This is a genomic window from Acinetobacter sp. MB5 (genome assembly GCF_003261585.1).
Classification (GTDB): Bacteria; Pseudomonadota; Gammaproteobacteria; order Pseudomonadales; family Moraxellaceae; genus Acinetobacter.
The window spans coordinates 57,156-114,826 of record NZ_POVU01000007.1 but is presented as its reverse complement, the minus strand read 5'-3'; the positions used below and the strand labels follow the sequence as shown (position 1 = coordinate 114,826).

Genomic DNA, 57,671 nt, shown 5'->3' with positions numbered 1-57,671 from the left:
GCCATCGAAGCCTGAGCTAAATACCATTGCGGAAATACCCAAGAACGACGCTGCTGACATATAGTCACCTGCAATCGCCAGACCGTTTTGGAAGCCACTGATGCCCCCACCTGCGGTATAGAAATCTTTGGTACTGGTGGTTTGTTTTGCAGCCCATTTGGTGATAAACAATGTCATCGCAACGAAGATGACAAATAGAATAATCGCATGCCAGTTGGTTGCCTGCTGTTGTGCTTCACCCAAATCTGGGCTTGCCATTGCAACTGATGAACAAAGCGCTGTTGACGCAAGTAAAGCTTTTGTTTTTAGGGAAGTCCAATTCATCCGCATGTCCTCATCCGTGAGTTGCATTTGAGTGAGAAGAAATTGAAGAAGAAGTATCTTGATGTGTAATCGCATTAACTTCTTTCATTGCTTCTGCACTAAGTTGGTCAAATGAATTATTGGCAATGTATGAATACACACCGCACAACACGAAAGACAATACGATGACGCCAAGACCTAGAGGAATCCCCCAGGTAATAACTCCACCACTGAAAGAACTCTTTAAGAATTCTTTGTTATAGCTGACTAAAAGCAAAAAGCCGAGATAGACAACTAACATAACCACTGTTAATGTCCAACTTAACGCACTTTTTTTGCTCACCATTTCTTTGAATTTTGGATTTTGTAGAATGCGTTCTACTTGTACCTCATCCATAACCTTACTCCATAGTTGTACAACCAGCCTTGGCCGTATTTTGTAATTTTTTTTGTGTGTAATAACGTTATCAATATTTAAAGCTTTTAGTAAGTTAGACTTTGGTCGCTAAAATTTTGAGCAGTATTTTCTTGAGAGCTTCTGCTTCGGGTATGATAAAGGCAGATTCTTAATAAGCCATCAATATGAATAACTGGGTAATCATTGGGGTATTAACCCTTTACATTCTAATTTTATTCGTCTGTGCTTTCTTTGGTGAGCGTTATGCCAGTCGCTTAAGTGCTCGCGGACGCATGTTACTCTTTAGTCTAACACTGGGAGTTTATTGCTCATCGTGGACGTTCTATGGCGCAACAGGTGCAGCCGTTCGCCAAGGGATTATCTTTTTACCCATTTATTTAGGGCCACTATTATTTATCTGGCTCGGTTACGATATTTGGCGCCGAATCGGACGGGTTCGCCAGCATCATGCCATTGCCTCAATTGCCGATTTTATTGCGGCCCGTTATGGCAAAAGCGGAACATTGGCCTCGTTAGTCACAGTTCTCGCCGTAATTGCGATTATTCCTTATCTGGCTTTACAGCTTCGTGCGATTGCTTTAAGTACCTCTGTCATTCTTCCTGAAAACAATGCATTACATCTGACCACCAATACTGTACTGGTACTCACAGCCATTTTAGCCCTGCTGTCTATGGTATTTGGCACACGACAAATGGCCAATACTGAACAGCATGGCGGCTTAATGCTCGCGGTTGCATTTGAGTCGTTTGTGAAGTTATTTGCGTTACTTTGTGTTGCAATTTTCTTTGTGACAGATCATCCAAGCAATCTGACCCAAATTAGTCACGACATTCAGGAACAGTATCATGAAGTACAAATGAGTGGCGTTCCCGATACCTTTTGGGTGCAAACCTTATTGGCTGCGCTTGCCATTATCTGTTTACCTCGGCAGTTTCATGTGGCTGTGGTTGAATTGCGAGATGAAAAACATATTCGTGGTGCACGCAAATGGTTCTCACTGTATCTGATTTTAACCACATTAACCATTTTCCCGATTGCCAGTTGGGCACTGCATACCAATCCGACTTTACTGAAAATTCCAGACCTTGCCGTACTCAGCTTACCCATGAGCTATAACCATGAGTGGCTCACCATTTTGGCATTTCTCGGTGGGTTCTCGGCATCGACAGGCATGCTGCTGGTTTCATCTGTAGCATTATCCATCATGCTCAGTAACGACCTGATTATGCCTGCTCTGTGGCGCTTCAACCTGTTATCACGTCATGATCAACGCCTGCCCTTAGTGCTCAAGACCACTCGCCGCATTTGTATTGTTGCAGTAATGCTCATGGGGTTCTTATTTTTCCATTTCTTTAATGATATTAATCAGCTTTCAGTCTTTGGCTTATTGGCATTTAGTGCAGTTGCACAGTTTGCACCTGCGCTTATTGGTGGTTTGTACTGGCGAGGTGGCAGTCAACAAGGCGTCTATGCAGGCCTGTTAGTCGGTTTCCTGATGTGGGCATACACCCTGCTTTTCCCGACCATTTTGCGTAGCCTACCGCATGAATATACCGAGCTCAGTTTTCAAATCTTACAAGGTGGTCTGTTTGGTATTAATGGTTTACGCCCTGAAGCCTTATTTGGTTTTGAATCGCTTGCTCCACTCACGCATGGTGTAATGTGGTCGCTTGGTCTCAACACGATTTTATATATCTGGGTTTCAAAAGCTTATCGCCCAAGTGTTGCAGAGCAGATTCAGGCGGAGAGTTTCTTTTACTATGAAACCAAGCCTTTACCATCTCAAAATTCAAATCATGAAATGGGGTATTTCCATCCTGACAGTCCACGTTTAAAAGTTAGCGACCTTATGGCATTGGCAAAACGGATTACAGGTGAAGGACCAACTACCCGTGCCTTTCAACAGTTTTGCGATCAGAATTATCTGGTTCTCAATACCAATAGCGTTGCCAACGGCATGTGGTGGCGTTTTACCGAACAATATCTGGCAGGTACGATTGGAGCTGCCTCGGCGCGCACCCTGCTCACCACTGCACTGGCCAACAATGGTCTAGGCGTAGCTCAGGTTGCCAACATTCTTGACCAAGCATCGCAGTGGCAACGTTTTAACCAGAACTTGCTGATGACCATGATTGACCACATGACTCAGGGTGTGAGTGTGGTCGATGATAATATGTGTCTGGTGGCTTGGAACAATCAGTATTTAAAACTTTTTGATTATCCAAAAGATTTGGTTTATGTCGGCTGCCCGATTTCTGATTTGATTCGTTATAACGCAGAGCGCGGTGAATGTGGGCCAGGGTCAATTGAAGAACATGTTCGCAAACGGATTCACTGGATGAAAGTCGGCAGTGCCCATGAATTTGAACGGATTCGTAAAGATGGCCGCGTGATTCAAATGCGTGGTAATCCAATTGAAGGCGGTGGATTTGTGACAACCTTTGCTGACATTACCGCATTCCGTGAAAATGAAGCAGTACTAGAAGCACGCGTGAAAGAACGCACTCAGCAATTGGCAGATGCACTTTCAGAACAACAACGTGCACGTGAACAGGCCGATACTGCCAATATGTCAAAGAGTCGCTTTATTGCTGCGGCAAGTCATGACCTGCTGCAACCGATGCATGCAGCCCGTTTATTTAGCACCGCACTTGAACAAAGCATTCAGTCCGAGGAAGATCGTCAAACCCTCCAGCAACTGGATCGTGCTTTGCATGGTGCGGAGAGCATGTTGTCCGCCCTGCTCGATATTGCACGTTTAGAAGGTGGAACCATTCAACCAAAGCGTCAGGCCTATCCACTGCACGATTTGCTCAGCGATTTGAAATTACAGTTCAAGTCAATTGCAGCACAACGTGGTATCGAGTTTCATGTCCACGATGCCCAGTTCTGGATTGACACTGATCCACAATGGATTCGTCGTATTATTCAAAACTTTGTCAGCAATGCCCTGCGCTATACGGCCAAAGGCCGAATCGTGGTCGGGGTTTTACGTTCAGCATCTCAACCGAACTATATCCGAATCGGGGTTTGGGATACTGGCCCAGGTATCGCAGAAGAACAGCGCATTAAACTGTTTCAGGAGTTTGAACGCTGTGGACATACTTCACCGTGGGGTGAACAAGGTTTAGGGCTAGGGCTTGCCATCGTACAACGTATGACCAGCCTGCTACATTATCCTGTGCATGTTTCGACCAAATTGCAGCATGGTTCCTGCTTCATGATTGAAGCGCCTGTTGTGGAAGCGCCTAAAGTCACCGCAGCGCCAATCCAAATGATGCCGCTACGCAACAACACTTATAAAATATTGTGCTTGGACAATGACGAAAACATTTTGGAAGGTATGAATACCCTGCTCAGCAAATGGGGGCATCAAGTCTTTAAAGCAAAAGAACCTGAAGAAGCCAAACGACTCATTGAACAGGAAAATATTCAAATTTGGCTGATCGACCAACATTTAAATCAGGATCAGCGCGGTTTAGACTTTATTTTGCAATATCGTCAGGACAATATTCCTGTTGCCTTAATTACAGCAGATTCAGATCCAGAGTTACCTGAACGTTTAAAAGAACTGAATATTATGCTGCTGAAAAAACCGTTAAAACCTGCTTCTATGCGCGCATGGTTATCTGGTCTAAAAATACCAAGCTAAACATTTTATAATCTTATAAAGTGTTTAGCTTCAAAGAAAGCAAATTAATATTCTATTAATTTAATCACGCCATGATATAATTAATCGACATAATTAGTTTGCTTTCTTCTTTTTATTAAATAGAAATAAATAAGCATAAAATTATTATGTCATTGGTACAGTAACCAAATATTTCTCAATCATTGATTTATCTAGTTTTAAGAAAAGACTGAATATCGTTTATTGATATTTAGGGTATCTTTACATTCATTTGAATCATAAGTTACCCATAAATACACCTACTAAGAATATGGAAATAATAAGATATTCCCATATTCTTAGTAGGTGTATATTTCAAAAATTTAGGTGGTGATGATTAAATTTATCAGATCGTGATACACAACATATGAAAAAACTCATTTTGATTAGCACCCTATCTTTTCTCTCAACAGCATCTTTTGCAGATAATCAAATTTTAGATGTGAACTACAGCCAGGAAAACAGTACTAACGATCAACCAGACTGGAAAACGACTGAATTAGGTTACACTAAAAAAAATGATGAAAATTACTGGCAGTTATTTTGGCGTAACTATGATCGTTATGATTTAAACGATAATCAGGTTGAGCTTGATGCAAATCATCTAGTTCATGAGAGTGATAAGGGGAAAACCTTTTTATCTTATTCTGTAGGTGCAGGTGATTTTAATAACAGTGGTTACTTACCTGAATTTAAAGCGGGCTTAACGTTACAGCAAACTTATAAAAATGGTCAAATTTCACCTATCGTGGATTATAAATATTCAAAATATGAAAATTCAACGGTGAACTACTATGGTTTATCCGCTGAAAAATATATTCAAAACTGGCGAGTCTTGGCGGGGTTATGGATCAGTGATACTTCTTTCTACAAGCCAACAACAGGTGTCAAAGCCCAAGTCAGCTACTACATCCCTCATAGCAACAATAGCATCAACTACTATTTCTCTGATGGTAAAGAACCAGAAGTCACCGATATCTCAACCAAGATTTACCATATTACCAGTCATGCCCTGACCTCAAAAATCCAGCTCAGCAAAAATCTATATACCAATATTGGGCTTACACACACCATCTATCACGGGAATTTCTCAAGAACAGGAGTTTTAGCTGGAATCTCTTATGATTTTTGATCAAACCCACTTCATCATTATTTTAACGTGGCTAATTACGATTAGCCTTGCGTTAGTATGCCAATTGATTTTTGGCATCTCCTACATGAAAATGAGAAGTCACCAAAAACTGGTTAAAAAATCAAAATATGTCAAGCTAACGGAAGATTATCTCGATCTTCCGATTCATCAAATTACTGCAAAGAAAATTAAAAACTCAGATTTCCCGATCTTTATTTCATCTTGGTCATTAAAATTTAATTCATCAGATGCTGACACACAGCAAAAGTTAATTGTAGTAGCGAATGTTTTGGACATTTCAAATCGTTGTTTAAAAACATTAAAAAAATCGCAATCTTTTGTTCATCATAAAAATACGCGAGAAATTTGCCTATTGATTCATACATTAGGCAATATCTATTATTCAAATAAAAACTCAGAAACTATTCAAACCGATATCCAGAGTTTTGTTAAAAATAAAATGGATATTATTTCTTTTGAAGCCTGTATTGCATTATTAAAAATTGATAGTAAGAAATACTACCCTTTAGTTCTTGATGAAATTATTTCTAGAGAGAAATGGAATAATCAAGAATTAAAACATTTAATGCAATTCTTTAACACACCTACTGCGGTTGTTATGATTTTTAATAAAATTAAAAATCATAATCACTTAAATGAAAAGCGCATCATTAAAATAGCTTCTCGAACTAATCATTTATCTGATTACTCAAGTTATATTCTAAATAACATGCAGGATTTCTCAGTTGATAGCATTTGTTTAGCAATTCGAAATATTAATAACATTGAGGACTTTAAGCTGATTGAACACTTAAAAGAGGAATCAAGCTGGGTCTACCATATAAATATCATCCATGCGATCGTCAAACTTAACTATTTCTCAGAAGAAAATTTTAATTTTTTATTAAAATGCTTAAGCAGTTCAAATTGGTGGGTACGACACCGTTCGGCTGAAGCGATTATTAAAAATTATAATTCTGATGAAAATTTAGTGAATTTTTTAATTAAATTGATTGATGATCAATTTTCGAAAGAATCACTTCAAGTTGCCTTCAACAAAAATAAACTTCACCAGAACCTTCGGATTCAATGACATGAAAGAACTTATTTATGCTTGGGAATTTATTTTCTTTCTGTATTTTGTTTTTGTAAATTTGAGTTATTTCTTTCTCAATATTTTAGGTTTTTTTAGTATTAGTAAGATTCTTAAATCGAATCTGCATGATGTCTGGTTTACTAAATTTGATGTTTTTGACATTCCAATCAGCATTATTTCTCCTGCCTACAATGAAGAACTCACGATTGTTGAATCTGTCCATTCCCTACTCAATCTGAATTATTCAGAATTTGAAGTGATTGTGGTTTGTGATGGCCCAAAGGACAAAACCTTAGAAGTGCTGATTGAAGCTTATAATCTTATCCCAAATCTAGAAGTTCCAAGACTCAGGCTCAATCATAAACCGATTAAAAACAACTATATTTCCTTGAAAGACAAACGACTCAAGGTTGTTTTTAAAGAGAATGGCGGTAAAGCTGATGCCTTAAACTGCGGAATTAACATCAGTAGTTATCCGTTATTTTGTGCGATTGATGCTGACTCGGTACTAGATTCAGAAGCATTACACAAACTGGTTCAACCCTTTTCCTTGGAAAATAATACTGTAGCCAGCGGCGGCATTATTCGTATTGCCAATGGCTGTGAAATTGTTGATGGCAAAGTCAAACATATTGGCATGCCGAAAACTTGGCTCGAAAAGATTCAAGTTGTTGAATATCTACGGGCTTATTTAAATGGTCGTATGGGCTGGGTTGCGATTAATAGTGTCATGATTATTTCTGGTGCTTTTGGGCTATTTTCCAAATCCGCCGTCTTTGAAGTGGGTGGCTATAATCACAAGACGGTCGGTGAAGATATGGAATTGGTTTTAAAGTTACGGGAATATGCACTGAAAAATAATACGAAGGTTAATATTGCCTTTGTTCCCAATGCTGTATGTTGGACACAATGTCCAAATAATCTGAAAATTTTGGGTTCACAAAGAAAAAGATGGCAAAAGGGATTATTAGAAAGTCTCTGGAGTTCAAAAAGTCTGTTATTTAAACCTCGCAGCGGTTTACTTGGGTTCTATACGTTCCCTTTCTTTATTTTAGTGGAAGCATGGGGCCCATTCATTGAACTCTTGGGCTACGTGAGTCTCTTGGTTTTTGCACTTTTGGGTTATATCGACTGGAATTCCTGTCTTTACTTCTATTTACTGGCATTTTCGTTTGGTCTAGTTCTCTCTTTAGGTGCAATTCTGATCGAAGTGGCCTTTTTCAATCACTATAAATCAAAAGATATCCTGCAATTATTTATCGCCTGTATCTTAGAGAATCTCTGGTTTAGATATATTCATTCTTACTGGAGACTGGTTGGATCAATCAAATATTTAAAAAAATCCCCTTTAAGCTGGGGTGAAATGAAACGGGTTAAATTTTAAGTAAAGTTCGTATTTAAAATGACCTTTTAAAAATAAAACAGCCCTTTTTATTTTTCCAATCAGGAGAAATAAAAAGGGCTGATTAATCCAAGCGGCAGCTTAGATTTTTTTCTCATCAATATTCAATGCACTAATGGCAAGTACTGCCTGAGTACGGTTTTGCACACCGAGTTTTCTGAAAATTGCGGTCACGTGCGCTTTAATTGTCGCTTCCGAAACATCTAGCTCATAAGCAATTTGTTTGTTCAACAAGCCTTCAGCCACCATCATCAACACACGGAACTGTTGAGGGGTCAAAGATTGAATCCGTTCTGCCAATGCCGTTTCATCCGCCGCACGAGGGTCAAAACTGATGTTGGCTGGTAAATTCGGTGGTAACCAGATTTCCCCTTCCATCACATGGCGAATCGCTTCACCGATATGGCTTGGATGCGCTGATTTAGGAATATAGCCCATAGCACCATGTGCGATCGCACGTTGAATAATGCTGGCTTCTTCATGGGCTGAAACCACAATAATCGGAATTGAAGGATATTGGGCACGGACATGCACCAAAGCCGAAAAACCCGAAGCGCCAGGCAAGTTCAAGTCCAACAAGACCAGATCAGGCTCAGTTCCATTTTCAAGGCGTTCGTAAAATTCGTTTACTGCTGCTGTTTCATGAATTTGCGCTTGTGGAAAGCTATAACGCACTGCTTGAATCAGTGCGTGACGAAACAGAGGATGATCATCAACGATTAATATATTCATAAGCGATTTGGCTGTATTTGGCGTAGCCTAGCATTCCTATCTGTGCTACGACTTTATCTATGTATACAAATATTACCGAATTTTTGCCAACTTTGTTGCGTTATCCGATAGTTTTCTGCATTTTTTACCATCAGCTCTAAAAACCAATGTCCAGATTTTAATTTCAGTTTTGCCCAATTTTTCTCTTGAGCTTATCACTAACATACTGCATTTCTATAGATAAATCAAAAAGATGTTAATAAACCACAGAAACCTAAAGTGAAAACATTCAATATTATTTAAATGAAATGAGTTGGATTAAATGCCACCCTGAAGTGACATTTATTTAAGCTATATTCATTATTTTGAGCAAAAAACAAGCTATTTTTCAGCTTTTCCTGTCACAGTCACGATCAATTGCTCCACAACCTGAGGTTCCGCCAGTGTTGAAGTATCTCCCAAACTCTCCAATTCCCCCGTAACAATTTTGCGTAAGATCCGCCGCATAATTTTTCCTGAGCGGGTTTTCGGGAGCGCCGCAGCCCAATAAATCACATCTGGTGTTGCAATCGGGCCTAAAACTTTGCGCACCCATTTCACCAATGCCTCACGCAACTCCTCAGATTCGACATGATCTGCCTGCAAGGTCACAAAAGCACAAATTCCCTGTCCTTTAATATCATGTGGAATACCAACCACAGCCGCTTCTGCAACAGCTTCATGCGCCACGAGTGCACTTTCAATTTCGGCAGTGCCTAAACGGTGTCCTGAAATATTCAAAACATCATCGACCCGACCTGTAATCCAGTAATAGCCATCGGCATCTCGGCGTGCGCCATCCCCTGTAAAATAACAGCCTGGATAAGTTGAGAAATAGGCTTCAATAAAGCGTTTTGGGTCTCCCCAAATACTGCGCATTTGCCCTGGCCAAGCATCTTTAATGACTAAGTTACCTTCGCCAGCACCCTCAATTTCATGGCCTTCTGTATCGACCAAGGCTGGCTGAATACCATAGAATGGGCGAGTTGCTGAACCTGGTTTCAAGGCTGTTGCCCCAGGCAAAGGGGTAATCATCATGCCGCCTGTTTCAGTTTGCCACCACGTATCCAAAATTGGACAGCGCCCTTCGCCCACAACATCATAAAACCAGTGCCATGCTTCAGGGTTAATCGGTTCACCTGCGGTTGCCAATAAACGTAAAGTGCTGCGGTTACTCTCCCGAACATAAGCATCACCTTCACGCATCATGGCGCGAATTGCCGTTGGCGCTGTATAAAGAATCGTCACTTTATGCTTATCAATGATATGTCCAACGCGTGCCCATGTTGGGTATTGCGGAATTCCCTCAAACATTAAGGTGGTTGTACCTGTGGCTAAAGGTGCATATACCGCATAGGAATGTCCTGTAATCCATCCGATATCGGCCGTACACCAGTAAATATCATCCTGTTTTAAATCAAAAACCTCTCTAAAGGTCGTCACGGCATAAACCAGATAGCCTCCAGTGGTATGCAACACCCCTTTCGGTTTTCCTGTTGAACCCGAGGTATACAAAATGAAGAGTGGATCTTCAGCATTCATCGGTTCAGGCGGGCAAATTTCATCGACCTCCATTTGTAGCATGTGATACCACAAATCCCGTTTAGGTAAAAAATCAATGGGATTGCCTGTACGATGCACCACAACCACATGCTCAACCGTTGCCGTGCCCTGCTGTTGCAAAGCCAGATCGACATTTTGCTTGAGCGGTAATAACTTTCCACCACGCATCCCCGCGTCGGCGGTAATGATCATTTTGGCCTGACTGTCTTCAATGCGGCTCGCCAAGGCATCAGGTGAAAATCCCCCAAATACGACACAGTGAACAGCACCAATTCGAGCACAGGCCAACATGGCAATCGTGGCTTCACTCACCATTGGCATATATAAAATCACACGGTCCCCCTTACGAATTCCATATTTTCTCAAGGCATTCGCAAAGCGGCAGACTTCCGCATACAGTTCTTTATAAGAAATAATTTTGTGTCTGGAAGGATGATCCCCCTCCCATATAATTGCGGGTTTATGCGGGTGTTCTTTTAAATGCCGATCCAGACAATTCACACAGACATTGAGCTGACCATCTGCAAACCACTGGATTTTAAAATTTTCAGGGTCATAACTGGTATCTTTCACTTTGGTAAATGGCGTCATCCAGTCAATTGCACGGGCCTGTTCAGCCCAAAACCGATCTGGATCTTCAATAGATTGCTGATAGCGCTGGAAGTACTCATGCTCCAAAGTGCGCGCAGTTTGTTTGAATTCCTCAGGAACAGGATAGAGTTCTTGCATAGACTGACTTCCTTGATCGGGTGAGCGCAGTTTCATCATGAAATGCGTGTTGTTTTTGTTTGTTATTTTTTCCAATACACAGGTTATTTAAGTACAATAATTCAACACAGGGCATGTTTGTATCGTATACTTTTTGTACAAGCACTATATTCTTGGGGATCCATATGCCATCTCAAAATTCAGCTTCGTTTTTTGGAAAAGGACAGGATCAATCATCCCGCTCTCTATTTTCCTGTGACAATCGACTGGGTCGACTCAGTTATATTGCCCGTTCAGGCTTACTGCATTTTCTTTTTGTCGGGATTGTTTCCTTGACTGTCCAAAGCATGCATTTAATCAACTGGGATAGCATGATGCTACGCACATCCCACTTGTCAGGGCACCCGTTTTTCATGCTGTTTGGCGGGCTTCTGGCGCTCTTGATTTATAGCTATCTGATGACCATTTTCATGATTCAGCGCTTACATGACCTGAATCAGAGCGGTTGGATGAGTTTGTTACTGCTCATTCCCATGATTAATTTATTTTTTGTTATTTATCTGCTCTTGGCACCAGGCTCAAGTCATGCCAATAACTACGGTTCACCACACCGAACATCCGCTTGGGAAAAACTGTGTGCATGGCTCATCATTGTGCTATTTCTCATCAGCTTAGCCAGTAGCAGCATGCGTATTTCGTACATGATGGGAACAGGTGAATTAGAGAGCCCACATCAAATGATGCGTCAAGGCATGCATTATTTCTAAAATTGCTCTACGATTTTTTACTAAACTTTCTGTTTTTTCAGGCAAAATATAGCGTTTTTAAGTTTGGGACAAATATACGTGGCAGAGAATCAATCCTCAACCATACAAAACGTGGCGCAAGATACAACGCATCTTTTGCAAGAAGCAGGCAAAAAAACCACGCAAACTGTGCTTGAGCATAGTAGTAAGTACCACGATGCCTACACCACGATTGACAAGATTATCGACAGTTTCTGGAGCCGTGTTCCTTATATCTGTATTGCGATTGTGGTGTTTATCATTTTTTGGTTGCTCACCAAATTATTTAAGTTTTTTGTTCGTAAAACCTTAGAAAATCGTTCTTATACCCGTCAGAATTTGGTGTTGGTACTCAACCGAGTGGGAACATCGACCATTTTATTCTTTGGCTTCCTGATTGCACTGGTGATTGCGATTCCAGGCTTCACGCCAGGCCAACTCATGAGTGCTCTGGGTATTGGCTCTGTTGCGATTGGTTTTGCATTTAAAGATATTTTCCAGAACTTACTTTCAGGTCTTCTGATCTTGCTCAGCGAACCATTCCGTATTGGCGATGCGATTGTCTGTAATGGTTTAGAAGGAACTGTTGAAGATATCCAAATCCGTGCAACGTTCCTTTGTTCGTATGATGGTCGTCGTATTGTGATTCCAAATGCAACCGTCTACACCAGCGCGATTACGGTCAATACCGCCTATCAACGTCGCCGCTGTGAGTTTGTGGTGGGTATTGGTTATGATGATGATGTCACCAAAGCCAAAGAACAGATTCTCAAAATCTTGGATGAAAACCGTAATGTGCTCAGCCATCCAGACTTCTCAGTGAATGTGACTGCTTTGGCCGATTTCTCAGTCAATCTCACTGTTCGCTGGTGGATTGACACCACAGAAACCAGTATTGCAGCATCGACCAGTGAAATTCAGGAACAGGTCATGATTGCGTTTAACGAACAAGGCATTTCGATTCCCTACCCGATTCGTGAAATTAAAGTCTCAAATGATGCAACAGCGATGGATCCTTTAGCGAAATAAACTTCCTAAGACATACGGAATTGCTGTTTCAGTTCTTAAAATACGGTTGCCCAAGCTAAAACTTTGGCAGCCGTTTTTTTCAAGCAATTCGACTTCATAGGGAATAAAACCACCTTCAGGGCCAATCAAGATTTGGCAATGTGCGGTTTTCACAGCAGGCAGACCTTGCTCTGCATAAGGATGTGCCACGAAACTTGGGCTTTCAGGTGTCGTCCACTCTGACAAAACATCTTCCACAAAAGGTTTAAAACGACGATACATGTCTATTTTGGGGGCAATAGTATCGCCTGCCTGTTCTAAACCTAAGGTCACATAATCATTGAGCTGTTGTAGAAACGGGCTTTGCCAGTAGCTTTTATCGACCCGATAGCTATGAATCAGCACTAATTTTTCTACCCCCAAAGTCACACTGTCCATGACCAGACGGCGTAAAACTTTGGGACGAGGTAAAGCCACAATCAAGGTTACAGGTAATTTTTCAGGAATAGTCAATTCCTGAATCGGTTTAACCAGCACCTGCTCTGGGGTTATCGCCTGAACCTCAGTCAGATAACGTTTGCCTTGTCGAATGCCGACCTTAAGCTGGTCACCGACTTTAAGGTCAAGATGCTGCTGTAAATGCTGCAATTGGCGCGGTTCTCGAATTCCCCAAAGTGCTTGTTCGGGTTGTTCTGACAATAAAACGAGATTCATGAGTGTTATAAAAACCGATCAATCAGTTGAGTATGACGCAGAAGTGAACCTTGGTTCTTCTGCAAAATGGTGGTGGCTCGTTGCACCATCTGTTGACGCTGCTCTGCACTGCTCAGTAACTCAGTGAATCTCTGGCAAGCTTGCTGAGCATCCTGTACCACGTCAACCGCTGCGTTGTGCACGAACTCATCGACAATCTGTTGGAAATTAAAATAGTTTTTTCCCAAGACCGTTACGACACCTAGCGCTACAGGTTCCAAGATATTGTGCCCACCACCTGGTTCATTCAAAGAACCCCCAACATAGGCCACTTGGCTCAAGGCATACCAAAGCCATAATTCACCCATACTGTCAGCCAAATACACTTGGGTATTGGCATCTACGGCTTGTTGCAAGCTACGGCGCTTCACATTCAAACCGAGTTGCTCAGTCACTTGGAATACTTCATCAAAACGTTCAGGGTGGCGCGGCACCACGATACACAATAGGCTTGGATCAGCTTGCAAAGCTGCTTTGAGTTCAGTGAGAAGTTGTTGTTCTTCAGGCGCATGGGTACTGGCAAGTACCATCACTTTACGCTGTGTCAGTTGCCAATCTAGATGCAACTGTTCAGCCTGTGCCGCCACCCAATCAGGCGCAGTAATATCAAATTTAACATTCCCCACCACACTCATTGATGTGGTTGATTTACCCAAACTGGCAAATCGCTGCAAAGTCGCCTGATCTTGAGCAGCAATCCAGCTCAACTGACTCAGCATCGGAGAAGTTAAACGCTTAAATTTGGCATAGCCTTTGGCTGATTTCTCAGACAATCGGGCATTCAGTAAAAGCTGAGGAATATTGTGCTCTGCCACACATTGCAACAGATTTGGCCACAGCTCGGTTTCCATCAACAATAAAATTTTTGGTTGATAGCGATCAATAAAGGCATTGACCAAATATTGCTGATCGACAGGTAAAAAGACCGCTTGAAAAAGGTTTGGATAGCGCTGTTCAAATAACGACTTTGCCCGTGCCTGCCCTGTGCGCGTGGTATTGGTGACTAGGACAGCCTGACCTTGCTGTAAATAATGTTCAATCAGAGGATGGGCCGCATTGGTCTCGCCAACTGACACCGCATGAAACCAGATCACCTGAGTATTTCTGGGTGTTTGAAAAGGGCCAAAGCGTTCAGTGATTTCATTTTGAAAATCGGCAAGATGCCCTGAGCGTTTGTTTAAACGCCAGCGGTACAAGGGTTTGATACCTGCCAACAGCCAGTTGTACCAAAATGGAGTTTTCAAAGTTGAAATCGCTTGGGTCATCCAAATCTTAAAATCAGAAAAAATGTGTGCCTATTATGCGTAAAAAATTTTAAAAGAACAGCGTTCATCTGCAACAAAAAAGCCAATGCAAATGACTTCACATTGGCTTTTCAGAGATGCTTTTAAGCAGAAATTACAGACCTTGCTTTAAGCTCGCTTCAATAAATTTGTCCAGATCACCATCCAGTACTGCACCCGTATTTGAGTTTTCAACGCCTGTACGCAAGTCTTTAATGCGTGAGTCATCCAAAACGTATGAACGAATCTGGCTCCCCCAACCGATATCCGATTTTGAATCTTCAAGCGCTTGAGCAGCTTCGTTACGCTTACTCATTTCCAGTTCATACAATTTCGCACGTAACTGTTTCCATGCGTGGTCACGGTTAGCATGTTGTGAACGCTGGTTCTGACACGCCACCACAATGCCTGTTGGCGTATGGGTTAAACGTACTGCAGAATCAGTTTTGTTAATGTGCTGACCACCTGCACCTGAAGCACGGTAAGTATCGGTACGAACATCGGATGGATTGATGTCAATTTCGATGTTGTCATCCACTTCAGGAGAAACAAACACCGCAGAGAAAGACGTATGGCGACGGTTCCCCGAGTCAAATGGTGACTTACGCACTAAACGGTGCACGCCTGATTCAGTACGCAACCAACCGTAAGCATATTCACCTTCAACACGAATGGTGGCAGATTTAATCCCTGCGACATCGCCATCCGATTCTTCCATCAATTCAGCTTTAAAACCGTGACGTTCGATCCAGCGCATATACATACGTAACAACATCGAAGCCCAGTCTTGTGCTTCTGTACCACCAGAACCCGCCTGAATCTCCACATAGCATGGGTTCGGATCCATTGGGTTACTGAACATACGGCGGAATTCAAGTTTTGCCAAATCTTCTTCAGCAGCAGTGAGTTCAGCCTGAACATCTTCTAGCAGACCTTCGTCATCGGCTTCTACAGCCAAATCAAGCATCGCTTGAGCATCTTCAAGTTGAGTCGCTAAACCGTCTAGCACATTCAAGACGTTTTCCAACTCACCTTTTTCTTTGGCCATGGCTTGCGCACGGCTTTGATCATTCCAAATCGCTGGGTCTTCAAGCTCACGTAGGACTTCTTCTAAACGTTCTTTTTTCAGATCGTAGTCAAAGATACCCCCGTAGTGTTTGACTACGATCAGTTAAATCTTTTAATTGGTTTAGATACGGATTGATTTCCACGTGAAACTTCTCTCTACAGCCATAAAATTTGCGCCATTTTAACATAGAGTCTGGGCTGGTGATATGCTGCTACTTTTCGAAATATTGCAAGTTCACCAGATACTTTTTCCATTCACAGAAAAGCATCAAACATGATTTGTAACAAAAACAATTGCTGATTATTTAAGCTAAAATCACAAAGCCATAACACTATTAATAAAACACTACATATTATATTTTTATTTATTATCAATACCTTAATTTTATTTTTTTACACACACTTACTTACGTACAGTTCAATTACTTTCTCAGAATTGACCACTTGGTATTTTCTACTAGACTTAAACTTGTAACAAAAAATGAAAAACAGCCTTTCCAAAGGAAAAGTGATATGAAAAAAATACTGATTGCCTCTACAGCACTCCTTGCAGGACTCAGTGTAACCAGTATGGCAAATGCCTACCAAGCTGAAGTTGGAGGCTCTTATAGCTACCTAGATCCAGATCATGCCGATGGTGTCAGTCAGTTTGGTGTGAATGGAACCTATTATTTTAATCCTGTCGAAACACGTGATGCCCCACTCGCTGAAGCAGCCTTTTTAGATCGTGCAAGTAATGTGCATGGCAGTGTCAACTATGGTGACAATAGCGGAACCAAAAACACCACCTATAGTGCAGGTGCCGAATACTATGTTCCCGAGTCTAACTTCTACTTAGGTGGTAATGTTGGACGTAACGAATACAAGATCGATAATACTGGCATTGACCGTAAAACTACCTTGTACAATGCCGAAGTCGGTTACTTGCCAGCACCAGGTTTATTGGTTGCCGTCGGTGCACAAGGCTATGACACCCAACATGGTGGCGATGGTGTAGACCCAACCTTACGTGCCAAATACGTGACCCAAGTCGGTCAGCATGACATCAACCTTGAAGCACGCGGTGTATTTGGAAATGACGAAAACAAACAATACTATGTTGCAGGTGATTACTACATCGATAAAACACTCAGTATTGGCGCAGACTACAGCAAAGACAAATCCATTGATGAAGATCAATGGGGTCTGACTGCGAAGAAGTACTTTAACAACAATGTCAGTGTCGATGGACGCTTAGGCTTTGGCGATAACTACAACACTTATAGCGTGGGTGCATCTTACCGCTTCTAAGCAATAGGTTTCTTTCATAAGTTCCTTTTATTTCTCTTGCGCTGCATTGAAATATATTTCAATTTGCTCAGGGAGAAAAATAAAGAGGGTGCAAACAACGATGAAAGAAAGTGAATAAAAAACCGCTCAACTGAGCGGTTTTTTATTGTTCCAAATGCATGATATGTAGTTGTAAATTGGTTGAGCCATTAAACTCATTTTTTTCGAGGCGATAGACTAAACGCACCTGCATGTGCATGGGATCAAATTCAAATCGATCAATCGCATTAAAGGCAATCGCATCGAGGCTTTGTCCATTCTCCAACCCTAAACGCAGCTTGAGATGACGCTCTTTCAGCCAGCGATAATCCAATATTGCAAAAGTTCCTTCAAAAGTCGGCAATGGAAATTTCTGTCCCCACGGCCCAAGTTGCTCCAAAGTCGCTAAAGTTTGCAAATGAAAAGCATCGACAGGTAATTCACCATCTGTCCACAATACCTCTTCAAACAACTGTGCATCCATGTCGGCAATCAGCGCCGTAAAGACCTGCTGAAACTCAGTAAAATACTGTTTTTCAATGGTCAAACCTGCTGCTGCGGCATGTCCACCAAAGTAACGCACCAAGTGTGGATGACGTTCCGCAACCCGTTCAATGGCATCCCGAATATGAATACCATCAATCGAACGTGCTGAACCTTTCAGATGAATTCCATCTTCATCGGCTGCAAAAATAATACTCGGGCGGTGAAACTGCTCTTTCAGGCGACCTGCAACAATGCCAATCACCCCTTGATGCCAATGTGGCTCAAACATCACCAATGCCGCAGGTAATGCAGTTTGATCTAGGCGAATCTGCTCTAAAGTGTGTAAGGCATCTTGCTTAATCTGCGATTCAACCTGACGGCGCTCCTGGTTAAGCTGATGTAGCTGCTGCGCAAGGTGATAGGCTTGTTGTGTATCTTGTGCCAATAGACATTCAATGCCAATGTCCATGGTTTCCATTCGCCCTGCGGCATTAATCCGTGGCCCCAAGACAAAACCGAGATCCTGTGCCTGTAGCTGTGCAGGATCACGACCTGCAATATCTAATAGCGCAAGAATGCCGATACGACACTGCTGCTGACGCATGCGCTGAACGCCTGCATCCACCAAAATTCGGTTGTTATAGTCAAGACTCGCCACATCGGCATAGGTACCCAAAGCCACCAAATCCAGATATTGCGTCAGTTGGCTGCTCGTTTTACCGTGCTGACGGCGCAAACTGGCAAGATTGGCCAGCACATAAAACGCAACCCCAACACCTGCCAAGGACTTACTTGGAAAATCACAGCCGAGTTGATTGGGATTGACCACGGCATCAGCATTTGGTGTGGGTTTAGTGGTTAGGTGATGATCGGTAATAATCACCTGCATACCGTGCTGCTGTGCCTGCTCAACCCCCGCATGACTCGAAATCCCGTTATCGACGGTAATCATCAATTTGGGCTGATATTTTTCCTGTACCAAATCTGCAATTTTCGGCGTCAGACCATAGCCATATTTAAAACGGTCAGGCACGACATAATCGACTTTCGCACCCATATCGCGGAGTGCCAACAGCATTAGGACGGTACTGGTTGCACCATCAGCATCATAATCCCCCACAATCACGATCTGCTGCTGCTGATCAATCGCACTATCGATTAACTCAATTGCAGTCTGTAAGCCTTTCAGTTCTGGTTTCAGCAAATGTTTGAGCTTTAAATCTAACTCTTGCGGTGAAGCGACACCCCGACGTGCCAAAATTTGGGCAATAAAAGGCAACATGCCCTGAAAATCTTCAGGGCGTGTTAGCAAAGGTCTTTGTTTAATTTGTATTTTTTTCATCTTATGGCATTAAACGCTGTAAAACCCACTGTCCATCTTGCAGTTCATAACGCAAACGGTCATGTAGACGGTTTGGACGACCTTGCCAAAATTCATAGCTTTCTGGCTGTAAACGATAACCGCCCCAGAACTCAGGCTTTTTCAGCTCAGTTTCGTCAGCCACAGCATCATGCAAAGTTTCAAAACGCTGTTGCAACTCCGCACGCCCAGCAATCACACCACTTTGTGGGGTACTGATATGTGCTGCAATTTGGCTGTCACGCGGGCGTTTATGGTAGTAATCGGTAGATTCTGCCTCAGAGATTTTGCTCACTCGACCATGAACACGGACTTGACGCTCTAAGCTCGGCCAGTAAAACAAAAATTCGGCATAAGGATTAGCCGCCAAGTCCAAGCCTTTTTGACTGTCATAATTGGTATAAAAATCATAGCCTGCTTCAGTCGCACCACGCAGCAACAAGGTACGCACATGCGGGCGTCCTTGTGCATCGGCTGTCGCAACCGACATGGCATACGGTTCATGCAAATTGGCAGCTAAAGCAAAATTAAACCAGTCTAAAAACTGTTGATGTGGATGCGCTTGTACTTGAGTTTCAAGCAGCTCATCTTGTTCATAACTTAAACGAAGTTCACTTAAATCTTTAATTACATCTTTCATCATTGCTTCCCCTAAGCATGTTGACGAATAGCATCTGCCAAGTGATTCGCCAGATCGGTCACTTCTTGTAATTGATCACCTTCAACCATGACACGAATCACAGGCTCCGTTCCTGATTTACGAATCAGAATACGACCACGACCCTGTAATTGCTGCTCGGCTTGTTCAAATTCAGCCACCAAAGCAGGAATTGCAAATGGATCAATCATGTGTTCTAAACGAACATTGACCAGCACTTGTGGGAATAAAGTAAAACCTTCGACCAACTCGTGCAGGGCTTTGTTTTGCTCAACCATCACCGTTAAGACTTGTAATGCAGAAATGATGGCATCGCCAGTGGTGCTTTTATCGAGGGTTAAGATATGCCCAGATGGCTCTCCACCAATCACCCATTGATTATCTTCTAGCGCTTGTAACACATAGCGGTCACCGACTTTAGCACGTACAAATGGCACATTGGCTTTGTCCAATGCCAACTCAAGTGCCATATTGCTCATGACCGTACCGACAATGCCTTGCGGTTTATTATTCGCTTGGGTCGCTAAAATATAGAGAATATGATCACCATCAATCAGATTACCGAACTTATCCACCAAAATAACGCGATCTGCATCTCCATCGAAGGCGATCCCGATATCCGCACCCTGTTCAATCACTGCTTTTTGTAGATTTTCAGGATGTGTTGAACCGCAGCTTTCATTAATATTTAAGCCATTTGGCTCATTGTAAATGGCTGTAACCTTTGCACCGAGCTCCAAAAAGACCGCAGGGCCAACGTTGTAAGCTGCACCATTGGCACAGTCCACCACAATGCGTAAATCGCGCAAATTGAAATGGTACGGGAAGGTTGATTTACAAAATTCGATATAACGACCGTTCGCATCTTTAACACGAACACTTTTACCCAGTTGTGCCGTATCTTCAATCACGATGTCTTTTTCTAATTCTTGGTTAATCGCATTTTGTAGTTCATCAGGCAGTTTTTTACCTTCACCCGAGAAGAATTTAATACCGTTATCAAAATAAGGATTATGTGAAGCGGAAATCACAATGCCCGCATCGGCATGTAAGGCACGAGTCAAATGTGCAATCGCGGGAGTTGGTAAAGGCCCAAGCAAATGCACATAAACACCTGCTGCATTCAAACCTGCTTGTAAAGCGGACTCTAAAATATAACCCGATAAACGAGTATCTTTCCCCATAACTACAACAGGTTTATGCTTTGGATCTTGTTTTTTTAGAACTTTTCCTGCTGCAAAACCCAGCTTCAAGGCAAATTCTGGCGTAATTGGAAGTTGACCAAATTTTCCACGAATTCCGTCTGTGCCAAAATAACTCATGCTGTTCTCACTGGTGTTCTTAGGTTTGTGAAACAAACCCTGATTCGTCATACATAATTTGTAATACTTTACACCATAACAAAAAAGCCGTCATGAACTGACGGCTTCTTATACAACTTTTTTACTAAAAAACCATTAACCAATACGGTAGTTTGGCGCTTCTTTAGTAATCGTTACATCATGTACGTGAGATTCTTGCATACCTGCTGCCGTAATTTTTACGAACTTGGCATTGTCATGCAAATCTTTAATGTTTGCAGAACCTGTATAACCCATAGATGAACGTAAACCACCCATCATTTGGTGAACGATCGCACTCATTGGGCCTTTGTAAGGTACACGACCTTCAATACCTTCTGGAACAAGTTTCTCAGCACCCGCTTTAGCATCTTGGAAATAACGATCCGCAGAACCTGATGAACCCGCCATTGCACCCAAAGAACCCATACCACGGTAAGCTTTGTAGTAACGACCTTGGAAGAATTCAACTTCGCCTGGTGCTTCTTCAGTACCCGCCATCAATGAACCCACCATGATGGTGCTTGCGCCCGCAGCGATGGCTTTCGCCATGTCACCAGAGAAACGGATACCACCGTCAGCGATTAAAGGAATCTGACCTTTCAATGCGCTTGCAACATTGTCAATTGCAGAGATTTGTGGAACACCAATACCCGCAACAATACGTGTTGTACAGATTGAACCAGGGCCAATACCCACTTTAACTGCATCTGCACCCGCATCAAGAAGTGCCAAAGCTGCATCGCCAGTCGCAATGTTACCGCCGATCACTTGTACTTGTGGGTAATTTTGTTTCACCCAACGTACACGCTCAATCACACCTGCTGAGTGACCATGTGCTGTATCAACAACAATCACGTCTGCACCCGCTTCAACCAATGCTTCAACACGCGCTGGTGTTTCAGCACCTGTACCGACAGCAGCACCAACACGTAAACGACCAAGGTCATCTTTACATGAATTCGGGAATGATTCCGCTTTACGGAAATCCGTCACGGTGATTAAACCTTTTAAAGCATGGCTATCATCAACAACCAAGACTTTTTCAATACGGTGTTTTTGTAATAAGGTTTGAATTTCTTCTTTCGATGCACCTTCTTTCACTGTTACCAAGCGCTCTTGCGGCGTCATAATATTGCTAACAGGTTGTTCAAGATTGGTTTCAAAGCGTGTATCACGACCGGTTACAATTCCGACCACTTTGCCATCTTGAACTACAGGCACACCACTGATGTTATTTGCTTTGGTAATTTCAATCAATTCACGTACAGTAGTCGCTGGTGTCACCGTAATCGGATCTTTCACCATACCTGCTTCGAATTTTTTCACACGGCGTACTTCAGCAGCTTGGACTGCGATATCCATGTTTTTATGAATAATACCAATACCACCATTTTGCGCCATAGCAATTGCCATACGTGACTCGGTCACTGTATCCATAGCAGCAGAAACAAGCGGGATATTAAGCTGAATGCCACGAGTCAGGCGTGACTTAAGAGAAACATCTTTTGGGAGGACAGTAGAATAGGCAGGGACTAATAAGACATCATCGAAGGTTAGCGCTTCTTGAACGATGGTCAGCATAACAAACTCACTGGTAAATTCCGTGAGCTATTATAAACAAATTTCTCCTAAAAATGCATGTTCAGTGAGCTGAAAAATGCAAAAAATCCAAATGTGTTGGATTTTTTGCATTCTGGGTAAGAACTTAAAGCGGTACGCTAAAAATGCGATCGTTCATTAAATCCATACCACACTGAAGATCTTCAGCCCAATTCAGGAACTGATTAATCTGCTCTTTACCAATAAATGGTGTGCCATGTTGCGGTACGATCATGTCCAAATCTAATTGGCGAACCATATTCACCCACAAGCGAATAATGGCATTACCCCCCATATAACGTTGGTGGAAGCCTTTCATTTTTGGAATATGGTCACTAAAGTTCTGAATTGGAATATTGGCATCTTCAACCATCGATGCGCCCATATCCCCAGAAAACAAAATTTTAGCAACTGGGTCATAAAACTGGAAATTACCAACCGAGTGTAAAAAGTGCGCAGGAATTGCCACCATCACACTATTACCCAATGGAATGCGTTGACCTTGGTCAGGCAGTTCAATCAAACGATCTTCCCAACTCCCCTTCATACGGTCACTCATAAATGATGAGTTCAAATGCGGTAAGAAACGTGCCCACAGTTTTGAAGCGACAATTTTCGCATCGGTATAGACCAACCAACGTGGCATAGAGGTAATAATGTCAGGATCTTGGTGTGATGCCATGACATAGTCGAGGTTCTTTAACTTGGTATATTTATTGAGTTCCATGGTTAATGGAACATAAGTTAAATCTCCACCGGGATCTAGGACTGCTGCACGTTCATTGTCAATAATTAAAAATTGGTTGGCTTGTACGCCTTCGCCTTTAACTAGACTGGTGAAGCTGATGCATTTATGTGTACCGTTATCAAACAGTACTTGCGATGTTGTACGTTCAAACATCTTCCCTAGGCCCCAAAAAAATTGAATAAATTATTATCACGTATAAGTTATATGGATTTTGATTTGTATACAATCTCAGAACCCAAAAAATATATGATAAAATTTCCTAAATAGTCAAAAATATTCATAAAATTTGAATATTTTTCATCTAATTTAAAATATTGCTGACCAATAGTGCTGTGCCAAGGTAATAACACCAACCGCAAGAAAAATGAATGCACCAAATTTATGAATTAATGAAATTGGTAATTTATCTGCCAGTTTGTTCCCAATAAAAACGGCAGGCCCATCTGCAAGTAACATACCCACTGTTGTGCCCATCATTACCAAAAGAACGCTGTGGAATTTCGCTGCTAAAGCAACAGTTGCAATTTGGGTTTTATCTCCGATTTCAGCCAAGAAAAACAGAATAAAGGTCGCACCAAAAACCCCTAAATGCTGCCATTTAGCAATACCATCAGATTCTTCTTCAATAGAATCTGGGATGAGCATCCAGACTGCCATCGCAATAAAGCCTAGCGCCAAAATCCAGATCATCGCGGATTGAGGAACAACCTGTGTGAGCCATTCACCTAAAACAGCCGACAAGCCATGATTTAAGGTCGTTGCAGCGAGAATTGCAATTAAAATTGGAATCGGTTTACGGAAGCGGGCAGCAAGCAAAAGAGCCAGAAGTTGTGTTTTATCGCCAATTTCAGAGACGAACACAGCACCAAGGGAAAAAAGGAAGACTAACATGATTTTTTCTCTGGCTAGCAAAATTTGCCTATGACTTACCCCTCCTGCTAGCCATGATCAGAACAAATCTGATTGCAGAGTGATAAATCAAAGGTCTTGCCAACAAAAGAAAGCTTTGGAGAAAGCTTAATTGGTTTTGCTATGATGACCATGTTCGTTTGAGAACAAGTATGTTGACCATCATCTATTTACAAACGTAAATAGCGGCTACTCCCCAATGAAGTGTGTAGATATTATATAAATCTAAATTGATTTTTCAAAACATTTCTTTGCTTCAATAAAAAAAGGCTATTCAATAGCCTTTTTTCAATCACTTACTTAATACTAAATTTAGCATCTGCAATCAGTCATTGCTTAGAAGTTTACACGTACGCTTAAACCTGCAACCCATGCATCATCCACTTCTTTTACACCACCTGGCTGATATACATATTGGATATTTGGACGAATCATGATGCTTGGCGACCAGTTATAGGTGTAGTTCAACTCAACATCCACTTCATCTCGCTGGACTGGCTTGTAACTCGCATTTAAATAATCCGCACTGGTCAATCCATTGACTGCATTACTATATTCTTCAAGCTCTGTCACACGTTTATTGACTTGGAAACGTGCCACACCCAAGGCAATCGAGTCTTGAGGACGCATATCAAACAAACCTTTATACCAGAGTGCAACCTGCTGACTATATTCAACTTTACTGGTGGCTTTATCGTTAAAGGTAAAGTTTGCAGTTGCATATAAACCACGTTTCGGATCAGACGGATTTTCCGTCAGCTTTTGTTGCATGTTGATCCAGAAACTGTGTTTATTGTTATGCACTTTACGCTTGGCTGTCGATGTCGTGAAGTTCCCATTGGCATCAGTAGCGACATCTGTAGCGTCTGCGGTTGAATAGAATGCACCAATTTTATATTCACCAGGCAAGCCGTTGAGTTTCGGTTTCCATGCCAATTCCACAGGAATTGTTGCACCACTGGTTTGTCTCATTCCCAGATTAAAACCACCATTTTCTTTGGTGTCTTGCGGATTGACTTCATATACACCTGTGGCAATCGACCACTCAGGTGCAAACTGATATTTGGCATTGATTGCCCAAACACTGACAGGTGCGTTATACCAGACATCCCCAACCACTTTACCAAGTAATGAACCACAAAGTCCCCAGTTCTGGAATTCACATTGGCTTGAGTTAAAGTCTTCGCTAAAACCCATACGGCCAAATTTCACTTGGAATTTATTGTCATCAAAGCCTTTTTTAATCCACATTTGATTCAAACGCCAAGACTGCCCCCGACCATAAATTTCTTGTGTTGAACTCAACTGCGCTGCACGTGGATCGGCTGTACGTTTGGTTGCCAATGACTCGCCATCACGCTCAGTAATCACCAAACTGGCCTGAGTATCTTTCCAACCTGCGATTTTATCAAGATCAAAACTCGCCCCTAACTTCAACTGGCTAGCATTTTGAATTTGCCGATCATCGTTATAACCTCCATCCACATTACTTGCAGACTGATTCACAAACGACATATCAAATTTATAACCCTTATCCTGCAAGGCTTGGCGTTCCCCATTCCAATCACCAAGTAACCATTGACGATCAGTTGACCAAGGTTCGTTGGCAAAAGCCAAAGAACTCATTACAGATAAAATTGAGAAGGTTAGAGTGTGTTTCATTTTTACTTTCATATTTGCCTATCCTTTTGCATGGCAATAGCAAGCCATGCCATGGAACATCCAAGTTCCATTGGCTTGCCTTTTTTGATTTGGATTTTTTGTTAATTTATGGTGTGGTATGTTGTTGTGTCTGAGCGACAGTTTTACCCAAATTTTGTTTTCGAACAGCGATATACATCAAGATAATCATCACACACCCGACCCCGAATAACACAGCATCGAAGTTGTATAGGTGTAATGGTTTTACACCTGCATCCAATAAATAGCCCGCCCCCAAAGGTGACAGAATTCCACCCAAACGGCCCATGGTAATTGCAGAACCTACACCTGTTGCACGAACTTCTGTGTCATAAGTACTGTTCGCTAACGCATACATCCCCGCGACACAGCCATTGTTAAAGACACCCACAAGTACTGCGATCCACATGGCACTGGCAAAGTCCCCAGAGTTCAGTACAAACACCGTAATGCACGCTGCTGTCGCAGCAAAGAAAGTCGATAACACAAAGTGAATTTTGAAGCGCACGGTCAAGAATGCCATCAAGATCGCACCAAAAATTCCACCAAAGTTCAAAATAATCCCCAAGCTTACCCCTTGTTCAGGTGTCATACCTGCCATAGAAAGTAATTTTGGTGTCCAAGTCAAAATAAAGTACTGACCTGCCATGACCGAGAAAAAAGCAACCCATACAAACAATGTGCGAACTTTAAGTTGACCTTTAAACAAACTCGCAATCGTGACTTTACCTGTTGAAACTTGTTGATAGATCGGGAAAGCATCAATCGTACTGATTTTAAATTTCGCTAAAGTCTTGTTGATACGCTCCAAGGTATTTGGTTTTCGTTTAATGAGTTGATATTCAACAGATTCAGGCAAAATAAAGTAAACTAAAACCAAGACAGTTAATGTGAATAAACCACCACATAAAAACACCGTACGCCAGCCCACAGTTCCAATCAGACGGAATGCAATCATGCCACCAAACACTGCACCCATCGCATAACCAGTCGACAACAAGGCAACGGAAAGGTTTTTCCATTTTGTGGTTGAGAACTCATTGGCCATTACCGCGCCATTGGTCAGTAAGCCACCAATACCAATCCCTGTAATCAAGCGCAATGTCCCTAACTGGAATGCTGAATCAGCATGACTACTCACCAGCATGGTGATGCCAGATAATAATAAGCAAGAGAGAATAATAGTACGGCGTCCAACCGAGTCAGCAATTGGAGCAATAAACAGCGAACCTATCGCCATTCCGATCAAGCCTAAACTGATCAAAATACCTAACTCTGAACCTGAAAGTGCCCATTCCTTTGACACCGATGTTGCAGTAAAAGACATGACTTGCACATCATAACCATCGACAACATTCAGTAAAATACACAGTGCCACGAGCAGCCAGCGATAGCTATTCATGGGTTTGGTCTTTAATTCATTGAATATATCCATATGCTTTTTCCATTGCTCACCTTGTCTAAGGTGAATATTTAGGCAAAACATCTCCATGGCACTATGCAATACCATTTTCTAGTGATGGAGAAGATTGATTAATCTAAAAACAAGCGATTGTTGAGATGTGATTTCCAAGCTCATCATCTGCACGATTGCCTATCTCTTCCTTGTGCTAAATCCTTCATCATCTTTTTATTGGTCTTGAACATAACGATGTCAAAGAACATGTATGCCAAGATCAAGCTCTATTCATGTGGCTATTTTTATAACTGTTTGCCCAGAAAAGATAATGCGTTTCACCACGACAGGTATGATTTTTATTTATATTCGACTTTAGCCTAAAACAACTATAATTTTTTATTATTCAATATCTTAAATTCAGATAACACTATTTTGAATACATTCAATCAATGCCTGACTGGCCGCAGACTGCACACTATTTTTACGGAAAATCAGTCCGATTTGTCGTGTCGTCTGCTGTAATTCAAACGGTAATTTCTTAATTAAGCCTTGATCTAGCTCATATTTCATTTGCTGTGCCGACACCACGGCAATCATGTTGGACTGTAACAGCAAGCCACGTGTCAGTGCCAAATCCCCCGTTTCAATGGTCGGTTGTGGAGCGGGCAATTCGAGTGATGCAAAATTCTCTTCAAATAGCTGCCGAGCTGGTGCGTTAGATCGTGGCAAAATCCACTGTGCCTGCAACAGATCACGTGGTTTTAAAGTCGTCTTACGCAACAATGGATGCTTGGCACGTACCACCATAAACATGTTTTCTTCAAACAAAATCTGATTTTCCAGATCTGATGACTGTTCCTGCGGACGTAATGCCCCCACAATAAAATCAATATCCCCCGCACGTAACTGCGCCACCAAGGACTCATAGGCATTTTCAAACGTCAGAAAATGAATATTGGGATATTGCCCAGCTAACATGGCAATCGCTTTGGGTAAAATGTAAGTTCGAATCAGTGGCAATGCCCCGATTTTCACTGTGCCCTGTAACTGTCCAAAAAAATTGGCGGCCTGATTCGGAATATCGGCAATGATATTCAGACAGCGTTTGATATTTTCCTGAATCTGATCACAAATAGGCGTGGCTTTAATGCCATTTGGAGTACGGATAAACAGCTCTGTCTTGAGTGATTCTTCAAGCAGCTTAATCGCTGAACTGACCGCAGGCTGAGTAATGTGCAATAGTGATGCGGTATTTTTCATGCCTTTGGTTAAATACAGCGTGGCAAAAATCTCTAAACGGCGTGTGTTATATAAAAAGAAAGGTTCAGGTAAGTTTTCTGTAGATTCTGCATGTTGCTGTTTAACTAAAATCGGAATCTGCTGCAACTCCCGAATTGCGGCTTGTGCTTGGGTATAAATATGCTGCCCGATTTCGGTCAGAATCACCCCATTATGATGTCGTTCAAACAATTGACTATTCAGCTGATGTTCTAAGTCACTGATTGCCCGTGTCACTGCGGACTGTGTGCGGAATAAATGCTCGGCAGCTTTGGAAATATTCTGAAATGTTGCCACCACCAAAAAGAACTTTAACTGCATCAAATTAACAGTTTGCGGATTGGAGCACATCGTCATTTCCTATGGTTTTGCAGCATAAATAAAACTCATATCTCTACGAGTTAAAGTCATTACCTTTTCCTTTTAGCACATGTGAATATGCTTGTACAAAGGAGATTATCTATGAATGACAATACTGCAAAAAAATCAGGTCTTGTAATCAGTGCCCACTCGGCGGATTTCGTGTGGCGTGCAGGTGGTGCAATCGCACTGCATAAAGAACAAGGCTATAACATGCATGTGGTTTGTTTGTCATATGGTGAGCGTGGCGAGTCTGCAAAATTGTGGCGTCAGGCAGGGATGACCGAAGAAAGAGTAAAAGAAGTCCGTGAGCAAGAAGCGCGTGCAGCCGCTGAAGCGCTGGGTGCAAGCATTGAATTTTTAAATTTGGGCGATTATCCATTACCAACCAACAACGACATCATTTTTAAACTGGCGGATATTTACCGTGAGTTACAACCAAGTTTTGTGATGAGCCATTCATTGCAAGACCCGTACAACTACGACCACCCTCGTGCAACGCATTTGGCGCAAGAAGCACGCATCATTGCGCAGGCGGAAGGTCACAATCCGGGTCAAAAAATCATTGGTGCACCGCCATTCTACTGCTTCGAACCACACCAACCTGAACAATGTAACTGGAAACCAGATGTATTCCTCGACATTACCAGTGTTTGGGACAAGAAATACGCAGCGATTCAGTGCATGCAAGGTCAGGAACATTTGTGGGAATACTACACGCGCGTTGCGTTACAACGCGGTGTTCAAGCAAAACGTAATATCGGCATCACCAGTGCCAAAAATATTGTTTACGCAGAAGCATATCAAAGCATCTTCCCTCGTGTAACGGAGGATTTGGCATGAGTCTACTCGGACGTAAAGGTGTCGTTGTTCGTAACATCGACCGCGCAGACTTTGAAACCGTTAAAAAATTAGCCGAGTACGGTGTGGCTACTGTCCATGAAGCACAAGGTCGTAAAGGCTTGCTTGCACCGCGCATTCGCCCAATTCAACAAGGCGTGACCATTGCGGGTTCTGCGGTAACATTATCGGTTGCCCCAGGCGACAACTGGATGTTCCACGTTGCCGTTGAACAATGTCAACCCGGTGACATTATTGTGGTTGCACCGACTTCACCATGTACTGATGGTTTCTTTGGCGACTTGCTTGCAACTTCAATGAAATCACGTGGCGTGATTGGTTTAGTTGGTGATATCGGGATTCGTGACAGCCATGTGCTACGTGAAATGGGCTTCCACGTTTGGTCACGTGCCGTGTATTCACAAGGTACGGTTAAAGAAACTTTAGGTTCAGTGAATGTGCCAATCGTATGTGCGGACCAATTCATCAATCCAGGCGATGCGATTGTTGCCGATGATGATGGCGTGGTTGTGGTTTCCCGTGAAGAAGTCGCAAAAGTACAAGACCTGAGCCAGAAACGTATGGATTTGGAAGAATCTAAACGTGTTCGTATGGCCAATGGTGAACTTGGCTTAGACATTTACAACATGCGCCCACGACTGGAAGAAAAAGGGCTGGTTTATGTAGATCGCTTGGAAGACTTGGAAGGTTAAGACCATGCAAACAAAAATACGGTGCATGCTGATGCGAGGAGGAACCTCAAAAGCAGCATATTTTTTAGCGTCTGATTTACCGCAGGACCCTGCTCTACGTGATCAGGTCTTGCTTGCTGTGATGGGATCTCCCGATGCACGTCAAATTGACGGTATTGGTGGCGGAGACTCACTGACCAGTAAGGTTGCGATTGTATCCCAATCCTCACGTACTGATGCCGATGTTGACTACCTGTTTGCACAGGTCAATGTTGAAAAAGCTGTGGTGGATTATGGGCAAAACTGTGGCAACATCTTGTCAGGCGTTGCACCGTTTGCTGTCGAGCGTGGCTTAATTGCTGCACAAGCCGATAGCACCACTGTTCGGATTTTTATGCAAAATACCGAACAGCTTGCAAAAGTCACCATTCAAACCCCAAATGCCGAAGTGAATTATGTCGGTGACACTTATATTGATGGTGTCCCACAACCTTCTGCTGAAGTCATTTTGAACTTCCAGAATATTGAAGGTTCAACTTGTGGCAGCCTGTTACCCACAGGCAACGTCAAAGACACCATTTATGGCGTTTCAGTGACCTGCATTGATAATGGCATGCCTGTGGTACTTATTAATGCTGCTGATCTTGGGATTATCGGCACTGAAAGTCCTCAACAACTCGATAGCAACATTAAGCTGAAACAGCAAATCGAAGCCATTCGCTTAGTCGCTGGACAGAAAATGAATCTGGGAGATGTCAGCAACAAGACTGTTCCGAAAATGTCAATCGTTTCGCCTGCCATTCGCGGCGGTGCTATTCATACCCGTACCTTTATTCCGCATAAATGCCACGCTGCAATTGGCGTATTTGGCGCGACCAGTGTTGCAACTGCTTGTCTGATTGAAGGCACAGTCGCCTTTGATGTTGCACAAACCTCGAATGACCTGAAACAGCGCCTCAACGTCGAACATCCGACAGGACGTTTTACCGTGTTACTGGAGCGAAATGAACAACAGCAAATTACAGGCTGTGGCTTTATTCGCACTGCACGCGCATTATTCGATGGCTTTGTGATGATTCCGCAACAGCTTTGGGATAATCGCCAAACTCAGAAATTAAGCCAGACACATCACGATTCAGTCGCTGTTTAAAAATACCGTATTACTTGAACAAGCGCAGTGCTTGTTCAAGCCAGTTCTGTTCGCATTTCGCAACTTATTGATATATTCCCAATCACATCGAGTTAAATACGTAAGCTGTAAATTCCTTTGCTCTCATTGTTCAGTAGATCTCTAAATAGATCCAAACACATCATTTCTGATTAAACTATAAATTTAAAATAGCCCCACACCATTAAACGCGCTAAAAACAAGACAAACGCAAAATATAGACTTCCACCCACAAAGCTAAAACTGGTCCAACCCGCTGCGCCTTGCGTACGCATCCCCTCATATTCAATAATCAACACAAAAATAGCGGCTGTAGCTTCAATACCTAACACCAAATAATTTACCCAAGACCATGGGAAATCCAAGAAACTGACCCAAGCAAACATCAACAATAAAATTAATAATGCAAAGGGTAGCATCATGCTCAGATATCCCCACAGATATGACTGCTGACCTTTCATTCATAAACCAAAAATGCTTTTATTTTCAGCTATTCTATGTATTTTTTAAGACTTTAAAAGGTTTTTTATTCTGCATTTTCTAAAATAATTTCTATAAAAAAACCCCGCCGAAGCGAGGTTTTAAATGTTCATTTTTACTCAAAAAATTAGAGTAATAAACTACGAATATCGGCAAGAAGTTTAGTCAACTTGTTGCTAAAGCGTGCAGCATCCGCACCGTTAATGACACGGTGGTCATAAGACAACGACAACGGCAACATTAAGCGTGGCTCAAAGTCTTTACCATTCCATACTGGCTGCATCGTTGCTGGAGAAATACCCAAGATTGCCACTTGAGGCCAGTTCACCAATGGTGTAAATGCCGTACCGCCAATTGCACCCAAGCTTGAAATCGTGAAGTTTGCACCTTGCAAGTCTTTCGGTGACAATTTCTTATCACGCGCTTTTTGACCCATCACACCTAACTCAACCGCAATTTGCTTAATGGTTTTTTGGTCTGGGTTACGTAATACAGGAACCGTCAAGCCATCTGGTGTTGCAACCGCAATACCCATATGGATTTCGTTACGGAGCAAGACTAATTTACCATCATCTGACAAGTGACCTGCAAACTCACGCTCTTCTTTAAGCAAGTGTGCAACGGCCTTGATGATGAATGCCATAATGGTCAGGCTAATGCCCTCTTTCTTAAAGTTGCCTTTAAGATCATTACGCCACGCTTCAAGCTCAGTAATATCCGCAAGGTCAAACTGAGTCACTTGTGGAATAAAGTTATTCAATGACAATTGTGGAATTGAAACTTGCTGCAAGCGAGTCAAGACTTTCTCTTCAACACCACCAAATGCACTGAAGTCTGGTAATGATGGCAAGCCAGATGCAACTGGTGCTGCAGCCGCTTTAGGTGCCTCAACAGGTGTTGTTAAACGCTGTTTTACATAAGCGTAAACATCGTCTTTCATGACACGACCATGCTCACCAGAAGTTTTCACTTGTGCCAAGATCACACCAAGCTCACGTGCTAACTTACGAACTGCTGGTCCTGCATACACTTTCGCATTTGCATCTTGCTGTTCTTTAGTCAGCTTATCTGCACCATGAGTTTCAACTGCTGGAGCTTCAACTTTGGCTGCTGGTGCTGCAACTGGTGCAGGAGCTGCTTTCGCTGTAGCAGGAGCTGCTGCAACTGGTGATGCTTGGCCTTCAACTGCAATCGTTGCAAGCAAGATCCCTTGTGACACGTTTTGTCCAGACTGTAGGTGAATGGCTTTCACCACACCCGCAACAGTACTTGGTACTTCAACAGTTGCTTTGTCAGACTCAACCACCACCAAGCTTTGGTCAACTTCAACTTTGTCACCGACCTGAACCAAGATTTCAGCCACGACTGCTTTATCTACACCCAGATCAGGCACTTGAATTTCAATATCACCCGCTGGTTGTGCTGCTGGTGCAGGCGCAGCCGCTTGAGCGACTGGCGCAGCAGGAGCTTGCGTTTCAACAACTTGAGCTACAGGTACTGGTGCAGCAGCAGAGGTTGTTTTAACTTTAATTAAAACCACACCTTCTTTAACGCTGTCACCCTCTTTAATTTCAACGCTTTCCACTGTACCTGCAACAGTGCTTGGCACTTCTACTGTCGCTTTGTCAGACTCAACCACAACAATGCTGTCATTCTCTTCGATGCTGTCGCCAACTTTGACAAGAATTTCGCCAACCAGTGCTTTCTCTACACCAATGTCAGGAACTTGAACTTCAACCACTTGGCTGCTGGTTGCAACTGCTGGTTGAGGTGCTGCTTGTACTGCTGCGACTGGAGCAACGGTTTCTACGACTGGCGCAGGCTTTGCAACTTCTTCTGCTTTTGCAGCAGGTGCTGCACCCGCTGCTTCAAGTTCAATAAGCACTGTACCTTCAGCAACGCTATCGCCTTCTTTGATCAAAATGCTTTTGACCACACCTGCTGAAGTGCTAGGCACTTCAACAGAGGCTTTATCGGATTCAAGCAAAACCAAGCTGTCATTTTCAGCAATACTGTCACCAACCTTCACCAAGATTTCAGCAACAGTTGCTTTATCTACACCAATATCAGGAGTCGTAATTTGCATGATTAGTTCTCCTCTTTATAGTCTGCAACAGCATGTAGTTCAGGTGTTGCTTGTGGTGCCCATGCAACTGGACGGTCTGTATCCAACTCAAAGTTAGAAATTGCATCTTTGACTAAACGTGCGTCAACTTCACCTTCGTCTGCCAACTTTTTCAAAGTTGCAACCACGATATGCGCTGCATCTACACCGAAGTAGCTACGTAGGTTGGCACGTGTATCTGAACGACCAAAACCGTCTGTACCCAACGCAACAAATGGACGACCATCTGGAAGATAAGCACGGATTTGTTCGCTATAAGCACGCATGTGATCTGTTGCAGAAACCACAATACCTTGCGTGCCGCGTAATTGCTGAGATACCCAAGATTCTTTCACATCTTCAGCAACTGGATGTAGGCGGTTGTATTCTTCACATGCCATACCATCACGTGCCAATTCGTTGAAGCTTGTCACACTCCACACGTTTGAATGGATTTGATATTCATCACGTAAGATTTTCGCAGCTTTAATCACTTCACGAAGGATGACACCAGAACCCATCAACTGAACTGTTGCTTTTTCATCTTGTTCGAACAAGTACATACCACGTTTGATGCCTTCCTCAGCGCCATCTGGCATTTCAGGATGCTCGTAGTTCTCATTCATTACAGTTAAGTAATAGAACACACGTTCTTGGTTAACATACATACGTTGTAAACCATCGTGTACGATCACAGCCAATTCATAGCCGAAGCATGGGTCATAAGACACGCAGTTTGGAATGGTATTTGCCAAGATATGAGAGTGACCATCTTGGTGCTGTAAGCCTTCACCGTTGAGTGTCGTACGACCTGCAGTTGCACCTAACAAGAAGCCTTGTGCTTGCGCATCGCCTGCTGCCCATGCAATGTCACCAATACGCTGGAAACCAAACATTGAGTAGTACATGTACATTGGAATCATTGGCAAGTTATTGGTTGAATAACTAGTCGCCAACGCTGCCCATGCACTCATTGCACCGGCTTCGTTAATCCCTTCTTGAAGCATGTGACCGTCTTTTGCTTCACGGTAATGCATCAATTGTTCTTGGTCTTCTGGGGTATATTTTTGACCGTGAGCGGCATAAATACCGAGCTGACGGAACATCCCTTCTAGACCAAACGTACGTGCTTCATCTGGAACGATTGGAACAACACGGTCTTTAATTGCTTTTTCTTTCAATAATGCAGCAATTAAGCGAACCATCACCATCGTTGTTGATTGTTCTTTACCACCAGAACCACTCAATACTGAGTCAAATACAGACAATGCAGGAATCGCTAGAGATTCACTTTCACGACGACGAGCAGGTAGGTAACCACCTAAAGACTCACGACGTGCTTTCATGTATTTCATCTCTGGTGAGTTTTCACTAGGACGATAGAATGGAAGCTCTTCGAGTTGTTCATCGGTAAATGGTAAGTTGAAACGGTTACGTACATATTTCAACGATTCAATCTGCATTTTCTTGATTTGGTGCGTTTTATTGACCGCTTCAATTTCTTCAGACAGACCATAACCTTTAACAGTTTTTGCCAAGATTACAGTCGGTTGACCTTTGGCTTTGGTTGCTTCTGCATATGCAGCAAAAACTTTGTATGGGTCATGACCACCACGATTTAGGTTATCAATATCTTCATCGCTTAAGTTTTTAACCAAGGCTTCAGCTTCTGGATATTTACCAAAGAAGTGCGCACGGGTATATGCACCGCCTTTTACTTGGTAGCGTTGAAAATCACCATCAACTGCTTCTTCCATCACGGCTTTTAAAGCGCCTGATTCATCTTTGTCGAGTAGTGGATCCCAATGACGCCCCCAAACCACTTTAATGACACGCCAGCCTGCACCACGGAACAGTGATTCAAGTTCTTGGATAATTTTACCGTTACCACGTACAGGACCATCAAGACGCTGTAAGTTACAGTTTACAACCCAAATCAGGTTATCTAACTTTTCACGACCTGCAAGTGAAATTGCACCCAAGCTCTCTGGCTCGTCCATTTCACCATCACCGAGGTATGCCCAGACTTTACGGTCTTCTTCTTTAATCAAACCACGGTTCATCAAGTATTTTTGAATATGCGCTTGGTAAATCGACATGATTGGACCAAGACCCATTGAAACCGTTGGGAACTGCCAGTAATCAGGCATTAAATATGGATGTGGATAAGATGGCAGACCAATACCTGCAACTTCACGACGGAAGTTGTTCAAATGCTCTTCAGTCAAACGACCTTCCAAGAATGAACGTGCATAGATCCCTGGGGCACAGTGACCTTGATAATAGATCATGTCGCCGCCGAAGCTGTCGCTATTGGCACGGAAGAAGTGGTTAAAGCCAACATCGTATAAAGTTGCTGAAGATGCGAAACTTGCTAAGTGACCACCTAAATCATCGCCTGTTTTATTGGCACGTAATACCATCGCCAATGCATTCCAACGAATCAAAGCACGGATACGACGCTCCATGTCTTGGTCACCTGGCATTGCAGGTTGTTCTTCTACAGAAATGGTATTGAGGTATGGGGTATTTAGGCGCTGAATAGGAACATGTTTAGCAATTGCGCGTTGATAAAGTTTTTCTAATAAGAACGCTGCTCGCTCTGTTCCCATATGTTGTAACACTGAATCAAAAGCATCTTCCCATTCTAGGGTTTCCTGCGCGTCAGAATCACCATAATACGCCATGTTTCACCTTTCCTTAATCATTTTAGACAACTCGCTAGTTTTACCATGTTTTAGTTGAAAAAGTTATGGCTACTTTTAAATACAAATGGATACCAATATTTAGAAAATAAATAATCGTTATCCTAAAAATGTTTATTGACAAAAAAATCGCCAACAAGTGGCGATTTTCATAAAAAAGCAAAATATCAAGAGCGGTTTTAGAGGTTTTTACTCATGATATGTCACTTTACAATTTTAAATACCTAAAATTACGGCAGCATTGCAAGATAGGTACTTGGATTCTTACGTTGACCGTCTTGTACAATTTCATAATGCAAATGGGCACCGGTACAACGACCTGTACAACCCACTTTTGCAATTTCTTCGCCTGCTTGTACATGCTCACCCACACTGACCAATAGACGAGATGCATGCGCATAACGGGTGATATAACCATTACCGTGGTTAATTTCAATCATTTGACCATAACCATTTACCCAACCAGAACGTGTTACTACACCAGAACCAGAAGCATAAATTGGTGTACCACTTGGTGCAGCAAGATCCACCCCAGGATGGTATTCAGACTTTCCACCAAAAACACGTGTTCCATATTGTGAGCTTACACGCACCATACCAGGCAAAGGATTGGCTTTTAACCAAGACATGACACCCGAGCTTGAACCTGTATTTGAAACACTTAGATTAGAGGTTCCGTACTTTTTAGCGATCGAAGCATTATTAAATTCAACTGATTTATGACCACGAAGGGTTACATTAACTTGAGGAGCATCTTCACCTTCATCCACATCATTTGCTTCTGTAGAGTAAGAACCATGTGAAAGTGTACGACTCAACTCTCCAAGACGGTCTGTTGAATTTGCTGCATTTGATGATGTATCAATTAAATCCGCAAATGCCAGTGGCGTCGAAACCACTAAAGATAATGCCAATAAAATACGTCGCATAAAAACCTCTAAAAATTGCTTAACTGAAGCATTACGAAAACAGCCTTTGACTTCTTGTTTAGACTCAAGCAACCTTTTAAGATGAATACATTGCAAAGCATAGGACTCTGCCATGTCACAGCCTAAAAATTTATTTAAATCTAACCAACCCCAAACAAAGGCAGCAAATATTCAACAACTCACCAAACAAGTCCAATATTGGCAAATGCTGACTAAAATCATTCAACCGCTTTTACCACAACCAGAACAATGGCAAGTGGTATGCTATCAACATGGTGTTTTAACGATCACAGGTGAAAATCAAGCGATGATTAGCCAACTGGGATACCTACAGAAACAATATGTTGCTCAACTTTCCCAACGAGAAGAATTAAAAGATTTACAAAAAATTCAAGTTCGTCTTCGTACGAAAAATATTCAAAAAAAATCTATAAACAAAGATCACCCTGTTTCTGCAGAAACACAACAAATGTTACAAAGCGCAGCACAGTTTGTGAACGACCCTAAGCTTAGCCAAGCTATACGCAATTTAGCAAGCGTTATAAAGTAACAATGTAATTTTTATGCTTTATTTTAATATATTTGATTAAATAATATACAATTTAATTTTTGGTAAAAAGTCAGTCGGCGCTTGAAAATTTAACGGTTTAGCTCACATTTACATAAGGGATAGGACAATCCGAGATGTCATTAAATGTTACAATTTCATAATTACTCGGGTCACTTTTTACCTGATGTAATAATTGATTGTTGAGTGCATGCCCAGACTTATAAGCATCAAATTTCGCAATAATCTGATGACCGAGTAAATACAGATCACCCACTGCATCTAGAATTTTATGACGCACAAATTCATCGTCATAACGCAAGCCTTCCTCATTCACAACACCTGTATCATCAACACCAATCGCATTCTCAAGACTTGCACCTAGTGCAAGGTTATTGGCCTTAAGATAATCAAGATCTTTCATAAAACCAAACGTTCGTGCATCACTCACTTCATACACAAAAGTTTCTGTTGAAAAATCAATGGTGGCTGACTGGTATTCTTTCGCAAAGGCAGGATGGTCAAAATCAATGGTAAAGTTGAGCTGAAAACCATGATGTGGTGTAAATGCAGCACGTTTATCGGCAATCGTAGCTTCAACTGGTTTTAAAATTTTAATGAACTTCTTTGGTGCATCCTGTTCAACAAGCCCACCTTGCATGAGCAAGTAAATAAATGGCCCTGCACTTCCGTCCATAATTGGGACTTCTGAAGCAGACACCTCAACAATTAAGTTATCAATCCCTAAAGCAGCAATTGCACTCATAACATGTTCGATGGTGCCAACCTTAATGTCTTCTTGAACCAAATTCGAACACATAAAAGCTTCTTGAATCAGCATCGCATCTGCAGGAAGATCAACAGGCGGATTAAGATCAATTCGACGAAACACAATACCCGAGTCAACCGTATGCGGCACAAAGTTAATCATGACTTTTTGCCCACTGTGTAAACCAATGCCGCTGGCCTTGACAACACGCTTGAGGGTACGCTGTTTCAACATCTGTTATTGTCTTCTACCTTTACAAACTGCTCAAGATTAGCATAATTAATCATTGATAAAAAACAAAAAAGGTAGGCGAATTGCCTACCTTTTTTTCTTTTAAGTAGATTGGATATTCCAATCATCACTTACCTTGTTGTTTTTTCAAGTAATCTTGAATACTCATCGGGTTTGGACGTGAGCTATTACTTGACGCAGCAACTGGACGTGCAGGTGCACCTCCTGCCTGATATTGGCGTTGAATTGCAGGAATATCATCATCCTCAGCAATTTGCTGTGGCTGTTGCTGCATAGCGGCAGCAGCTTGAGCCGCTGCAGCTTTGGCACGTGCTGCTTCCAGATTGTTTGAGTTACGTGTAAGACCTGTTGCAATGACTGTTACGCGAATTTCATCACGTGCATCAGGATCAAAAACTGTACCAAAGAAGACTTCACCTTCATCTAAATCAACAATTTGGTTCACAACATCAGTAATAATTTGCGTTTCACGCAAGGTGACATCATTACCACCTGTGATGTTAATTAACACACCTTTGGCATTCATGATGTTCACATTATCAAGCAATGGGCTACGAATTGCCAAACGTGCAGCTTCTTCCGCACGGTCTGGACCAGAGCTTTTACCCTCACCCATCATGGCATAACCACGAGTACTCATCGCTGTTTTCAAGTCAGCAAAGTCAAGGTTAATATGACCTGGACGTACCACCAAATCAAAAATACTCCGCACAGCATTTAACAAAACGTCATCTGCTTTACGATAAGCATCCTGCATAGAAATGTCACCATAGACATTCAACAGGCGTTCATTTGGAATAATAATCAGTGAGTCAACAAATTGCTCAAGTGCTTCAATGCCTTTTTCTGCAGACTTTTGACGGCGACGACCTTCAAAATTAAATGGTGTAGTCACCACACCTACAGTTAATATACCCATTTCTTTAGCAATTTCCGCCACAACAGGCGCTGCACCAGTACCTGTTCCACCGCCCATACCTGCGGTAACAAATACCATGTCTGCACCTTCAAGATGCTGACGGATCAACTCACGGCTTTCTTCTGCCGCAATCTGACCAACTTCAGGATTAGCACCAGCACCCAAGCCACGAGTACTTTGTTCACCAAGCTGAATTTTGAATGGTGCGTTCATGCGGTCTAAGGCTTGTTTGTCTGTATTGGCACAAACAAACTTTACACCTTTAATGTCAGACTGCACCATGTGCTGAACGGCATTACCACCGCCACCACCTACACCAAATACAGTGAAACGGGCTTGACCGTTACCATCAGTTTGTTCGTCGTCTAAAAATTCAAATGAGGCCATGACCTTGAGTGTTCCTAATGCTTATTGGCAGCCACTTGAGCCCGTATACTGCCTTGAACGTCTATATAAAATACAATTTTTTTAGGATGCTGTGCTAAAGCCATCTTTGTCAAGTATAGAACTTTTTGCTTACAACTTCCCAACAATATCCATCAACGAAACGAACTTAGAAAATAGATTTTAGTTTATTGTTTAATGAATTCCATCCATTTCTTAAACGATTCATCATTGTTTTATCTCCGTGTTCATCTGCAACCTCGATTGCATCGGATGTTTCGCTCTGACTATACATCAATAAACCTGCAGCCGTAATATATTGTGAGCGACGTAATGCGGCTAAATATGCATCATCTGCATTGACCTGTAAAGGTGGATTGCCTAAATGTGCCGAAACACCAAAAATTTTACGAGACAAACTTACCATGCCCTCAATCTGACAAGCATCACCAGTTAACACCACGCCATGATATAGACCATGAATTGCACCTGTATCTTCAAGATCTTGATGAATCATGTTTAAAATCTGCTCGTAGCGTGCAATGATGATTTCGCTCAGTTCAATACGGCTAATCGTTTGTGGCCCTTCAATACCTTGCACCTGAAGCATATGATCGGGTTTGACCACATTCATATCAACACAACCATGCAGAATCTTGATCCGTTCTGCTTCTTCAGTAGTCGTTTGCAGTACCGCAGCAATATCTCGGGTGACATGTTCACCACCAACGGTATATGTTCTGGTCAGTGCTAAGCGCCCATCCAGATACACTGCCAAATTGGTTGTTCCTGCACCAATATCAAGTAAACAAACACCATAATCTTTTTCATCCTGCAACAAACTTGCTTCGGCTGTTGCCAAGGATGAAATGACCATACGCTCAACCCCAATATTGGCACCTTTCATGGCACGATCAAGGTTTTGCATGGTGCTGATCGGTAGCATCATCAATTGATAATGCCCCGTCATGCTATGTGCGGACATATTAATCGGATTGATAACCCACTGCTGTGAATCATCAAGCTCAAAACCTAAAGGGACAGCACTCGCAAGATAATGGTCTGGCGTAATATGGCTGGCTTTTGCCAACTCTAAGGCACGCACAACTTCGTTGGTAGTAATGGTGTGGTCAGGGTTGGCTATTGGTGTACGTCCAGCTGCATAAAAGCTTTTTAAATCAGTACTCGGAATCGAAATCCATGCGGAATGCACACGACATTCGGCCATGTTCTCAGCTTCAGACACTGCGTTTTTAATTGCAGAAATAACCTTATCTAGACTAACAATTTTGCCTTTATTCATGCCGCGATTGCGTGCAGTTGCCATACCAACAACCTGAATGTTGTCAGGAGCATGGACTTTACCAATCAAGACTGAAACTTTGTGCGTCCCGATGTCTATTGCTACAACTGAGGGAACCGCTTCACTCATTACCTACTACCATTGATTTATGATTAATTTTTGGTATAGCGCCATCAGTAATTAATGCACTTGAGCCGTATTTGGCTCACTTGCAGAAATACTGGTGACATTATTACTCACTACAAATTGTCCATGCGAAACAGGCGCAGCACCTTTCCACTGAATTGCCAGACCATTTCGGTAACGCAAATCTACAGTGGCAATTTGAGACCAAATTGGTTTTAAGTCTGTACCTGCCAGCGTACTTAAACGCTGTAGTTTACTCATGGTTTGATCTTGATCTACGATAATGCGTAAACCCGAATCAAACTGCATAAACCACGTCATACGTTCTGTTAAATACAACTCTTTTAAATGAATATTAAAAGGTTGAAATAATTGATTTATTTCATTATAGCGCCGCATCATTAGCTGAGACTGGCTTGTTGGCCCATGCAACAGTGGCAAATCGTTATGTGGCTGCGGCACCGCTTCACTATATACATCACCACTATCACTCAGTAAACGACCTGTTCCCCAGCGGGCAATTGCATGTCGTGGAAAAACACGTACACGAATTGCATTTGGCCAAGCACGAGAAACAACGACTCGATCCACCCACGAAATATCTAAAGTCCGATCGCGAATTTTTTCCAGATCTGAAGTAAAGTAATTATCTCGCATGATCGGCTGAACATAAGATGTGACCTGTTGAGCTTCTATCGCAGAGTCATTTCCAACGACTTGAAGGTCTGCAACACGCGCATCTGTAATAATCTTATATAACCCATAAAGTCCGGCAATAAAAACAGTTGTTGCAATTATTAACAATATCCAACCACCTACGTTCGCCATTTGCTCAGCGCGTGTAGGTGGCTTTTCGTGAATAGAGGTGACTGCTGCGCGTGGTTTACGACGCATTGAAGCTGGTAGTTGCGCCATAAATTAGTGAGCCACATCCGTGAGCGTTTGTTCTAGGATCGAAAGACACAAGCTGTCAAAGTCATACCCAACCGCTTTTGCAGCCTTAGGGACAAGAGAATGACTGGTCATGCCTGGAACTGTATTGACTTCAAGCAACCAGAAATTATTGCTTTCATCTTGCATGGCATCAATGCGCCCCCAGCCACTTGCACCTACTGCTTGGAAAGCACGCAGGCACAGCGCTTGTAAACGCTGCTCATCTGACTCACTCAAACCACAAGGAATACCATACTGCACATCATTGCGCTGATATTTTGCTTCATAATCATAAAAAGCAACATCTGCAGGTGGCTGCAAACGAATCACAGGTAATGGCTGTCCATTTAGAAATGAAATCGTAAACTCGCGCCCCGTAATCCATTTTTCAGCCATAACCACAGCATCATGCTGAGTTGCTTTCGCAATTGCAGCAGCAAGGTCTTCAGCTTTTTCGACTTTACTCATGCCAACGCTAGAGCCTTCATGCACAGGCTTGATGATTAAAGGTAAACCTAAACTTGCAACGACTTCATTTAAATCAGTCTCTTTGCTAATGATGCGATATGGTGCCGTTGGCAAATCCGAACCCTGCCAAACTTGCTTGGTTTTAACTTTATCCATACCAATGGCAGAGCCTTGTACGCCCGTACCTGTATATGGAATATTCAGCCATTCAAGAACACCCTGAATCTGACCATCTTCACCACCACGACCATGTAACACAATAAATGCGCGGTCATAGCCAACCAGTTCAGTCACGCTACGCTCTTGTGGATCAAATGCTTCTGCATTGACACCTGAACGCAACAATGCCTCAAGAACTGCTCGACCACTATCTAAGGAAACTTCACGCTCTGCTGAACGTCCACCCAATAACACTGCAACCTTGCCGAATTTTGAAGCATCTGACACGTTTTTTATCCTTGAATCTAAGCAAATCACCCAAACGGGATTATTTTATAAATAAGCGTTTTTGCGCTAACTCAACCGAAATTGCACCCACGTTACCCGCACCTTGTGTTAATAACAAGTCATTTGGTTGTAACACTTTTTGAATGACATTTTCGAGGCTACCTTCGACTGGATCAATCAAGATCGGTTCAACTTCACCACGTAAGCGAATACTGCGTGCGAGTGAGCGACTATCTGCACCCACAATCGGTTTTTCGCCTGCTGGGTAAACTTCAAGTAACAGTAATTGATCGACTTGCGATAAAACATCGACAAAATCATCAAAACAATCGCGTGTACGGCTAAAGCGGTGCGGTTGGAACAGCATCACCAAACGGCGATCTGGATGACTTTGGCGTGCGGCTTTAATGGTGGCTTCAACTTCTTTGGGATGGTGACCATAGTCATCCACCAGTTTTACATTACCATCGCCCAGCGCATACTCGCCTTGGACTTGGAAACGACGACCAACACCGCTAAAGCCTTCCAAGGCACGACAAATTGCCGCATCAGAAACACCTTCATCGGTCGCAACACCAATCGCAGCCAAAGCATTTAAAATGTTATGTAGACCAGGCTGATTGATGGTCACGCGTAACGGCTCGCGGTTTTTACGCAAAACGGTAAAGTGTGAACGCATACCGTCTTGTTCAACTTCAACTGCACGAATGTCGTTATCTTCTTTAAAACCATAGGTCAGCGTTGGACGGCCAAAACGCGGCATGATTTCACGGACATTGGCATCATCACCACACACCACAGCCAAACCATAGAATGGTAAACGGTGAATAAACTCAACAAAGGTGTCTTTTAACTTATCAAAACTACCTTCGTAAGTGTCCATGTGGTCAGCATCGACATTGGTAATAATCGCAGCCATTGGCTGTAAAAATAAGAATGACGCATCAGACTCATCGGCTTCCGCCACAATATAACGACTCGCACCTAGTGCAGCATTCACGCCTGTACGGTTGAGTAAACCACCAATCACATAAGTTGGATCAAGGTTTTCTTCTGCCAACATGGTGGTCAGTAAACTGGTGGTTGTGGTTTTACCATGTGTACCTGCAACCGCAATCCCGTGGCGATAGCGCATCAATTCACCTAGCATTTCTGCGCGGCGAACCACTGGGATACGCTGTTCCAATGCTGCTTTCACTTCAGGATTCTCATGATCGATTGCTGTCGATACCACGAGAACATTGGCACCCAGCACGTTTTCAGCTGCATGTCCGATATAAACCTGAATACCTTTCGCTTCGAGCTGTGCTGTCGTTTTTGAGGCTTTAATATCTGAACCAGAAACACAGTAACCTTGGTTTTTTAAGACTTCGGCAATACCGCACATCCCTGCCCCACCAATTCCCACAAAATGAATGTGTTTGATACGGCGCATTTCAGGCACTTTGATAAGTTTGTTGACTTGATCTACTGGGGTTGTCGATGACATACGATGCTCTAACTATAATGCTTGGATTAAGTCCACCACATGTTGGGTGGCTTCTGGTTGTGCGTGTTGACGGGCTTTAATCGCCATTTCAGACAAAAGCTGACGGTTCATCAGTGGCGTCAATAACTGTTGTAAGCTTTCAGAGGTCATGGTGCTTTGTGGACAGATTTTTGCCGCACCGACACCCTCAAGGAAACGTGCATTTGCGGTTTGATGATCATCGACTGCACTTGGCAATGGAATAAAGACGGCTGCCACGCCTGCGGTTGCCACTTCCGTAACGGTTAGAGCACCTGCTCGGCAGATAATCAGGTCAGCATCACTATATGCTTTTGCCATATCCTCAATAAATGGAACGACTTGAACTTTTAACTGTTCAGGTGCATTGGCATAACGGGTTTGGGTTTCAGCAAGCTGCTTTTGACCACACTGATGGGTAATATGCAACGGTACATTCAACTGTTTGAAAGCCTCAGGTAATTTTTCATTGAGTGCCTGCGCCCCCAATGAACCACCCACTACTAAAATATTCAGTGGTAACTGCTCTTGCTCACGGGTCTGATAACGCCACTTCGGGGTTAAGGTATCTGTAATTTCTTTACGGACAGGATTTCCCGTTGTGACCACTTTATCTGAAGCAGGAAAGGTATTTGGAAATGCCTGACAAATTTTACTCGCGACTCGTGACAACTGTATGTTGGTAAAACCTGCAACTGCATTTTGTTCATGAATCAGTACAGGAATACCCAATGCACGAGCAGCCAAACCACCTGGCCCTGCTACATAACCGCCAAAGCCCGCAACTACATCCACCTTCTGTTGTTTCATAAAACGCATTGCAGCCAGTGTTGCCCCCAAAATTTTAAAAGGAGCTACCAATTTGCGTAGCAATCCATTACCGCGAACACCCTGTATATCAATCTGATACATCGGAATGTTTTGGTCTTTCAATAAACGGTTTTCCATGCCTGCAGGCGTCGCCAACCATGACACCTGATGACCTTGTTCTTGTAATAGTTTTGCGACGGCTAATGCTGGGAAAACATGTCCACCCGTACCCGCAGCCATCATCATAATGTGTTTAGATTTTTGTGATTGAGAATTGGTCACTGTCAAATACTTCGGCTGTGCAAGTTACATAAATTTCTAGGCTTATTTTAATCATAAAGTCATATTGGCGTGAATGATTTTCACGTCATTTAAACAAATATTGATTAATTAAAGTGATGCTGATCTTGTTCTACAACATTAGTTGTCGAATCATCACACAAGTTATTTTTTTCGAACCACTACAGGGTCTGTTGCAGATTTTTTCCCAATATCACGCCAAGGGCTTTTTTGCTGGAATTTTTCCTCTAAATAGTCGAGCCCCCACCAGTATAAAGGAATCAACCGATGCTTAATCACGGGTAAAGCCACTGGGTCAAAACCCGTCCAAGGGAGGAATGGATTACGGCGTGCATAGGCCCAAAGCTCAATGCGCGTTGATGGGTGAATACTCTGACCTCGTGCGTGAAAGCCATAGGTATCCGCAACCACCAAAGTATTGGCTTTCACAGCAAAGGCTTTCGGCTCAGCATATCCTAAACCTGTCAGTTCATCTTGCTGAACCCGAAAGGAACCTCGACGCGTCATTGCCTCAGTCTTTGCATGAATGCTAAGAGATTTTTGATACTCCCACGCAAGACGCTGTTCAGTCACGCGATGTGAACCTGGCACATATACAAAAGGACCTTCATCCTCTGCAACATCTTCTAAAAATAGCCAAGCCTTAACACTCGGATGAAAAGTATCACTATGCAAGTTGGTCTGAGGATCAGGACGTGCATCACGAACATGGGAAAAAATCATCTGTAAATAATAGACAGGTTGGACTTTAAAGCTACCCACATAGTTCAATAAATTTTGCCAGTTTGAACTTGCCAATAATTGAGTAGTCACAGGTAATTGTTTTAAAGCCTGTTGATCGAGTGCCATACGGCGCGTCACCGTATCACCTTGCAAGGTTTCTCGTGTTTGTAATGGTGTTGCCAATAACTCAGCTTTTAACGCCTGAAACTGGGCATCATCTAAAAAATTTTCTTTGAGAATAAAGCCATTTTGCTCAAACTGTGCAACATCTTCAGTCTCAAGATGAACTGCCAATTTTTCACGGCGTTTTGTAGCCATTTCGGCTGCTTTTTTGACTCGATAACGGTGTAGGCCAAGTTCATTGAATACAGGATTGCCAAGCAGACTATTTTTTTCAAAAGATTTGGCAGATGTAAATAATGTCATGCTATCAAACAAGGTTTGTTTTGGATGCTGTTGCAGTAACTGCTTAAATTCATTGAGCGCACGTTGTGTACGCTCTTGTTGTAAGAATTTTTTAATTTTTTTCATGGATAAAGTTAGGCAATAAATTAACGGCCTTTTTCTAACACATCAAACAAGGTATCGGCAATCGATGTTCCAAACTGTGCATCAATTTCACGAATACAGGTTGGACTAGTCACATTGATCTCAGTGACATAATTACCAATCACATCTAAACCGACAAAGATCAGACCTTTTTCACGCAAGAATGGCCCTACCTTTTCAGCGATACGTTTGTCGTTCTCAGTTAATGGACGAGCTTGACCTAAGCCACCCGCAGCCAAGTTGCCACGGACTTCTCCATTTTGTGGAATACGTGCCAAGCAATATGGAATAGGTTCACCATTGACCATTAAAATACGTTTATCCCCTTCGACAATTTCAGGGATATAGCGCTGTGCCATAATCGGTTGCTGACCATTCTGAGTCAGAATTTCAAGCGTCGAACCAATATTGACGCCATCTTGGAATAAACGAAAAATTCCCATTCCACCCATACCATCAAGCGGTTTAACGATCACATCACCATGCTCAACAATAAATTCGCGCATCAAGCTTTCTTGTGATGTCACCAAAGTTGGCACTTGAAGCTCTGGAAACTGGGTTGCAAACAGTTTTTCATTACAATCACGGAGCGACTGTGGTTTGTTAATGATCCATGCACCTTCACGCTCTGCCTGTTCCAAAATATACGTGGTATAGACAAAGTTCATATCAAATGGCGGATCTTTACGCATCAAGATGACATCGTAATCTGCCAGTGATTGCTTCTGCTTTTCACCCAACTCGTAATAATGCTGATAATCTTCAAATACTTTCAGTGGTGAAATGAGACCAAATGCTTTTCCCTGATCGATATACAAATCTTGTTGTAAAGCATATCCCAATTCATGCCCACGACGACTCGCTGTCCAAAGCATGGCCATCGTGGAATCTTTTTTCAGATTGACATTTTCAATGGGATCCATCACAACCAGTACGCGCATGATTTTTTACTCTAACTATTTTCTAATGAGAAAAAGTATAACGGAGATTGTGACTGTCTTTTTCTGAATTTCAGTAAAGCGTGACGTATTCTTTACAACAAAATGATTGGAGATGTAATGCAACAGGCAATTATTGGGTTTCATCTGGATGAAGAACAGCACTGGGTTGCTGATTTGGCCTGTGGGCATACGCAACATGTCAGGCATACCCCACCTTGGCAAAACCGCCCTTGGGTCATGACTAAGCAAGGGCGTCAAGAAAAATTAGGGATGTATCTCAACTGTTTAAAATGCGATGAACCAGATTCTCTCAATAAAAAGTGAAATATTTAGATTTCCATCAACCTGCTCTGGAAAATTTAGCTGCTGCATTAAATATCTCTTGGCTTGGATACACGCCTGTATATAAATAAAATTGCTCTAAAGCTTGCAATGCAAAGACTTCGGAACCTTGAATGGTTGGTTTTCCTTGCGTTTGAGCCAACTGAATCAAAGGTGTATTTTCAGGCAATGCGACGATATCGAAAATCAGATTTGCCGCAGTAATCATCTGCTCTGAAAATGCCAGATCATCTGCAAATGCTGTGCCTGCCATACCCACAGGTGTCGCATTAATTAACAACTCAACGTCTGCATCTTCCAATTCTTTTTGCCAAGCATAGCCACTGCTTTGAGCCAGTTCAGGCCCTGAAGTTTCATTTTTGGCAACAATAATTCCATTTGAAAAACCTTTGCTTTTTAAAGCAAATGCTACCGCTTTTGCCATTCCACCACTTCCTTTTAATGCGAACTTGGTTGCAGGTGAAATGTCATATTTTTCAATAATTTTACTAATTGCGATAAAGTCAGTGTTATATGCTTTTAATACACCGTCTGTATTCACAATGGTATTGACTGATTGAATGGCTTTGGCAGACGCATCCATTTCATCAACCAAAGTAATCACAGCTTCTTTATAAGGCATTGAAATAGCACAACCACGAACAGGTAATCCACGTACTCCTGCGATGGCCTGCGCTAAATCTTGAGGAGCAAATGCTTTATATAAAAAATTTAAATCTAGCGCTTCATAAAGATAGTTATGAAATCGTGTTCCAAAGTTACTTGGCTTGCTCGCAAGCGACATACACAATGTTGTATCTTTATTAATTCGCATTGAACGTTCCTTTCATTTTTATAAGAAAAATTTATGAATTATACGTCAATCTTTTCATGCTTGAATTTCACTGAAATGCTTAGCCTGTATAGCGCTAAGTTAAATTTCAAACACCATGATTTGAAAAAAATTGAGATATAAAATTTTGAGGATAACACTCTTATCATTTACCCCAAATCTGACTAAATGATTCCGCGTAAAAAAGGGAGCACATGCTCCCTTTTTGAATTAGATACCGTATTTCTCACGGTACGCCTGCATATTCGCTAAAGCTTCTTTCTCGCCTTTCGCATCCAGATAATCCATCAAATCTTTCATCGTGATTAAGGCATGTACAGGAATCTCAAGTTCTTTTTGTACTTCCTGAATCGCAGACAATTCACCTTGACCACGTTCCTGACGGTCTAATGCCACCAACACGCCCGCAATGCTTGCACCCGCATTTTTCAAAATGGTGACGACTTCACGAATCGCAGTACCTGCAGTAATCACATCATCAATGATCCAGACTTTTTTGCCTTCTACTGCTGCACCGACTAAAACACCGCCTTCGCCATGATCTTTGGCTTCTTTACGGTTAAAACCCCAAGGTACACTTTTACCATGAACTTGCGACAATGCCACTGCTGTTGCCGCAACGAAAGGAATTCCTTTGTACGCAGGGCCAAAAATCACTTCAACATTGTCAGATTGAACCAATTGATCGGCATAGCCTTGCGCAAGCAATGACAATGCTTCACCATCATTTAACAAACCTGCATTAAAAAAATAAGGGCTAACACGACCCGATTTTAAAGTAAACTCACCAAACTTCAGCACACCTCGTGATAAAGCAAGGTCAATAAAAGCCTGTGGGTTAAATTGAGACGGCGTTGTCATGAGAGCTCCAAATTCAGATATTGAGGTAAGACTTGAGCATGATACCAAAGGATCACTATCCAAGTGAGGCAAAAATTCTACGTGTAGTCTCAATTAACGTAAATGGACTACGTTCTTCCGTGACCAAAGGTCTACTCGACTGGTTAGAACAGTCCGATGCCGATGTGGTCTGCATTCAGGAAAGTCGTATTACCCATGCCCAATGGACAGATAAATTTAGACCTGAAGGCTGGCATACGCATCTGTTTCCTGCTGAGCGTGCAGGCTATGCAGGTACGGCGATCTATAGCCGCCTGCCATTTATTTCGGTGAAAGATGGCTTAGGCTTTGAACTTGCAGACTCACAAGGGCGTTTTATTTGTGCCGAGTTCGATTTAGGCTTAGAGCAACCTGTACATATCGCTTCTCTGTACCTTCCTTCTGGCTCTTCAGGTGACGAAGCACAAGCCCGCAAAGATCACTTTTTAGATGAATATAAAAAAATCCTGAAACAATGGCGCGATGAAAATAAATCGATCATTGTGTGTGGGGATTACAACATTGTGCATAAGCGCATTGATATTAAAAACTGGTCAGGTAATCAAAAAGCATCTGGATGTCTACCGCATGAACGCGCTTGGCTTGATCATATTTATGATGAGCTAGGCTATGTCGATACCTTCCGTGTGGTTCGTCAGGAAGCTGAACTCTACTCGTGGTGGTCAAACCGAGGACAGGCACGTGCGAAAAACGTCGGTTGGCGCATTGACTACCAAGCTTGTTCACCTGACTGGAAAACCCGCACAATCAATGCATGGGTGTATAAAGATCAGTGGTTTAGTGATCATGCTCCAGTCATTATTGATTATCAGTTAAATTAAAATTGTGAACACATGTTCACAAAACTAGTAAAAAATGCTTACAGCGTTTGTCGCCAAGATAGCTTTTTTCTGACATCAGTTTGTAGCAATATAGTTGCACGGCACAGGGACATGTCAGGATGACAGCAAAAGGATAGGACGCCGTAGGATGAAAGTAAAAACAAACTAAATTATTTAGGTTGTTTTTCAAGGATGTGACATCGGACGTTGTAAATGAGACCCGCATAATCAGGATGATCTAATGCGGGTTTTCTCTATTTGGAAGACCCATTCTCCCTTTCAAGATAATCATAGCCGAACAAATATTTTTTAGTTAAGCTCATTCGTCATAACTATAGATGAGTGATGAATATGCTGAAAATCTACGGCATCAAAAATTGTAATTCCATGAAAAAAGCCTTTGACCTCCTGACCGAGTTAGGCTTGAGCTATGAATTCCATGATTATAAAAAACAAGGCATTGATGCAACAACAGTAAAGCATTGGCTTGACACCTGCGGGCAAGACCTGATTCTCAATAAAAAAGGCACTACTTGGCGTAAATTGAGTGAAGCTGAACAACAGCATGCTCTTGCCAGTGAAGATAATCTGATTGAAGCCTTAACCACGCATACCAGCCTCATTAAGCGCCCTGTGCTCGCGACAACTCAAGGCTTTATTGTAGGCTTTGACGAAGCTGCATATCGCAACTTAGCCTAAAAATAAAAAAGCCTAGAACAGTCTAGGCTTTGCTTTTATCACAACATATCTTTAGTGGACACGATTCCACGTCTGGTTACGCCCAAGTACAGAAAAACCGAGGTAACCTCGAATTTTCAACTGTTTCCCACCGTTAATTAATTCACCTTTTAAGCTATAAGTTTTGCCATTTTTGGGGTCTAGAATCGAACCATTATCATATTCATTGCCCCCCACATTTTTTAAGCCGCGAACAATCGTTAGACCACGCAGTGATTTATTTTTATAAGGGCCATCACATTTTGTACAGGCATTTTCCTCACCTGGGGTCAGTACTTTCTGAATATTCGCAGACAAGGTTCCATTTTTTTGCTCAGTAAAAACAACCAATGCTTTTGGTTTGTTGGTTGCATCATCAATGGTCTGCCAAACTGTACCATTGAGCTGATCTGCTGCATGTGCAGCAATTGCAGCACCAAATAAGCCCAAAACGAGTAACATTTTTTTCATTATTTTTTCCTAATCATCTGTGTTATTTCCGAGTTTCAGTATTCAAAATACACAGCCAATTTGCAATTTTTCAGTGTGACCGTTTAGTGTAGCCTTGTAACGATCCCCATACAGTTGACTTATATTGCATCTCTCCCACATAAAATAAAACTATAGGCCCCCTGAAATTTTATATTAGGAAATCAATTGCTGTGTCTTTACTCAATACAGTAGATAAAAACCAATTGATCGCGATATTGCATTACAACCCAATGTTTATTCTTTCATTATTTTGAGTAATCAATACAATTTTTATGAGAAACTTATTTCAAATAATGAAAGTAAGCTAAATCCAATCTGCTTACTTTCACCCGATCTATGGTATTTAGTTTGACTGGTTAACGAGAGGATAACTGTTGCAAACGCTGCAATAGAGTCTCCATTTTGAACTCGCCCGTGAGACGTAAACGACGCTGCTCTTGATGCTGCTGATTTAAAAACAGGTAGGTTGGTGGGCCCAAAACATCCCATTGCTTCAGTAAAGCTTGATGAGAAGCATCGTACTGACTTAAATCCAGCTTGATTCGATAAAAAGGTTCAAGTGCTTGCTGTACCTGTGTCTGAGGTAAAATGTGATGTTCAATGGGCTGACAAGCCACACACCAGTCCGCATAAATATCGACCACAATCGCTTGCCCTTTCGGTGCTTGCTGTAACAGATTTTGAAATTCTTTGGCAGTTTTAGCGACATGCCATGATGATTTTGCACTTTCTTCAACAGCAGTTTGTCCTTGCCACCATTGATACTGTTGATAGGCATAAGCGGGGACAAGGCTCAGTAATAATGCTGCATAAAGCCACTTTAAACCGCGAGCATGTTTGAACAATCCATAACATAGATATGCCGTAAAGCTTAAAATGAGCAGGATATTCAGCCACTGCCATGCCCCTGCTTGTAAGATCGGTCGAATAAAATAAACGGCCAAACCCAACATGACAAACGCAAAGATCACTTTAACTTGCATCATCCAGAGTCCTGCTTTCGGCAGTACTTTTGCACCCAGCAAACTCACGAGGAGCATAGGAATACCCATTCCAAAGCCCAAGCCAAACAGCAAAATTGCACCATGCCACTGATTTTGAGTTTGTGAAATAAATAGCAATGCGCCTGCGAGTGGTGCCGTCATGCAAGGCCCAACCAGTAAAGCAGAAATAACACCCATCACGGCTGCACCGAGCAATGAGCCGCCTTTTTGCATGGATTGTGCCTGATCTAGATGATGCACCCAGCGATGCGGTAATTTAATTTCAAATAGTCCAAACAGGTTTAAGGCAAATACCACAAACAACAAACTAAACGCCATTAAAATGCTAGGTTGCTGTAACCAACGCTGAAACCCCAAACCAAATGATGATGCTACCATGCCCAAAACAGCATAGACCGATGCCATACTGGTGACAAAAACGAGAGCGATCATCCATGCTTTAATCCCCCGATGCTCTCGAATCAGCAAAGACGATAAAATCGGAATCATGGGTAAAGAACACGGCGTAAATGCCAGTAAAATTCCGAGACCGAGAAACAGTAACAATCCATAAGCAAATGAATGCTGACTCAAACGCTGTGACCATGATTCATCATCAGCACTTTGCATACTGGAATCTGTTGGCGTTGCAGCAACAGTCATGGCTGAGGTGCTATTGGAACTCAGAGAGGGCGAGGGTTGCTGTGACAGCTCCAGTAAAGTTGGCTGTGTTTGCACCTGATCCTGCATGCTTACCAGACCGTCAGCATCGGTACGAATGGTCATGTTTTGCGGTGGATAGCATAAACGATCCTTCGCACAGCCTTGCCAAGTAATCCGATAACTTTGATTCGGTGCGGTCGGAATAGTAAATGAGACTTGATTAAAATAAACCCAGCTTTTTCCAAAATTATCATCATGCTGAGAGATGGTTTTTGGCAGTTTTAACTTCAGTTTGTGCTGCTCTTGTTCTACCGTGAATTTCTGCTGGTACAAATAATAATTCGGCTGGATTTTCCAAGACAGTTGTGCCTGATGATCTGAAAGAGATTCAGCAGAGAATTGAAATGCCTGCTCAACGGGTAAAAGCTCGTCAGCATGAGTGAATACAGGAAAAGAGACGATAAACAAAAGGCAATATTGTATAAACCACAATATTGCCTTTCTTTTAGCATGCAATAGCATGGGCAAATCTGCTCATTCAATTTAGAACAAGTAGGATACGCCAAAACCACCTGAATAGTCAGGTACGTCACCACTCAAACCAACACCAACACTGGCATCAAATTGTGTGCGATTGTTAAGATTGTAAACGAGACCCGTTGCCAGTGAGGTTTGTTCGTGTTTGCTTTCTTGTTTACGGTATACAAACTCAGAATAACCCGACCATTTCCCTACGATCTTATAATTCAAGGTTGGAATAGCTGTCCATGACCAGTCGCCATCTTGCATGGCATAGTACATGGTAATACTGGTATTTAAGAGGTCATTTTGCTGATAAGCCACGGTTGAACCAATGGTATAAGTATCCTGATCTTCTCTAAAACCTTGATTACCTGTCGCCAATGAGACTTGGCCCAAAACTGCCATGGTCATTTTGTCATCTTGCAAATCAATCGCTTTTTTCACACCGACAGAGACATCACCCAAACCATGATCATTGAATTTTTGTCCAGCATATCGGATTTGTGTCCAAGCAGGCCCTTCCCAGCCTAATCGCAGTTCCATGCTGTCCGTCAAACCCGTACGGAACAACATATCTGTTTGGATCGTCGTGGTTTTTTCATAACCTTCTGCCGTACCTTGCTTGGTATACGACACGCTTGGCAAGCTCTGTTCCCACGCCAGTTGCCCAACTGGTGTAATACTTGTACCAAAACCTGAACCTGGGCGGTCAAAAGAAAAATCGGTCGCTAGACTGTGCATGCTCACTGTTGAAGCCAGTGCGAATGCTGTGATTTGCCATAGTTTCATAGATATTCTCAAGTGGTTAAGCTTTCGTTAATTTAATTCTTTTGTCATTTTTGCGCCATGCTCACGCAGTAATTGTAAGGTTTGCTTTTGCTCTGGCAAAGTTTCCGACCAATCAATTTCATCGTAGTCACATTCAAAAAATAATTGGCTAATTGATGATAACACGGTTAAATCTTCATCATCCAATGTATTTGGATTGACCTTTTCTTCGAGTAAGCGTTGTACAGCTGGAACACAGGCTGCACTTGCAGCATCCCAAAGTGGGCCATAGAACTCTTCTGCATCCCACAAATGAACATTGGCTTTGGCTTGAATCAATGCTTCAAGAATTTCAAGATGTGCCTGTAGAGCCTGTTGTTTTTCTTGTTCAGAAAGTGGTTTTCCTGCTTCGTAAGCATCACATAACATTTCCCACCACTGAAACAAACCATCACAAACGATGGTGACTGGTAAACCTTTTTCAGGGTGCATAAAATTAGGATCAAGCCCTTGAGACAACAGGTCTTGTACTTTTGCAGGGTCAAGTTGTTCAATCGCATCAATCAAAGCATGTTGTGCTGTCGTTAGCATGGGATGGTCTCAATGGCTATGTGCTTGATGCAGTTTAACAAGAAATGGATTTGTTGCGGCAATAAAAAAGCTCCCGAAGGAGCCTTTTATCAATCATGCAGAAACTTATGCTTCATCTTCTTCTTCAGCTTCAACCAATGGTTTAGCGCGAGGATTATCTTTTTTCTCAATCGCATGTTCGAGACTACGTTTCAAACGTTCAATTGCACCGTGAATTGCGGTATCAACATTACCTGCTTTATGCGAAACAGCTACAGGTTTCACGCCTGCCAGACGCGCTTCAATCATACAACGTAAGTCGTCGTCGCCACCTTTATCGCCATTTTCATCACTCAAATGTACTGAGAAATGGGTAATACGTTCAGCGTAGCGTTGAAATTCATTGGTAAGTTCTGCACGTATATAACTAATTAAACGTTCGTTATTTTGAATATTTTTATCTGTGCGGATTTCAATGTTCATAATTCATCCTCTCTTTTCTATCTGCTCTGTGCAAAACAATACAACCATCCATGTAATTAACCTAAAACTTCATATACAACAATGTGAAAGCACTTAAATTCATCAGATTTTATTCTTCTTGAATAGAAGATATTGTCACCATTTTTGCATGTTGTTTCGGTGTCCTTATATTTTAAATATCAGGCTATACTCAAAAATATGCAAGTATATTTTGCAAAAAACGATCAAAAGGAAACCAACCGTGACATCTCCTTACTTACGTGGTCAAGCGCTCATCGATTCCATTCGTTCCGAATCCTATTCTCGCGACCTGATTGGCTATCATGGCCAGCCTCCTCATGCCAATTGGCCACATCAAGCCAAGATTGCAGTTCAATTTGTTCTCAACTATGAAGAAGGCTCGGAAAACCATATTGAGCATGGTGATGCAGGTTCAGAACAGTTTCTCTCAGACATTATTGGTGCAGCCAGTTTTCCAGCCAAACATATGTCTATGGACTCGATGTATGAATATGGTTCGCGAGCAGGCTTCTGGAGAATTCACGAAGAGTTTCAGCGCCGCAATCTGCCAATGACCATTTTTGGCGTGGGTATGGCGCTGATTCGCAACCCGT

General features: G+C 42.3%; 51 protein-coding genes and 1 riboswitch (2 of these 52 cut by a window edge). Of the genes, 15 read left to right on the top strand and 36 right to left on the bottom strand.

Translation table 11 applies throughout. The annotated features are described in order from the left end of the window. Together C1A47_RS10560 and C1A47_RS10555 are read right to left on the bottom strand one after the other, a co-directional pair. Nucleotides 1-324, bottom strand: the 5' portion of a protein-coding gene (locus C1A47_RS10560) for a cation acetate symporter (protein ID WP_111895002.1). The gene continues 1,392 nt to the left of window position 1, outside the view; the window shows 324 of its 1,716 coding nt (coding positions 1-324); the start codon lies at nt 322-324; its stop codon lies off the left edge, out of view. A gap of 10 nt (nt 325-334) precedes the next feature. Then, complete coding sequence (locus C1A47_RS10555) at nt 335-700, bottom strand: DUF485 domain-containing protein (protein ID WP_111895001.1); 366 nt, start codon at nt 698-700, stop codon at nt 335-337. A 185-nt stretch (nt 701-885) separates the two neighbouring features. Between C1A47_RS10555 and C1A47_RS10550 the strand changes: the two genes are divergently transcribed. From C1A47_RS10550 to C1A47_RS10535, 4 genes are all read left to right on the top strand, one after another. After that, entirely contained in the window at nt 886-4,374 is a 3,489-nt protein-coding gene (locus C1A47_RS10550) for a PAS domain-containing hybrid sensor histidine kinase/response regulator (protein WP_111895000.1), read from the top strand. Between the two features lie 385 nt (nt 4,375-4,759). Beyond that, nucleotides 4,760-5,524, top strand: a complete 765-nt coding sequence (locus C1A47_RS10545) for a YaiO family outer membrane beta-barrel protein (protein WP_111894999.1) — start codon at nt 4,760-4,762, stop codon at nt 5,522-5,524. Further along, nucleotides 5,514-6,617 (top strand): HEAT repeat domain-containing protein, encoded by a 1,104-nt coding sequence (locus C1A47_RS10540; protein WP_111894998.1) that lies wholly within the window; start codon nt 5,514-5,516, stop codon nt 6,615-6,617. Before C1A47_RS10545 ends, C1A47_RS10540 begins: the two co-directional genes overlap by 11 nt. Before the next feature lies 1 nt (nt 6,618). Continuing rightward, nucleotides 6,619-8,004 (top strand): glycosyltransferase family 2 protein, encoded by a 1,386-nt coding sequence (locus C1A47_RS10535; protein ID WP_162625938.1) that lies wholly within the window; start codon nt 6,619-6,621, stop codon nt 8,002-8,004. Nucleotides 8,005-8,103: 99 nt separating this feature from the next. On the opposite strand, the gene C1A47_RS10530 is transcribed toward C1A47_RS10535, so the two are convergent. Further along, nucleotides 8,104-8,754: a response regulator gene (locus tag C1A47_RS10530; protein ID WP_111894996.1), complete on the bottom strand. Its 651-nt coding sequence runs from the start codon at nt 8,752-8,754 to the stop codon at nt 8,104-8,106. 360 nt (nt 8,755-9,114) lie between these two features. After that, nucleotides 9,115-11,064, bottom strand: coding sequence for an acetate--CoA ligase (gene acs / locus C1A47_RS10525; protein ID WP_111894995.1), 1,950 nt, complete (start codon nt 11,062-11,064; stop codon nt 9,115-9,117). A 164-nt stretch (nt 11,065-11,228) separates the two neighbouring features. Between acs and C1A47_RS10520 the strand changes: the two genes are divergently transcribed. Together C1A47_RS10520 and C1A47_RS10515 are read left to right on the top strand one after the other, a co-directional pair. After that, a complete protein-coding gene (locus C1A47_RS10520; protein WP_111894994.1) occupies nt 11,229-11,810 on the top strand; it encodes a DUF805 domain-containing protein in 582 nt (193 codons plus the stop codon). A 102-nt stretch (nt 11,811-11,912) separates the two neighbouring features. Continuing rightward, nucleotides 11,913-12,857, top strand: coding sequence for a mechanosensitive ion channel family protein (locus tag C1A47_RS10515; RefSeq protein WP_413772960.1), 945 nt, complete (start codon nt 11,913-11,915; stop codon nt 12,855-12,857). Here the strand turns inward: C1A47_RS10515 and C1A47_RS10510 are convergent. From C1A47_RS10510 to prfB, 3 genes are all read right to left on the bottom strand, one after another. Further along, nucleotides 12,846-13,550 carry a 16S rRNA (uracil(1498)-N(3))-methyltransferase gene (locus C1A47_RS10510; RefSeq protein ID WP_111894992.1) on the bottom strand — a complete coding sequence of 235 codons (705 nt, stop codon included), beginning with the start codon at nt 13,548-13,550 and terminating at the stop codon, nt 12,846-12,848. The genes C1A47_RS10515 and C1A47_RS10510 overlap by 12 nt on opposite strands. Before the next feature lie 5 nt (nt 13,551-13,555). Further along, entirely contained in the window at nt 13,556-14,854 is a 1,299-nt protein-coding gene (locus tag C1A47_RS10505) for a 3-deoxy-D-manno-octulosonic acid transferase (protein WP_111894991.1), read from the bottom strand. A 133-nt stretch (nt 14,855-14,987) separates the two neighbouring features. Continuing rightward, nucleotides 14,988-16,128, bottom strand: a protein-coding gene (prfB, locus tag C1A47_RS10500) for a peptide chain release factor 2 (protein ID WP_111894990.1) whose coding sequence is annotated in 2 segments (ribosomal slippage) — nt 14,988-16,010 and nt 16,012-16,128 — 1,140 coding nt in all. Because the reading frame shifts where the segments join, the coding sequence is not laid out codon by codon here. Nucleotides 16,129-16,453: 325 nt separating this feature from the next. Here prfB and C1A47_RS10495 point away from each other — a divergent pair. After that, nucleotides 16,454-17,230 carry a putative porin gene (locus tag C1A47_RS10495; protein ID WP_111894989.1) on the top strand — a complete coding sequence of 259 codons (777 nt, stop codon included), beginning with the start codon at nt 16,454-16,456 and terminating at the stop codon, nt 17,228-17,230. 142 nt (nt 17,231-17,372) lie between these two features. On the opposite strand, the gene recJ is transcribed toward C1A47_RS10495, so the two are convergent. From recJ to C1A47_RS10450, 9 genes are all read right to left on the bottom strand, one after another. Continuing rightward, complete coding sequence (gene recJ, locus C1A47_RS10490) at nt 17,373-19,076, bottom strand: single-stranded-DNA-specific exonuclease RecJ (RefSeq protein WP_111894988.1); 1,704 nt, start codon at nt 19,074-19,076, stop codon at nt 17,373-17,375. 1 nt (nt 19,077) lies between these two features. After that, entirely contained in the window at nt 19,078-19,734 is a 657-nt protein-coding gene (pdxH, locus tag C1A47_RS10485; RefSeq protein ID WP_111894987.1) for a pyridoxamine 5'-phosphate oxidase, read from the bottom strand. Nucleotides 19,735-19,745: 11 nt separating this feature from the next. Further along, on the bottom strand, nt 19,746-21,074 hold the full coding sequence (gene glmM / locus C1A47_RS10480) for a phosphoglucosamine mutase (protein ID WP_111895077.1): 1,329 nt from the start codon (nt 21,072-21,074) through the stop codon (nt 19,746-19,748). 135 nt (nt 21,075-21,209) lie between these two features. After that, nucleotides 21,210-22,676: an IMP dehydrogenase gene (gene guaB, locus C1A47_RS10475; RefSeq protein WP_111894986.1), complete on the bottom strand. Its 1,467-nt coding sequence runs from the start codon at nt 22,674-22,676 to the stop codon at nt 21,210-21,212. Between the two features lie 124 nt (nt 22,677-22,800). Next, nucleotides 22,801-23,595, bottom strand: coding sequence for an MBL fold metallo-hydrolase (locus C1A47_RS10470; protein ID WP_111894985.1), 795 nt, complete (start codon nt 23,593-23,595; stop codon nt 22,801-22,803). Between the two features lie 153 nt (nt 23,596-23,748). Then, nucleotides 23,749-24,333, bottom strand: coding sequence for a TMEM165/GDT1 family protein (locus tag C1A47_RS10465; protein WP_111895076.1), 585 nt, complete (start codon nt 24,331-24,333; stop codon nt 23,749-23,751). Between the two features lie 101 nt (nt 24,334-24,434). Next, nucleotides 24,435-24,561, bottom strand: a riboswitch (yybP-ykoY riboswitch). A 126-nt stretch (nt 24,562-24,687) separates the two neighbouring features. Next, nucleotides 24,688-26,013 (bottom strand): carbohydrate porin, encoded by a 1,326-nt coding sequence (locus tag C1A47_RS10460; RefSeq protein WP_111895075.1) that lies wholly within the window; start codon nt 26,011-26,013, stop codon nt 24,688-24,690. Nucleotides 26,014-26,119: 106 nt separating this feature from the next. After that, nucleotides 26,120-27,466 (bottom strand): MFS transporter, encoded by a 1,347-nt coding sequence (locus tag C1A47_RS10455; protein ID WP_111894984.1) that lies wholly within the window; start codon nt 27,464-27,466, stop codon nt 26,120-26,122. Nucleotides 27,467-27,847: 381 nt separating this feature from the next. Continuing rightward, on the bottom strand, nt 27,848-29,059 hold the full coding sequence (locus tag C1A47_RS10450; protein WP_111894983.1) for a LysR family transcriptional regulator: 1,212 nt from the start codon (nt 29,057-29,059) through the stop codon (nt 27,848-27,850). Between the two features lie 87 nt (nt 29,060-29,146). Between C1A47_RS10450 and C1A47_RS10445 the strand changes: the two genes are divergently transcribed. From C1A47_RS10445 to C1A47_RS10435, 3 genes are read left to right on the top strand one after another with little or no spacing between them, the layout of a single operon-like run. After that, nucleotides 29,147-29,911 (top strand): PIG-L deacetylase family protein, encoded by a 765-nt coding sequence (locus C1A47_RS10445; RefSeq protein ID WP_375707857.1) that lies wholly within the window; start codon nt 29,147-29,149, stop codon nt 29,909-29,911. Next, nucleotides 29,908-30,621, top strand: a complete 714-nt coding sequence (locus tag C1A47_RS10440; protein ID WP_111894981.1) for a 4-carboxy-4-hydroxy-2-oxoadipate aldolase/oxaloacetate decarboxylase — start codon at nt 29,908-29,910, stop codon at nt 30,619-30,621. The genes C1A47_RS10445 and C1A47_RS10440 overlap by 4 nt, the downstream gene beginning before the upstream one ends. Before the next feature lie 4 nt (nt 30,622-30,625). Continuing rightward, on the top strand, nt 30,626-31,750 hold the full coding sequence (locus C1A47_RS10435; protein ID WP_111894980.1) for a 4-oxalomesaconate tautomerase: 1,125 nt from the start codon (nt 30,626-30,628) through the stop codon (nt 31,748-31,750). Between the two features lie 170 nt (nt 31,751-31,920). On the opposite strand, the gene C1A47_RS10430 is transcribed toward C1A47_RS10435, so the two are convergent. The 4 genes from C1A47_RS10430 to C1A47_RS10415 all read right to left on the bottom strand — a co-directional run bounded on the left by C1A47_RS10430 (nt 31,921) and on the right by C1A47_RS10415 (nt 37,986). Continuing rightward, complete coding sequence (locus tag C1A47_RS10430; RefSeq protein WP_111895074.1) at nt 31,921-32,190, bottom strand: hypothetical protein; 270 nt, start codon at nt 32,188-32,190, stop codon at nt 31,921-31,923. A gap of 185 nt (nt 32,191-32,375) precedes the next feature. Next, the gene (locus C1A47_RS10425; RefSeq protein WP_111894979.1) at nt 32,376-34,334 is read right to left on the bottom strand and encodes a 2-oxo acid dehydrogenase subunit E2; all 1,959 of its coding nucleotides are present in this window, start codon (nt 34,332-34,334) and stop codon (nt 32,376-32,378) included. A 2-nt stretch (nt 34,335-34,336) separates the two neighbouring features. Continuing rightward, the gene (gene aceE / locus C1A47_RS10420) at nt 34,337-37,039 is read right to left on the bottom strand and encodes a pyruvate dehydrogenase (acetyl-transferring), homodimeric type (RefSeq protein WP_111894978.1); all 2,703 of its coding nucleotides are present in this window, start codon (nt 37,037-37,039) and stop codon (nt 34,337-34,339) included. 248 nt (nt 37,040-37,287) lie between these two features. After that, nucleotides 37,288-37,986, bottom strand: a complete 699-nt coding sequence (locus C1A47_RS10415; protein ID WP_111895073.1) for a M23 family metallopeptidase — start codon at nt 37,984-37,986, stop codon at nt 37,288-37,290. A gap of 112 nt (nt 37,987-38,098) precedes the next feature. Between C1A47_RS10415 and C1A47_RS10410 the strand changes: the two genes are divergently transcribed. Beyond that, the gene (locus tag C1A47_RS10410) at nt 38,099-38,536 is read left to right on the top strand and encodes a DUF721 domain-containing protein (RefSeq protein WP_111894977.1); all 438 of its coding nucleotides are present in this window, start codon (nt 38,099-38,101) and stop codon (nt 38,534-38,536) included. Between the two features lie 97 nt (nt 38,537-38,633). On the opposite strand, the gene lpxC is transcribed toward C1A47_RS10410, so the two are convergent. The 9 genes from lpxC to gshB all read right to left on the bottom strand — a co-directional run bounded on the left by lpxC (nt 38,634) and on the right by gshB (nt 48,964). Beyond that, nucleotides 38,634-39,536, bottom strand: coding sequence for a UDP-3-O-acyl-N-acetylglucosamine deacetylase (gene lpxC / locus C1A47_RS10405; RefSeq protein ID WP_111894976.1), 903 nt, complete (start codon nt 39,534-39,536; stop codon nt 38,634-38,636). A 124-nt stretch (nt 39,537-39,660) separates the two neighbouring features. Beyond that, a complete protein-coding gene (gene ftsZ / locus C1A47_RS10400) occupies nt 39,661-40,860 on the bottom strand; it encodes a cell division protein FtsZ (protein ID WP_111894975.1) in 1,200 nt (399 codons plus the stop codon). A 166-nt stretch (nt 40,861-41,026) separates the two neighbouring features. Further along, nucleotides 41,027-42,289, bottom strand: coding sequence for a cell division protein FtsA (gene ftsA / locus C1A47_RS10395; RefSeq protein ID WP_111894974.1), 1,263 nt, complete (start codon nt 42,287-42,289; stop codon nt 41,027-41,029). Between the two features lie 51 nt (nt 42,290-42,340). Continuing rightward, entirely contained in the window at nt 42,341-43,201 is an 861-nt protein-coding gene (locus C1A47_RS10390) for a cell division protein FtsQ/DivIB (protein ID WP_111894973.1), read from the bottom strand. A 3-nt stretch (nt 43,202-43,204) separates the two neighbouring features. Then, complete coding sequence (locus C1A47_RS10385) at nt 43,205-44,134, bottom strand: D-alanine--D-alanine ligase (protein WP_111894972.1); 930 nt, start codon at nt 44,132-44,134, stop codon at nt 43,205-43,207. A gap of 40 nt (nt 44,135-44,174) precedes the next feature. Then, nucleotides 44,175-45,623 (bottom strand): UDP-N-acetylmuramate--L-alanine ligase, encoded by a 1,449-nt coding sequence (gene murC / locus C1A47_RS10380; RefSeq protein WP_111894971.1) that lies wholly within the window; start codon nt 45,621-45,623, stop codon nt 44,175-44,177. A gap of 12 nt (nt 45,624-45,635) precedes the next feature. After that, a complete protein-coding gene (gene murG / locus C1A47_RS10375; RefSeq protein WP_111895072.1) occupies nt 45,636-46,733 on the bottom strand; it encodes an undecaprenyldiphospho-muramoylpentapeptide beta-N-acetylglucosaminyltransferase in 1,098 nt (365 codons plus the stop codon). Nucleotides 46,734-46,895: 162 nt separating this feature from the next. Continuing rightward, entirely contained in the window at nt 46,896-48,005 is a 1,110-nt protein-coding gene (locus tag C1A47_RS10370) for a phytanoyl-CoA dioxygenase family protein (RefSeq protein WP_205669588.1), read from the bottom strand. A 20-nt stretch (nt 48,006-48,025) separates the two neighbouring features. Continuing rightward, nucleotides 48,026-48,964 carry a glutathione synthase gene (gshB, locus tag C1A47_RS10365; RefSeq protein WP_111894970.1) on the bottom strand — a complete coding sequence of 313 codons (939 nt, stop codon included), beginning with the start codon at nt 48,962-48,964 and terminating at the stop codon, nt 48,026-48,028. Nucleotides 48,965-49,081: 117 nt separating this feature from the next. Here gshB and C1A47_RS10360 point away from each other — a divergent pair, with 117 nt between their 5' ends. Next, nucleotides 49,082-49,288 carry a DUF3565 domain-containing protein gene (locus C1A47_RS10360; RefSeq protein WP_111894969.1) on the top strand — a complete coding sequence of 69 codons (207 nt, stop codon included), beginning with the start codon at nt 49,082-49,084 and terminating at the stop codon, nt 49,286-49,288. Nucleotides 49,289-49,304: 16 nt separating this feature from the next. Here C1A47_RS10360 and C1A47_RS10355 read toward each other — a convergent pair whose 3' ends face one another. Together C1A47_RS10355 and pyrE are read right to left on the bottom strand one after the other, a co-directional pair. Further along, the gene (locus C1A47_RS10355) at nt 49,305-50,120 is read right to left on the bottom strand and encodes a shikimate 5-dehydrogenase (protein WP_111894968.1); all 816 of its coding nucleotides are present in this window, start codon (nt 50,118-50,120) and stop codon (nt 49,305-49,307) included. A gap of 228 nt (nt 50,121-50,348) precedes the next feature. After that, the gene (pyrE, locus tag C1A47_RS10350) at nt 50,349-50,999 is read right to left on the bottom strand and encodes an orotate phosphoribosyltransferase (protein WP_111894967.1); all 651 of its coding nucleotides are present in this window, start codon (nt 50,997-50,999) and stop codon (nt 50,349-50,351) included. A gap of 38 nt (nt 51,000-51,037) precedes the next feature. On the opposite strand from pyrE, the gene C1A47_RS10345 reads away from it, so the two are divergent. Together C1A47_RS10345 and C1A47_RS10340 are read left to right on the top strand one after the other, a co-directional pair. After that, nucleotides 51,038-51,859 carry an exodeoxyribonuclease III gene (locus C1A47_RS10345; RefSeq protein ID WP_111894966.1) on the top strand — a complete coding sequence of 274 codons (822 nt, stop codon included), beginning with the start codon at nt 51,038-51,040 and terminating at the stop codon, nt 51,857-51,859. A 351-nt stretch (nt 51,860-52,210) separates the two neighbouring features. Beyond that, nucleotides 52,211-52,558: a Spx/MgsR family RNA polymerase-binding regulatory protein gene (locus C1A47_RS10340; RefSeq protein WP_111894965.1), complete on the top strand. Its 348-nt coding sequence runs from the start codon at nt 52,211-52,213 to the stop codon at nt 52,556-52,558. 51 nt (nt 52,559-52,609) lie between these two features. Here C1A47_RS10340 and C1A47_RS10335 read toward each other — a convergent pair whose 3' ends face one another. The 5 genes from C1A47_RS10335 to C1A47_RS10315 form a co-directional block, all read right to left on the bottom strand. Next, nucleotides 52,610-53,047 (bottom strand): DUF2147 domain-containing protein, encoded by a 438-nt coding sequence (locus C1A47_RS10335; RefSeq protein WP_111894964.1) that lies wholly within the window; start codon nt 53,045-53,047, stop codon nt 52,610-52,612. A 377-nt stretch (nt 53,048-53,424) separates the two neighbouring features. Further along, nucleotides 53,425-55,236, bottom strand: a complete 1,812-nt coding sequence (dsbD, locus tag C1A47_RS10330) for a protein-disulfide reductase DsbD (protein WP_111894963.1) — start codon at nt 55,234-55,236, stop codon at nt 53,425-53,427. A 21-nt stretch (nt 55,237-55,257) separates the two neighbouring features. Beyond that, nucleotides 55,258-56,025 (bottom strand): transporter, encoded by a 768-nt coding sequence (locus C1A47_RS10325; RefSeq protein ID WP_111894962.1) that lies wholly within the window; start codon nt 56,023-56,025, stop codon nt 55,258-55,260. A 27-nt stretch (nt 56,026-56,052) separates the two neighbouring features. Further along, a complete protein-coding gene (locus C1A47_RS10320) occupies nt 56,053-56,595 on the bottom strand; it encodes an ankyrin repeat domain-containing protein (protein WP_111894961.1) in 543 nt (180 codons plus the stop codon). A gap of 105 nt (nt 56,596-56,700) precedes the next feature. Continuing rightward, nucleotides 56,701-57,057: an HPF/RaiA family ribosome-associated protein gene (locus C1A47_RS10315; protein ID WP_111894960.1), complete on the bottom strand. Its 357-nt coding sequence runs from the start codon at nt 57,055-57,057 to the stop codon at nt 56,701-56,703. A 241-nt stretch (nt 57,058-57,298) separates the two neighbouring features. Between C1A47_RS10315 and puuE the strand changes: the two genes are divergently transcribed. Next, nucleotides 57,299-57,671, top strand: partial view of an allantoinase PuuE gene (puuE, locus tag C1A47_RS10310; protein ID WP_111894959.1) — the beginning only. The gene runs 593 nt beyond the window's last position; the window shows 373 of its 966 coding nt (coding positions 1-373); its start codon is at nt 57,299-57,301; the stop codon falls past the right edge of the window.

Excerpts from the sequence above, each read along its gene's own strand:
- C1A47_RS10355 (WP_111894968.1), bottom strand. The coding sequence starts at position 50,120 with ATGCGAATTAATAAAGATACAACATTGTGTATGTCGCTTGCGAGCAAG.
- C1A47_RS10415 (WP_111895073.1), bottom strand. The coding sequence starts at position 37,986 with ATGCGACGTATTTTATTGGCATTATCTTTAGTGGTTTCGACGCCACTG.
- C1A47_RS10340 (WP_111894965.1), top strand. The coding sequence starts at position 52,211 with ATGCTGAAAATCTACGGCATCAAAAATTGTAATTCCATGAAAAAAGCC.
- glmM (WP_111895077.1), bottom strand. The coding sequence starts at position 21,074 with ATGAGTTATTTTGGCACAGACGGAATTCGTGGAAAATTTGGTCAACTT.
- C1A47_RS10495 (WP_111894989.1), top strand. The coding sequence starts at position 16,454 with ATGAAAAAAATACTGATTGCCTCTACAGCACTCCTTGCAGGACTCAGT.
- C1A47_RS10530 (WP_111894996.1), bottom strand. The coding sequence starts at position 8,754 with ATGAATATATTAATCGTTGATGATCATCCTCTGTTTCGTCACGCACTG.
- C1A47_RS10390 (WP_111894973.1), bottom strand. The coding sequence starts at position 43,201 with ATGGCGCAACTACCAGCTTCAATGCGTCGTAAACCACGCGCAGCAGTC.
- C1A47_RS10540 (WP_111894998.1), top strand. The coding sequence starts at position 5,514 with ATGATTTTTGATCAAACCCACTTCATCATTATTTTAACGTGGCTAATT.
- C1A47_RS10545 (WP_111894999.1), top strand. The coding sequence starts at position 4,760 with ATGAAAAAACTCATTTTGATTAGCACCCTATCTTTTCTCTCAACAGCA.
- C1A47_RS10430 (WP_111895074.1), bottom strand. The coding sequence starts at position 32,190 with ATGATGCTACCCTTTGCATTATTAATTTTATTGTTGATGTTTGCTTGG.
- C1A47_RS10505 (WP_111894991.1), bottom strand. The coding sequence starts at position 14,854 with ATGACCCAAGCGATTTCAACTTTGAAAACTCCATTTTGGTACAACTGG.
- ftsA (WP_111894974.1), bottom strand. The coding sequence starts at position 42,289 with ATGAGTGAAGCGGTTCCCTCAGTTGTAGCAATAGACATCGGGACGCAC.
- C1A47_RS10465 (WP_111895076.1), bottom strand. The coding sequence starts at position 24,333 with ATGTTAGTCTTCCTTTTTTCCCTTGGTGCTGTGTTCGTCTCTGAAATT.
- C1A47_RS10455 (WP_111894984.1), bottom strand. The coding sequence starts at position 27,466 with ATGGATATATTCAATGAATTAAAGACCAAACCCATGAATAGCTATCGC.
- recJ (WP_111894988.1), bottom strand. The coding sequence starts at position 19,076 with ATGAAAAAAATACAAATTAAACAAAGACCTTTGCTAACACGCCCTGAA.
- C1A47_RS10360 (WP_111894969.1), top strand. The coding sequence starts at position 49,082 with ATGCAACAGGCAATTATTGGGTTTCATCTGGATGAAGAACAGCACTGG.
- lpxC (WP_111894976.1), bottom strand. The coding sequence starts at position 39,536 with ATGTTGAAACAGCGTACCCTCAAGCGTGTTGTCAAGGCCAGCGGCATT.
- acs (WP_111894995.1), bottom strand. The coding sequence starts at position 11,064 with ATGCAAGAACTCTATCCTGTTCCTGAGGAATTCAAACAAACTGCGCGC.
- C1A47_RS10435 (WP_111894980.1), top strand. The coding sequence starts at position 30,626 with ATGCAAACAAAAATACGGTGCATGCTGATGCGAGGAGGAACCTCAAAA.
- C1A47_RS10345 (WP_111894966.1), top strand. The coding sequence starts at position 51,038 with ATGATACCAAAGGATCACTATCCAAGTGAGGCAAAAATTCTACGTGTA.
- C1A47_RS10470 (WP_111894985.1), bottom strand. The coding sequence starts at position 23,595 with ATGTTTGAACGTACAACATCGCAAGTACTGTTTGATAACGGTACACAT.
- C1A47_RS10425 (WP_111894979.1), bottom strand. The coding sequence starts at position 34,334 with ATGCAAATTACGACTCCTGATATTGGTGTAGATAAAGCAACTGTTGCT.
- C1A47_RS10520 (WP_111894994.1), top strand. The coding sequence starts at position 11,229 with ATGCCATCTCAAAATTCAGCTTCGTTTTTTGGAAAAGGACAGGATCAA.
- C1A47_RS10315 (WP_111894960.1), bottom strand. The coding sequence starts at position 57,057 with ATGAACATTGAAATCCGCACAGATAAAAATATTCAAAATAACGAACGT.
- C1A47_RS10555 (WP_111895001.1), bottom strand. The coding sequence starts at position 700 with ATGGATGAGGTACAAGTAGAACGCATTCTACAAAATCCAAAATTCAAA.
- C1A47_RS10370 (WP_205669588.1), bottom strand. The coding sequence starts at position 48,005 with ATGAAAAAAATTAAAAAATTCTTACAACAAGAGCGTACACAACGTGCG.
- C1A47_RS10510 (WP_111894992.1), bottom strand. The coding sequence starts at position 13,550 with ATGAATCTCGTTTTATTGTCAGAACAACCCGAACAAGCACTTTGGGGA.
- gshB (WP_111894970.1), bottom strand. The coding sequence starts at position 48,964 with ATGCGCGTACTGGTTGTGATGGATCCCATTGAAAATGTCAATCTGAAA.
- C1A47_RS10535 (WP_162625938.1), top strand. The coding sequence starts at position 6,619 with ATGAAAGAACTTATTTATGCTTGGGAATTTATTTTCTTTCTGTATTTT.
- murC (WP_111894971.1), bottom strand. The coding sequence starts at position 45,623 with ATGTCATCGACAACCCCAGTAGATCAAGTCAACAAACTTATCAAAGTG.
- C1A47_RS10450 (WP_111894983.1), bottom strand. The coding sequence starts at position 29,059 with ATGTGCTCCAATCCGCAAACTGTTAATTTGATGCAGTTAAAGTTCTTT.
- C1A47_RS10410 (WP_111894977.1), top strand. The coding sequence starts at position 38,099 with ATGTCACAGCCTAAAAATTTATTTAAATCTAACCAACCCCAAACAAAG.
- C1A47_RS10335 (WP_111894964.1), bottom strand. The coding sequence starts at position 53,047 with ATGAAAAAAATGTTACTCGTTTTGGGCTTATTTGGTGCTGCAATTGCT.
- C1A47_RS10550 (WP_111895000.1), top strand. The coding sequence starts at position 886 with ATGAATAACTGGGTAATCATTGGGGTATTAACCCTTTACATTCTAATT.
- pyrE (WP_111894967.1), bottom strand. The coding sequence starts at position 50,999 with ATGACAACGCCGTCTCAATTTAACCCACAGGCTTTTATTGACCTTGCT.
- C1A47_RS10445 (WP_375707857.1), top strand. The coding sequence starts at position 29,147 with ATGCTTGTACAAAGGAGATTATCTATGAATGACAATACTGCAAAAAAA.
- C1A47_RS10320 (WP_111894961.1), bottom strand. The coding sequence starts at position 56,595 with ATGCTAACGACAGCACAACATGCTTTGATTGATGCGATTGAACAACTT.
- pdxH (WP_111894987.1), bottom strand. The coding sequence starts at position 19,734 with ATGAAAGATGTAATTAAAGATTTAAGTGAACTTCGTTTAAGTTATGAA.
- C1A47_RS10325 (WP_111894962.1), bottom strand. The coding sequence starts at position 56,025 with ATGAAACTATGGCAAATCACAGCATTCGCACTGGCTTCAACAGTGAGC.
- ftsZ (WP_111894975.1), bottom strand. The coding sequence starts at position 40,860 with ATGGCCTCATTTGAATTTTTAGACGACGAACAAACTGATGGTAACGGT.
- dsbD (WP_111894963.1), bottom strand. The coding sequence starts at position 55,236 with ATGCTATTGCATGCTAAAAGAAAGGCAATATTGTGGTTTATACAATAT.
- C1A47_RS10440 (WP_111894981.1), top strand. The coding sequence starts at position 29,908 with ATGAGTCTACTCGGACGTAAAGGTGTCGTTGTTCGTAACATCGACCGC.
- guaB (WP_111894986.1), bottom strand. The coding sequence starts at position 22,676 with ATGCTGACCATCGTTCAAGAAGCGCTAACCTTCGATGATGTCTTATTA.
- aceE (WP_111894978.1), bottom strand. The coding sequence starts at position 37,039 with ATGGCGTATTATGGTGATTCTGACGCGCAGGAAACCCTAGAATGGGAA.
- C1A47_RS10460 (WP_111895075.1), bottom strand. The coding sequence starts at position 26,013 with ATGAAACACACTCTAACCTTCTCAATTTTATCTGTAATGAGTTCTTTG.